General features: G+C 50.4%; 59 protein-coding genes and 2 pseudogenes (2 of these 61 only partly in view). 14 read left to right on the top strand and 47 right to left on the bottom strand.

The window, feature by feature from the left end; all coding sequences use genetic code 11:
• The 3 genes in view from EDB95_RS24520 to EDB95_RS24510 are tightly spaced (at most 6 nt apart) and all read right to left on the bottom strand, a layout consistent with a single transcriptional unit that may run on beyond the window.
• Positions 1-1,078, bottom strand: the 5' portion of a protein-coding gene (locus EDB95_RS24520; RefSeq protein ID WP_133998779.1) for a hypothetical protein. 110 nt of this gene lie to the left of the window's left edge; only the first 1,078 of its 1,188 coding nucleotides appear in the window; it begins with the start codon at positions 1,076-1,078; the stop codon falls past the left edge of the window.
• Between the two features lie 5 nt (positions 1,079-1,083).
• Positions 1,084-2,010, bottom strand: coding sequence for an STM4504/CBY_0614 family protein (locus tag EDB95_RS24515; RefSeq protein WP_133998776.1), 927 nt, complete (start codon positions 2,008-2,010; stop codon positions 1,084-1,086).
• Between the two features lie 6 nt (positions 2,011-2,016).
• The gene (locus EDB95_RS24510; RefSeq protein ID WP_133998773.1) at positions 2,017-2,775 is read right to left on the bottom strand and encodes a hypothetical protein; all 759 of its coding nucleotides are present in this window, start codon (positions 2,773-2,775) and stop codon (positions 2,017-2,019) included.
• A gap of 107 nt (positions 2,776-2,882) precedes the next feature.
• Here EDB95_RS24510 and EDB95_RS24505 point away from each other — a divergent pair, with 107 nt between their 5' ends.
• Entirely contained in the window at positions 2,883-3,563 is a 681-nt protein-coding gene (locus EDB95_RS24505) for an alpha/beta fold hydrolase (RefSeq protein WP_133998770.1), read from the top strand.
• A gap of 23 nt (positions 3,564-3,586) precedes the next feature.
• On the opposite strand, the gene EDB95_RS24500 is transcribed toward EDB95_RS24505, so the two are convergent.
• The 22 genes from EDB95_RS24500 to EDB95_RS24400 form a co-directional block, all read right to left on the bottom strand.
• Complete coding sequence (locus tag EDB95_RS24500; protein ID WP_133998767.1) at positions 3,587-4,675, bottom strand: ComEC/Rec2 family competence protein; 1,089 nt, start codon at positions 4,673-4,675, stop codon at positions 3,587-3,589.
• A 19-nt stretch (positions 4,676-4,694) separates the two neighbouring features.
• Entirely contained in the window at positions 4,695-5,168 is a 474-nt protein-coding gene (locus EDB95_RS24495) for a hypothetical protein (protein WP_133998764.1), read from the bottom strand.
• Positions 5,169-5,608: 440 nt separating this feature from the next.
• Positions 5,609-6,538 (bottom strand): hypothetical protein, encoded by a 930-nt coding sequence (locus EDB95_RS24490; RefSeq protein WP_133998761.1) that lies wholly within the window; start codon positions 6,536-6,538, stop codon positions 5,609-5,611.
• A gap of 42 nt (positions 6,539-6,580) precedes the next feature.
• Entirely contained in the window at positions 6,581-7,579 is a 999-nt protein-coding gene (locus EDB95_RS24485; RefSeq protein WP_133998758.1) for a PDDEXK nuclease domain-containing protein, read from the bottom strand.
• Between the two features lie 45 nt (positions 7,580-7,624).
• Positions 7,625-8,728, bottom strand: a complete 1,104-nt coding sequence (locus EDB95_RS24480) for a hypothetical protein (protein WP_133998756.1) — start codon at positions 8,726-8,728, stop codon at positions 7,625-7,627.
• 9 nt (positions 8,729-8,737) lie between these two features.
• Complete coding sequence (gene traN, locus EDB95_RS24475) at positions 8,738-9,577, bottom strand: conjugative transposon protein TraN (protein WP_133998753.1); 840 nt, start codon at positions 9,575-9,577, stop codon at positions 8,738-8,740.
• Positions 9,578-9,605: 28 nt separating this feature from the next.
• Positions 9,606-10,871: a conjugative transposon protein TraM gene (gene traM / locus EDB95_RS24470; RefSeq protein WP_133998750.1), complete on the bottom strand. Its 1,266-nt coding sequence runs from the start codon at positions 10,869-10,871 to the stop codon at positions 9,606-9,608.
• A gap of 10 nt (positions 10,872-10,881) precedes the next feature.
• Positions 10,882-11,226 (bottom strand): hypothetical protein, encoded by a 345-nt coding sequence (locus tag EDB95_RS24465; protein ID WP_133998747.1) that lies wholly within the window; start codon positions 11,224-11,226, stop codon positions 10,882-10,884.
• A gap of 2 nt (positions 11,227-11,228) precedes the next feature.
• A complete protein-coding gene (gene traK, locus EDB95_RS24460; protein ID WP_133998744.1) occupies positions 11,229-11,849 on the bottom strand; it encodes a conjugative transposon protein TraK in 621 nt (206 codons plus the stop codon).
• Positions 11,850-11,858: 9 nt separating this feature from the next.
• Positions 11,859-13,079 carry a conjugative transposon protein TraJ gene (traJ, locus tag EDB95_RS24455; protein ID WP_162852776.1) on the bottom strand — a complete coding sequence of 407 codons (1,221 nt, stop codon included), beginning with the start codon at positions 13,077-13,079 and terminating at the stop codon, positions 11,859-11,861.
• A gap of 4 nt (positions 13,080-13,083) precedes the next feature.
• Positions 13,084-13,716: a TerB family tellurite resistance protein gene (locus EDB95_RS24450; RefSeq protein ID WP_133998739.1), complete on the bottom strand. Its 633-nt coding sequence runs from the start codon at positions 13,714-13,716 to the stop codon at positions 13,084-13,086.
• 2 nt (positions 13,717-13,718) lie between these two features.
• A complete protein-coding gene (locus tag EDB95_RS24445) occupies positions 13,719-14,348 on the bottom strand; it encodes a hypothetical protein (RefSeq protein ID WP_133998736.1) in 630 nt (209 codons plus the stop codon).
• Entirely contained in the window at positions 14,345-14,809 is a 465-nt protein-coding gene (locus tag EDB95_RS24440) for a hypothetical protein (RefSeq protein WP_133998733.1), read from the bottom strand. Before EDB95_RS24440 ends, EDB95_RS24445 begins: the two co-directional genes overlap by 4 nt.
• Positions 14,806-15,669: a hypothetical protein gene (locus EDB95_RS24435; RefSeq protein WP_133998731.1), complete on the bottom strand. Its 864-nt coding sequence runs from the start codon at positions 15,667-15,669 to the stop codon at positions 14,806-14,808. Before EDB95_RS24435 ends, EDB95_RS24440 begins: the two co-directional genes overlap by 4 nt.
• Positions 15,670-15,704: 35 nt before the next feature.
• Complete coding sequence (locus EDB95_RS24430) at positions 15,705-16,580, bottom strand: hypothetical protein (RefSeq protein WP_133998728.1); 876 nt, start codon at positions 16,578-16,580, stop codon at positions 15,705-15,707.
• 29 nt (positions 16,581-16,609) lie between these two features.
• Positions 16,610-17,068: a hypothetical protein gene (locus tag EDB95_RS24425; RefSeq protein WP_133998725.1), complete on the bottom strand. Its 459-nt coding sequence runs from the start codon at positions 17,066-17,068 to the stop codon at positions 16,610-16,612.
• Between the two features lie 8 nt (positions 17,069-17,076).
• Positions 17,077-17,754 carry a conjugal transfer protein TraI gene (locus EDB95_RS24420; RefSeq protein ID WP_133998723.1) on the bottom strand — a complete coding sequence of 226 codons (678 nt, stop codon included), beginning with the start codon at positions 17,752-17,754 and terminating at the stop codon, positions 17,077-17,079.
• Between the two features lie 10 nt (positions 17,755-17,764).
• Positions 17,765-18,883, bottom strand: a complete 1,119-nt coding sequence (locus EDB95_RS28085) for a TraG family conjugative transposon ATPase (RefSeq protein ID WP_262710561.1) — start codon at positions 18,881-18,883, stop codon at positions 17,765-17,767.
• 55 nt (positions 18,884-18,938) lie between these two features.
• Positions 18,939-20,297, bottom strand: a complete 1,359-nt coding sequence (locus EDB95_RS28080; RefSeq protein WP_262710560.1) for a TraG family conjugative transposon ATPase — start codon at positions 20,295-20,297, stop codon at positions 18,939-18,941.
• The gene (locus EDB95_RS24410; RefSeq protein ID WP_133998721.1) at positions 20,284-20,619 is read right to left on the bottom strand and encodes a DUF4133 domain-containing protein; all 336 of its coding nucleotides are present in this window, start codon (positions 20,617-20,619) and stop codon (positions 20,284-20,286) included. Before EDB95_RS24410 ends, EDB95_RS28080 begins: the two co-directional genes overlap by 14 nt.
• A gap of 5 nt (positions 20,620-20,624) precedes the next feature.
• Positions 20,625-20,963, bottom strand: a complete 339-nt coding sequence (locus EDB95_RS24405) for a DUF4134 domain-containing protein (protein ID WP_133998718.1) — start codon at positions 20,961-20,963, stop codon at positions 20,625-20,627.
• A 97-nt stretch (positions 20,964-21,060) separates the two neighbouring features.
• A complete protein-coding gene (locus EDB95_RS24400) occupies positions 21,061-21,624 on the bottom strand; it encodes a hypothetical protein (protein WP_133998716.1) in 564 nt (187 codons plus the stop codon).
• 189 nt (positions 21,625-21,813) lie between these two features.
• Between EDB95_RS24400 and EDB95_RS27410 the strand changes: the two genes are divergently transcribed.
• Entirely contained in the window at positions 21,814-22,062 is a 249-nt protein-coding gene (locus EDB95_RS27410; protein ID WP_162852775.1) for a hypothetical protein, read from the top strand.
• A gap of 67 nt (positions 22,063-22,129) precedes the next feature.
• On the top strand, positions 22,130-22,396 hold the full coding sequence (locus EDB95_RS24390; RefSeq protein WP_133998711.1) for a hypothetical protein: 267 nt from the start codon (positions 22,130-22,132) through the stop codon (positions 22,394-22,396).
• Positions 22,397-22,408: 12 nt separating this feature from the next.
• Here EDB95_RS24390 and EDB95_RS24385 read toward each other — a convergent pair whose 3' ends face one another.
• The gene (locus tag EDB95_RS24385; protein ID WP_133998708.1) at positions 22,409-23,269 is read right to left on the bottom strand and encodes an RteC domain-containing protein; all 861 of its coding nucleotides are present in this window, start codon (positions 23,267-23,269) and stop codon (positions 22,409-22,411) included.
• Positions 23,270-23,452: 183 nt separating this feature from the next.
• Positions 23,453-23,752 carry a hypothetical protein gene (locus EDB95_RS24380; RefSeq protein ID WP_162852774.1) on the bottom strand — a complete coding sequence of 100 codons (300 nt, stop codon included), beginning with the start codon at positions 23,750-23,752 and terminating at the stop codon, positions 23,453-23,455.
• A 417-nt stretch (positions 23,753-24,169) separates the two neighbouring features.
• Here EDB95_RS24380 and EDB95_RS24375 point away from each other — a divergent pair, with 417 nt between their 5' ends.
• From EDB95_RS24375 to EDB95_RS24345, 7 genes are all read left to right on the top strand, one after another.
• On the top strand, positions 24,170-25,108 hold the full coding sequence (locus EDB95_RS24375) for a hypothetical protein (RefSeq protein WP_133998702.1): 939 nt from the start codon (positions 24,170-24,172) through the stop codon (positions 25,106-25,108).
• Positions 25,109-25,528: 420 nt separating this feature from the next.
• Complete coding sequence (locus EDB95_RS24370) at positions 25,529-26,203, top strand: RNA polymerase sigma factor (protein WP_133998700.1); 675 nt, start codon at positions 25,529-25,531, stop codon at positions 26,201-26,203.
• 234 nt (positions 26,204-26,437) lie between these two features.
• Complete coding sequence (locus EDB95_RS24365) at positions 26,438-27,634, top strand: FecR family protein (protein WP_133998697.1); 1,197 nt, start codon at positions 26,438-26,440, stop codon at positions 27,632-27,634.
• Positions 27,631-28,116, top strand: a complete 486-nt coding sequence (locus EDB95_RS24360) for a hypothetical protein (RefSeq protein ID WP_133998694.1) — start codon at positions 27,631-27,633, stop codon at positions 28,114-28,116. Before EDB95_RS24365 ends, EDB95_RS24360 begins: the two co-directional genes overlap by 4 nt.
• Before the next feature lie 472 nt (positions 28,117-28,588).
• The gene (locus EDB95_RS24355) at positions 28,589-32,035 is read left to right on the top strand and encodes a SusC/RagA family TonB-linked outer membrane protein (RefSeq protein WP_162852773.1); all 3,447 of its coding nucleotides are present in this window, start codon (positions 28,589-28,591) and stop codon (positions 32,033-32,035) included.
• 12 nt (positions 32,036-32,047) lie between these two features.
• A complete protein-coding gene (locus EDB95_RS24350) occupies positions 32,048-33,436 on the top strand; it encodes a RagB/SusD family nutrient uptake outer membrane protein (RefSeq protein ID WP_133998688.1) in 1,389 nt (462 codons plus the stop codon).
• Between the two features lie 12 nt (positions 33,437-33,448).
• Complete coding sequence (locus tag EDB95_RS24345; protein ID WP_133998686.1) at positions 33,449-34,843, top strand: redoxin family protein; 1,395 nt, start codon at positions 33,449-33,451, stop codon at positions 34,841-34,843.
• A gap of 199 nt (positions 34,844-35,042) precedes the next feature.
• Here EDB95_RS24345 and EDB95_RS24340 read toward each other — a convergent pair whose 3' ends face one another.
• From EDB95_RS24340 to EDB95_RS24320, 5 genes are all read right to left on the bottom strand, one after another.
• The gene (locus EDB95_RS24340; protein ID WP_133998683.1) at positions 35,043-35,393 is read right to left on the bottom strand and encodes a hypothetical protein; all 351 of its coding nucleotides are present in this window, start codon (positions 35,391-35,393) and stop codon (positions 35,043-35,045) included.
• A 107-nt stretch (positions 35,394-35,500) separates the two neighbouring features.
• Positions 35,501-36,553 carry a hypothetical protein gene (locus EDB95_RS24335; RefSeq protein WP_133998681.1) on the bottom strand — a complete coding sequence of 351 codons (1,053 nt, stop codon included), beginning with the start codon at positions 36,551-36,553 and terminating at the stop codon, positions 35,501-35,503.
• Positions 36,554-37,074: 521 nt separating this feature from the next.
• Positions 37,075-37,515 carry a MauE/DoxX family redox-associated membrane protein gene (locus EDB95_RS24330; protein WP_133998679.1) on the bottom strand — a complete coding sequence of 147 codons (441 nt, stop codon included), beginning with the start codon at positions 37,513-37,515 and terminating at the stop codon, positions 37,075-37,077.
• 10 nt (positions 37,516-37,525) lie between these two features.
• Entirely contained in the window at positions 37,526-40,219 is a 2,694-nt protein-coding gene (locus EDB95_RS24325; RefSeq protein WP_133998675.1) for a lanthionine synthetase LanC family protein, read from the bottom strand.
• Positions 40,220-40,636: 417 nt separating this feature from the next.
• A complete protein-coding gene (locus EDB95_RS24320) occupies positions 40,637-41,311 on the bottom strand; it encodes an RNA polymerase sigma factor (RefSeq protein ID WP_133998672.1) in 675 nt (224 codons plus the stop codon).
• A 166-nt stretch (positions 41,312-41,477) separates the two neighbouring features.
• Between EDB95_RS24320 and EDB95_RS27830 the strand changes: the two genes are divergently transcribed.
• Entirely contained in the window at positions 41,478-41,672 is a 195-nt protein-coding gene (locus EDB95_RS27830; protein ID WP_246073780.1) for a hypothetical protein, read from the top strand.
• A gap of 24 nt (positions 41,673-41,696) precedes the next feature.
• Here EDB95_RS27830 and EDB95_RS28055 read toward each other — a convergent pair.
• Positions 41,697-41,786: pseudogene (locus EDB95_RS28055) on the bottom strand (hypothetical protein); the annotation flags it as partial.
• 445 nt (positions 41,787-42,231) lie between these two features.
• Between EDB95_RS28055 and EDB95_RS24310 the strand changes: the two are divergent.
• From EDB95_RS24310 to EDB95_RS24300, 3 genes are read left to right on the top strand one after another with little or no spacing between them, the layout of a single operon-like run.
• Positions 42,232-42,612 carry a DUF7793 family protein gene (locus EDB95_RS24310; protein WP_133998667.1) on the top strand — a complete coding sequence of 127 codons (381 nt, stop codon included), beginning with the start codon at positions 42,232-42,234 and terminating at the stop codon, positions 42,610-42,612.
• Positions 42,613-42,618: 6 nt separating this feature from the next.
• The gene (locus EDB95_RS24305) at positions 42,619-43,500 is read left to right on the top strand and encodes a LuxR C-terminal-related transcriptional regulator (protein ID WP_133998664.1); all 882 of its coding nucleotides are present in this window, start codon (positions 42,619-42,621) and stop codon (positions 43,498-43,500) included.
• A 23-nt stretch (positions 43,501-43,523) separates the two neighbouring features.
• On the top strand, positions 43,524-44,027 hold the full coding sequence (locus EDB95_RS24300; RefSeq protein WP_162852772.1) for a sigma-70 family RNA polymerase sigma factor: 504 nt from the start codon (positions 43,524-43,526) through the stop codon (positions 44,025-44,027).
• Positions 44,028-44,079: 52 nt separating this feature from the next.
• Here the strand turns inward: EDB95_RS24300 and EDB95_RS24295 are convergent, their stop codons facing one another.
• From EDB95_RS24295 to EDB95_RS24235, 14 genes and pseudogenes are all read right to left on the bottom strand, one after another.
• On the bottom strand, positions 44,080-44,673 hold the full coding sequence (locus tag EDB95_RS24295; RefSeq protein WP_133998658.1) for a hypothetical protein: 594 nt from the start codon (positions 44,671-44,673) through the stop codon (positions 44,080-44,082).
• Positions 44,674-44,725: 52 nt separating this feature from the next.
• Positions 44,726-45,400 carry a hypothetical protein gene (locus EDB95_RS24290; protein WP_133998655.1) on the bottom strand — a complete coding sequence of 225 codons (675 nt, stop codon included), beginning with the start codon at positions 45,398-45,400 and terminating at the stop codon, positions 44,726-44,728.
• A gap of 326 nt (positions 45,401-45,726) precedes the next feature.
• The gene (locus EDB95_RS24285; protein ID WP_162852771.1) at positions 45,727-46,353 is read right to left on the bottom strand and encodes a response regulator; all 627 of its coding nucleotides are present in this window, start codon (positions 46,351-46,353) and stop codon (positions 45,727-45,729) included.
• A gap of 23 nt (positions 46,354-46,376) precedes the next feature.
• Complete coding sequence (locus tag EDB95_RS24280; RefSeq protein WP_162852770.1) at positions 46,377-47,543, bottom strand: PAS domain-containing sensor histidine kinase; 1,167 nt, start codon at positions 47,541-47,543, stop codon at positions 46,377-46,379.
• Positions 47,471-47,923, bottom strand: coding sequence for a DUF7793 family protein (locus tag EDB95_RS24275; protein WP_133998645.1), 453 nt, complete (start codon positions 47,921-47,923; stop codon positions 47,471-47,473). Before EDB95_RS24275 ends, EDB95_RS24280 begins: the two co-directional genes overlap by 73 nt.
• Positions 47,924-48,241: 318 nt before the next feature.
• Complete coding sequence (locus EDB95_RS24270) at positions 48,242-49,690, bottom strand: hypothetical protein (protein ID WP_133998642.1); 1,449 nt, start codon at positions 49,688-49,690, stop codon at positions 48,242-48,244.
• Between the two features lie 66 nt (positions 49,691-49,756).
• A complete protein-coding gene (locus EDB95_RS24265; protein ID WP_133998639.1) occupies positions 49,757-50,335 on the bottom strand; it encodes a Crp/Fnr family transcriptional regulator in 579 nt (192 codons plus the stop codon).
• 175 nt (positions 50,336-50,510) lie between these two features.
• Positions 50,511-51,356, bottom strand: coding sequence for a hypothetical protein (locus EDB95_RS24260; RefSeq protein WP_133998636.1), 846 nt, complete (start codon positions 51,354-51,356; stop codon positions 50,511-50,513).
• A gap of 19 nt (positions 51,357-51,375) precedes the next feature.
• Complete coding sequence (locus EDB95_RS24255) at positions 51,376-52,728, bottom strand: TraM recognition domain-containing protein (protein ID WP_246073778.1); 1,353 nt, start codon at positions 52,726-52,728, stop codon at positions 51,376-51,378.
• Positions 52,729-53,011: 283 nt separating this feature from the next.
• Positions 53,012-53,329 (bottom strand): annotated as a pseudogene (locus EDB95_RS27825) (YWFCY domain-containing protein); the annotation flags it as partial.
• Positions 53,330-53,429: 100 nt separating this feature from the next.
• Positions 53,430-54,629, bottom strand: a complete 1,200-nt coding sequence (locus tag EDB95_RS24250) for a relaxase/mobilization nuclease domain-containing protein (protein WP_133998633.1) — start codon at positions 54,627-54,629, stop codon at positions 53,430-53,432.
• Positions 54,614-55,018 carry a plasmid mobilization protein gene (locus EDB95_RS24245; RefSeq protein WP_162852769.1) on the bottom strand — a complete coding sequence of 135 codons (405 nt, stop codon included), beginning with the start codon at positions 55,016-55,018 and terminating at the stop codon, positions 54,614-54,616. Before EDB95_RS24245 ends, EDB95_RS24250 begins: the two co-directional genes overlap by 16 nt.
• Before the next feature lie 139 nt (positions 55,019-55,157).
• Positions 55,158-56,048 (bottom strand): phosphoadenosine phosphosulfate reductase domain-containing protein, encoded by an 891-nt coding sequence (locus tag EDB95_RS24240; RefSeq protein ID WP_162852768.1) that lies wholly within the window; start codon positions 56,046-56,048, stop codon positions 55,158-55,160.
• 77 nt (positions 56,049-56,125) lie between these two features.
• Positions 56,126-56,275, bottom strand: the final stretch of a protein-coding gene (locus tag EDB95_RS24235) for a hypothetical protein (RefSeq protein WP_133998624.1). Its footprint extends 681 nt past the window's final position; 150 of the gene's 831 nt are visible here — the last part of the coding sequence; its start codon lies off the right edge, out of view; its stop codon occupies positions 56,126-56,128.

Genomic DNA, 56,275 nt, shown 5'->3' with positions numbered 1-56,275 from the left:
AGACAATACAATCCAGTTTCAGTTCATTGTACACTCGTTTGACCTCTTCTATGTCATAGACCCGATCGTTGGCGAACAAGCCAAAGTAAAGTTCGTTGATAGATTCGCTGTCAAGAAATATAACCTGGTGTTCAAAACCAGTGCGCTTATGCTGTTTCTTTTTTTCTTTCAAGACCTGCTTGAATTTCTTATACACTTCGGCCTTTGATAAATGGAAATTGGTGATGATCTTGCCTTTGAAGAGCGGTAGGCCGTTTTCGGCTATTTCGTCGGTCTGTTCCAGGTAGTACAGGATCTCATAGTCTTGTTCCTGCTCGATCTTTTCCAGAACAGCTTTGTCATAATTGACGGCTTTAAAGGTGCCCAGGTTGTCATTATGGATATATTGTATGTCTGGAATGGCGGTCAATTGGTTAAACCCGGTAAAAAATTGTCTAATCTTACTGGAAAAGTTGTCCCGGTGGCGACCTTGTATGGGTTTATTAAAATGAATGGTGCAGATCATTCCGCAGGCATGTTTCAATCGTTCTCCAACGAGCGTCAGGTCCTGAAAAACGCGACATTTTATATCCATTTCATCCAGGCGGGGCGCATACAGTTTGCGGCATTCAAAAAGAAACGGCTTGCCTTCGAGTAAGCAAGTTCCCTCCAGCTCCTGTACCCCATGCATTACTTTCTTTTCATTGACAATCCCTGCCCGGTCCAGTTTTCGGAAAACATACAGCTCAAAGAAAAAATCACGTTGGCACCGGGGATCGCTGCGCAAATCTCTAAAAGTTGCACGGATACTTTCGTCAAGCCCATTCATATACTCGATCAGCTCGGCTATTTCCAGTAATGCCTCGATGCCTGCCTCATAGTCCCTTCCCCTCAGCAACGAGAAGAGCCAGGGGATTTTCTCCAACGGTCTTTCCAGGCGTTCGTTTACCACGAAATAGGATGCCCCGAAGTTGGTTTTCAATCTATCGTAAATAAAACCGATCTTTTCTTTCAGCAGCTTTTCTTCATAATGCCCGGTGGAAAACTCCCAGGTGGCAGATTTCCACTTATCGAGTATGTCTGTTTTCGGCAATGGCATGGCAATTATTTATTTTCCAGCAATCTCAATAAAAAGCGAATGGTAGCCCCGGCGTTATATAGGGCGTAGTTTGCCAAGTTCTCATCCACCTGTATATCCTGCGATCCAGCGCCGTGTGCACTGGTCTTGTTCCTGATCACAGACACTCCGCCTTCCAGCATAGCCCGCAGGCCGCCCAACCCGTTTTGGAGATATTCAGGGATGAATTTCTCCTGGTAGAGAATGCTCATCAACGGCGCAGCAGTGGCATTGGAGGCATAGGCATAGCCTTTCTGGTCGCAGATCACCTTCATGGTGGACTCAAATGCTTTCCCCGCATTGACGACACTATCCTTGTAATCCCCGTTCCGGAAATGCTTGAGTGCCTGCCTGTATTCAGCATCAATATTAGAATAATCCGGGTTGGTCAGTAAGATTAAAACCTCCCGTGTCACTTCCTGGTGCAGGAGATCATTATCCATACGGACCATCATTCCTTCTTCCAGGCGGTAGCCGGAACAATGCTGGGACAACCGTTGATTGAAGTCCTGCACCACCGATTCAACCTTGTAACCTTCAACCGGCAAGTATTTTGATTCCCGGATCTTAGCCGTACTGTTGATCACCAGAAAGACAACCTCCAGCACATCCAGCATTTTCTGTATATCTTCCAGTTTGTAAAAATACTGTTTCACATCATCGTCAAATACATACCTGGTAACATGCACCAATGCTGAGGCCGGATAGTGCAACGTTTCGCGGCCGTGGGATTCCCGGAGCAGTTTATTGATCATCCGCCAGGCGCTCTTATAGGGATCGCCCACGATGTTATTGAACCCAAAGAAATTGTTTGCTATATCCATTAACTGGCGGCGCAAGGCAATGGGGAAGCTATCGTATATCAGTTCCTTGCAGGGCGGTGCGTTTCGGGTAGAATAAAGGTCGAGGATCATATGGGCTTATTGTAAAAGATTTTCAGGAGGTAATATTTGTGCGTTGTTGGATGTCAGGATCGCTATGATAGTTGCATCCTGGTAGGTGGTGATACCATGCCGGATGTTTTGATCAAAATAATAGGTATACTGGTTCTCCAGCGTCCGCCGGGCTATTTCATCTTCATTCGGATAAAAAGGGGATTCGGCCTTTACGGCGGTGGCAATGACAAAATCAAATTCATTCAATTCAGGCTGCCAGTCGACCCGGAGCATCCCGGACTTTTCCATCATGGATGTTTCATAGCCTACTTTGTACTCGTGGTGTCTAAACCCGCCTGTCATGCGCGATGCCCAATATTGGGCCAGCTCAAGGCAATGTGGGTATTTGTCCGAACCGGGCTCAAGATGCAGTGGGTTGATGAGCAACCCCATCGCACCCCATCCCCAGTTATAGTGTTCATCGTATGCCAGGGTACTTTTTTTCCTTTCTGCCTTCATCATTTCGATTGCCTGGGTATTCACATCTGAGATACTGGTGATAGATTGCCGAAATGGAAGCGCATATCCCATCCCTAAATGATCCCTGCAAGCGTACGAAAAAACCATTGTGTGGGTGTGGTTCCGTTCATCTCCTGATTCCCGCCCATACCGGATCGGCAGGGGGACAGCAGTCCGTAATGCTTTGTTGACATGGTGATCCCACCAGTGGACCCGCGTGGCGGTGTCATCCCAAAGCAGGGAGCCTATGACCAACGCGCCACCTTTTAATAAAAACTGATCCATAAACTAATATTAAATACCGTTTTAATGAGGTCTGTTAATAAGGATACCCGATCGTTTCAAAAAACCATACTTTCAGCTTATCTTCCCTATGCTTTATTCACTTATCCATGAATGTGTATTTCATCCCCGGCATCGGCGCTGACAAACGCCTGTTTAAACATATCCTGCTACCCGAAGGTTTCCTGCCGCATTACCTCGAATGGATCTCGCCGGGGAAAAGAGAGCCTTTGCCCGCCTATGCCATGCGCCTGGCTGCTGGCATTGATCAACATCAGCCGTTTGTGCTCATCGGCCTTTCCCTGGGGGGCATCATGGCGGTGGAGATCGCCAAGCGCCTTAGCCCAGCCTGTACCATCATCATAGGATCGGCGCCCCTCTCTTCACAACTACCTATCTATTATCGGCTCGCGCGGAAGATCAACCTGCTGCGGGTAGTTCCTGCCGTGTTTTTCAAGTGCACCGCCAGCCTTAAACGCCTGTTCACCCGGGAGTCGCTGACCGACAAGCGAGACCTTTTGCAGATGATCTGGAAAGGTGACGCCTCTTTTATCGCCTGGGGCATGCAGGCGGTGCTGTATTGGCAAAACCAGGAGATGCCTGGTAATTTTTATCACCTTCACGGCACCCGTGATGAGGTGTTCCCGGTACGCCTGGTACGTCCTACCCACACAATCAAAGGGGGTAGCCACATGCTCTGCCTGAGCCACCCCCATGAAGTCAACGCCATCCTTCAAAGCATACTGGCGATACACCTGTTGCCGCCGGTAGCAATGATTCCAACTGCTTAATCACATCCCGGCGTTACAATTCATCAATCTTTCGGTACTTCTACCCAGGTCGTAAACGAAGCTGGTACAGCGCTGTACCAGTCCGGGCGCATGGGCAGGTTACTCGATCGCCACATTAAATCGCCTTCCTGGGTGGTATAGGATGCTGTGTGCCTTCTCAGCAACGCATTAATAACGATCGGTGACGGATGTTTGGGCGCCCCCTTTGCTGAACAGGATATAAAGGCCGATGGGGCATAAATATGATCCAGGATGCCTTTTGAAAGGTTCCTCCTGCTGCCATGATGTGGTACCTGATAGGCAGTCAACGTTTTTAGGTCGATCCCGTTTTCTATAGCATAGTAGATGGCCTTATAGAGCCCCATCGTGCCGGCGTCACCGGTAAAGAGGATCTTATCTGTACCCACCTGGAAAAGCGTTACCAGGCTCATATTGTTCTCGCAGGAGGTTACATAGTCCCCATCTTCACCCAAATGCTCTGTTGCAAAGCTCATGTCCTCAAATTCTGTGGTCGTTTCTACCTCTGTATACCCTTTGGATAAGCGTTCCTGGATCTCCATCGGGGGTGTTTTCTCAGAACTTTGGATCAAGCTCAGGTAAAACTCTTTGCCAGGACCCAGTACCGTCAGAATAGGTGAGTCACCAATAACATATGACATACCCTGGTGGGGAGCTACAATGGGAATGGCTTTTTTGAGGGCGATCTGCTCCAGGTCGTGGGCATACTGGTAAGCTTCCCGCATCCGTTCGGTAAAGCTGGATTTGGTAATCCTGCCGTCTTTGATGGAATCTTTCAGGTCAGGCCAGTGATTCCATGGGCGGTGCATCCAGATCTTACCTACTTCCATTTCTTCCATAACGGTACGCAGGCCATAGGCATGATCAATGTCCGTGTGGGTAAGGAAGACCCTGCTGACCTTGTTGGTATGATAGTACTTTCGGATATGCTCGACCATTGCCTTACCACTGGCTGCATTGCCCCCGTCTATAACGATAACCTGCTGATTTTTCCAGATACCGTTCTCATAGTCTCCCAGGCGTATGGCGATGGCATCGCCGCTTTTTGAATTTTCGCCTACGCGCAGAAAATCGATTTCATAAGCATTTGGCATGTTAGATATATTTAGATTATTAATGTTTTTCGTCTCTATCCCCGTCCTGTTTGGATTTTTCGATACCCCAGGTGGCCTTTGCCAGGTCCTCGATCTTTTTGAGGAATTTGTCCACGTTCAGGCCAGCGATAAATGCAAAGGCCAAAAACCCTAGGTCTGAGGCGTCGGGTTCCTTTTTGGCTTCCAGCACCAGCAGGCCGGCTTTCAGGAAAAGGTAGCTGACGCCCCCGCATACAGCGCCCATGATCGGGCGTAGGAAATACCAAACACCCCATACGTTGCTCCAGTCCTTCCTGACACAGAAATTAAAACAGACACCGTGCAGACAATACAGTGTAGCACCAATACTACCTACAATGATGCAGTCGATCATAAGGTCGAAGTCAGCATTGGGAAACGGATGCCCATAGAGCATATGATACCCGAAATAGCAGGCAAGCCCCAGTGTCAACAGCAGATACGATACGACATAGACAATGTTAGATCCTTTCATTATTACCAATGGTTAATGAATTAATAAAATAGATTATACGTGTCCGTTATAACAAAGGCAATAGAAGCCCCTTCGTCAAAGGACGTTTTTTGGCAGACAGGTCAGGGCGTGATGATGTGATGAAGATTAGGTTTATGGCTGGCGTTTCGCCGGATATTGGACACGAATCAGGATTCGAAGGCAGAGGTCTATAGCGGGCTTAAATGGTGGAGGAATCTCCACAAAAATTAAACCAAAATCCAAAAGCAGCCGGATATGACAAGTTTGCACCTTCCAGATAAATTTTCTTGGCATGTTATGCTGACAATTTTGCCTTCCCGATGTGCAGTTGGTTGTGCTGTTTCTGACATGTCTGCATGTTTTGATCAAATGTTATGACATGAAAAATGCCCGAAGCGTAGTGGCTGCGGGCATTTCAAAGTATTACTACAAATAAACACCTACTGTGAATCGGGTACATGCAGTGTACAACTGATGCAGACGCCGGACGCACAATAGGCGGTCATCCCGACGATGGGGAACCACCGGTAGTGATAGGTGCAACCCGTGCCAGACCCGCAGGAACAACTATAGCCGGAGCCGATGGAAGATTCGGCCTCTCCTTCTTCGGTGGCCGCTTTGACGGGGTGAATGTCCGTAACGGCGCAGGCCGGGGTGATCGACTCCTCTACCGGGACTAGCAGGGAATGGCCATACACGCTAACCGGCATCATCCGGTAACCCGGGGGCAGGACGCGGGCGGTATCGTTCATGCGTACCTGGGAGAGGTAGTGCTGCTGGTAAGGTGCCAGGAAATTACCCAGGGCGGTGCTGATGGTGGAGTCCGCGGCCATGGCATCTACGATGGGCGGGGTGGCTTGCATTTCGGCTTTGGACGTGATAAAGCGGATTCCAAGGCTCAGGTCCACGACGACTCCACCCGGGAGATAGGCATTGGGAGAGAGCACTTTTAGGGCGCCGTTTGCGGTGACGATCTGTGTACAGACCGAGCAGCCGCCAAAGCTCATACAGCCCATGCCGTAGCTGTTGAACCAGGGGTTGCAGCCACTGCCTTTGCTACAGAGACAAGTAATGTCGATGCCTTTGGATTCCACCGTTGCATTCTCGTTGGTGAGCCCGATATACCGGTAGGGACCGGGTAGAAAGACGTGGACAGTATGCGGGTGATCGGGACTATAGGAGAGATAGGCACCTGCCGGCAGCGCCAGGCCGTTTTCCAGCGTGTCGGCCCGGACCAGGGCAACGGTGGTGTCGGTTTGCTGGAGGCCGGTGGCCGGTGCATCGTCCTTTTTACAGGCATAGATGATGATACCGAAAAAAGGCAGGAGGACGAGGACTGCTTTCAGCAGTCGTTTGTAAGCGGGTCTCATTTGATTGGGTGTTTGATTTTGGTGAATGTGGTTAAGTGGTGTTTAATCATGGGAGAGTCGTTGCCGTTCGCGTTCAAGCTCCTGCCGCAGCTCTTCTTCGGTGGGCAGGTAGAGTCGGTAGCGGGAGGCGAACAACTGCCGGTTCTCGTCCAGCACGCTGTAGCGGACCAGGGTGTCGTCCTTATCGGCGCAAAGGATGATCCCTACGGTGGGGTTGTCGCCCGATTGTTTTTTCAGGTCGTCGAACATCCGCACGTACATATCCATCTGACCGATGTCGGCGTGGGTCAGCTCCTTGACCTTGAGGTCCAGCAGAACAAAGCATCGCAGGATATGGTTGTAAAAGACCAGGTCGATGTAAAAGCGGCGGGTATCCGTCTGGATCGGGTACTGGCGCCCGACAAAAGCGAAGCCTTTGCCTAGTTCGAGCAGGAATTGCTGCAAATTGGCAAGGATCGCGCTTTCCAGCTCGCTTTCGGAGTAGCCCGTGGGAGGCAGGGCGCCCAGGAAGTCCAATACGTAGGGGTCCTTGATCAACTCGCCGGGGGTGGTCACGGGTGATACCCGGTTAACCGGTAGTGCTTCCCCGGGTCGCCGGGTGGCGAGTAATCGTTGATAGGCCCCGGTCTGGATCTCCCGTTCCAGGTGGCGGGTCCCCCACCCCAAGTCGGCGGCCTCCTGGCAATAGTAGGTGCGCGCTGCGGGGTCTTGTACCCGGAGCAGGAGCCGGTAGTGCGTCCAACTCAATTCGGGACGCAGTGCGTCCCGCTGCGGGAAACACAGGTAAAACTGCCTGATCTTGCGCAACTCCCGTTCGTCCAGGCCCTTGCCCAATTCCCCGGAAAGCCGGACGGCCAGCTCCCGCAGCAAAAAGGCGCCATAGGCCGCCCGATCGGCACCTTGCTGCTCCTCCTCCACGATCCGGCGACCGATGGCCCAATAGGCTTCCACCAAAGCCCGGTTCACCAGGGTGTAGGCCTGGCGGCGGGCCTCGCTCCAGAGGGTTTTTATGTCGTGTATTAAAAGGGAAGAGATTTCCATGTCGTTGTCGATTGTTGAGTAAAGCGGGACGCAGTGCGTCCCGGATCATACGCCCCGGCCCTGGCTGACTCGCTGGGCCGGTTTTTCATAGAGAGCCTGTTCCATCATCCGGATGGTAGCGGCGGGCAGTTGGTGTTTCTTTGGGGGCTGGATGGCCTGGCCGGCCTTGTTGGTAAAGACGAGGTCCTGCTGAATGGGGTCAAACTGGACAGTGACCTTTTCGGTCTTTTTGTCGGGGCCGATCAAGGTGGCCTCTTTCGTATTCCCGCTGCGTAAGGCTGCCAGGAGCGATTCCCATTTAACGGGGATCTGCTGTTCATCAAAGAGATACTGTGCCATCTTGGCCACTAGGCTGACCGTTGTCTGCTGCCGGTGGCCGTGTTGATCGAGCCAGGCCCATCGTTCTTGCCCGGCCTGCATCCGGCTAACGGGCTGTTGGTGGACCAGGTTCTCGGCTTCCTTTGCGGTATAGGGGTTGGTCTCCAGCATGGATACCTCTTCACGGACCAGCGGAGTCCGATCCCGCATGCTTTGCTCTGCCGACCGCAGAGCCTCGGCATTGTATTGGGTGAACGCATAGGTATCGGTGCCGGGGATCTTTTTAAAGAACAGGGTATACTGGGTCTTGCGGTTATCCGGGTCATAGTATTCCAGGTGGAAGGCGGGCAACTCATGGGCGATCCATCTGCTCAAGGGGCCTTCCATACTGACATTAAAGCCTTGATTATGAAGTGTTTCCTGCAAGGCTTTTACGTTTTCTACTTGTGCTGTCTGTTTTCCCACGGCCTCGATCTGTCGGCTGTAGGCATTGGTCTTACTGGCCCTGCCGCGTATCCAGTTGACCAGAAATTTAACCGGTTTCCAGTAGCGGATTTTGTTCCAGGTGGTGGGATACAATTTGGCGGTCATTTCCCCGATCTGTCCGCGAACGAAACGCAGGGACCGGCTTTCATCGGCCGTCAGGTCTTTCTTTTTCACATATCCGTCAAGGATATTTTGGTATTGGGCTCTGCGTAGCTGCACAGCCTGGTTATCCGCTGCCCCGGTAGTGGGCTGCCGCACGCGGACGCGGGCCTCCTGTTCGGACTCGTCCAGGAGGGCATTCATGATGCGGTCCCTGGACAGGTTATCAGGCATATTGACTGGCATGGGGATGGTTTAAAGGGGGCGTGCGCGGTAAAGGTGCCGGTTACGAATCCGTAAGGACAGGGATCGGCCGCCGTTCTTTTCATATAGCTCTACCCGGAACTCCTTTTTGTCCGGGATCGTGATGCGGGGGATGGCCATGACCCAGGTGCGGCTGTCCTTTCCCGGGATGGTGAGCAGGCTGTCCGTGTACCGGGGGATCAGCTCCTGTTCCTGGAGCGAACTCCGTTTGGCTTGCACCCGGTCACGGATATAGAGCCGGAGAAAGTCCGGGGTATAATCGAGGCGGGACCGGTTGGTCACCTCCATCCGCAAGAAAAGCAGGTCGCTGGTGGCGGCCAATGCGTCGACGCGCAACCGCATCCGGAAAGCCCGGTCCCGGACCTTTATAAATGCAGGCATCGACCGGACGGATGTGGCCAGGCTATCCATAGCGTAGGTGTTGAGCGGCGCCTCCTCCAGGCTGACCTGTCCGGGTAGCTGGCGGGGTACGACCAGGTGGGTAAGGTCATAGGTGGCTGCAGCACTATCGGTATAGGTGACGTCGAAGGCAAAGAGGCGACCGTCCGCGGTGAACACATGCAGGTTGGTGGCAGAGAAGCCACGCCGGGCGGCTTTCAGCTTCAGGACATTATCGGTGCCGGGCTGTTTCTGTGCCAGCAGGTCACGGTCCCCTCGGTCCACCGGGCGCACGGGGGCGGCAAAGACCAGGACGGTGGTCGTATTATAGGATACAGAGAGGCGATAATGCGGGACGTGGGTGAAAGGGGGCAGGTTGAGGTCGTTGCCCTGGGCAAACGTTGTCAAGGGCGTGATCCCGATCAGGGCCAGCAGGCAGGCGATGGATTTCATATAAAATGATTGAAAGGTGAATGAAATGTCAGCGAAGGGTTTCGGGGTTTTTGAGCAGGGCACGGTGGCCGGCTTTGAGCGTTACCTGTACCAGCCGGATCTTGCGGCTCAGGAGCGTACGGGCGGTCTCGATACCGGCCGCAGCGGCCTGTGCGCCCAGGGAGGGGTCAAAGCTGGTGACCCCCATCGAGGAAACCCCCTGCCCTACTCCTTCCTTGACCACGTCCCGGTTGATCGCACCTGGTACGTACAGCCCTTCCAGGCCATCCACGGCGTCGTATACCCGTAGTGCAATGGGGAACAGGCGGCCATCATAGACGGCATTGGTCAGTTGGATATTGACGCGGTCGCCGGCAATGGTAGCGGGACCGAAGATGAAGCTGTTGGCGGGGATGCGTTCCCGGCCGATAAAAATGTCCTGGAGCAGCCGCAATTTTACAATGGACCCGCTGGAGATGGTTTGGGTGGCATGAACGACGGCGGCAATCGCATCGGGCGGCGCTGCCAGGGTGTCGGACTGATCGCTCAGCCCGTAAAAGCCATTGGTGTAGGCTACGGTTGTATAGAGACCGTTCTCGTCCTGGCCCGCGGCGGCCCCGGTATCCAGTCGGTTGATCGTCACCGGGAGGGCGGCGACCTTGTTACCAATGGGATTAACCGGGACCGGCGTGGTCGGGTGTTGTAGTTGCAGGAGCTTGTCCAGGGCCTGGTTGATCTGCTGCATCTGGGTATCGGGGGCGGTGTCTTTTTTTTGCAGGTTGGCCATCATCTGCTGCCAGCGGTCGGAGGACGTAGCTGTTTCGGGTACAGTACCCTGGTAGGGACCAGTAAGCACTGTACTTGTTTTGGACGGGTCGCCGGACGTCTGTAACACGGCGTACAACCTTTTCAGCCGTTCATTGACCTTGCGTTCGGTGGTATCTTCCAGCGTGGGCGCCCGGGGGGATAGATGAAGGGAACCGGTCAGGGGTGCCGGAGCTGACGGGGGCAAGGGATTATAAAGGGATGCCTGGCTTTTGGTATAGGGGTCTCTTTCCAGCTCGGCCTGGTGGCGCAGCGAATCCTGCTGTGCTTCCATAAAAAGCTCCAGCTTGTTCTTGGTCTGTTGGGGAAGGTTCGGGGCGGGCAGGCTGGTATTGAATCCTTTTACCGGTGCGGTCGTAGCGGCAGTGGTTGTTGGGTGGGGCTTGTTCAGTAAAAAGAACACCAGGGAGAAGATCAGTACGGGAATGCCAAAGATCAGCAGGATCATCTGTAGCTTTTTCTTTTTCGTGACGGGGGATGTGTTGGGCATAACATGGTCTTTATCGGTGAATGGTATCTGTTACATGGGCAGTATCGGGGTGAACGGGCGCCATACCTTTTCGGACGGTGGAGTCGGTGGGCGGCGGGGCCGTGGTTGGTGTTGGTGGGGGCGGGTCCCAGGCACTGACGAGCAGGTATGAGAAGTATCCTCCGACCAGCAGGCAGAAGGCCGTCATGGCCAGTTTTTTTTGCAGCAGGGTCATGCGCCGCTCCACGCGGTTACAACGGTCGGCAAAGCTTTTCAGGCAAGGGCCTATCCAACGATTAAGGTGAAGGACCAGGGGTTCCCAGCGGCTGTTCACCGGGGGACGCAAAAGCGGCAGGCGTTTTTTAAATAGGCGCATGGTCAACGTTTTTCAAGGGTGAGGTCCCGGTTGTCCAGCACTTTCCAGTGCTCGATCAGGAAACCATGGGGATTGTTGTCACTGATCGTGGTATGCCGGATCGTACCGGTGGTGATGAGCGAGCGGGTAAGGATGCTGGTGGGCCGTACGATCCGGAGCTTACCATAATACAGGAAGGTGAACGGCAGGTGGTCGACGTCCACCTTGATGCTGTCCGGGTCCTCCACCTGCTGGCTAATATTGCCCTCCAGGATCCGGGAGTAATAGCCGTTGTCGGAAAGGTTCTTATACTCATAGGCGGCGCTGCTGTCGGCCAGGTAGCAGGCGGCGGTGATATGCTTCTCGTTCACCTTTTCGTCGGGTTCGAGTGAATAGAAATATTGGTGGAACATTTTGACGTGGTCGCGGATTTCGACCGCGATATAATCGGCCCGGTCCACGGCCACGGCGTCCAGGAGCTTGCCGTTGGCCAGCAGGTAGACTTTCTGCCGGCCCGCCTGGAGCACCACCGTGGTGCGGTAGATCAGGTACGCGTTCAACGCCAGGGTGACCAGGAGGAAGGCCACGGAGAAAGACCGGATATGCCGGAAGGCGGTGTCGATGTTCTTGAATTGCTGGAACATGGGATATAGTTAAGCGTTAGAAGAAGAGTTGCCGCTGATCTTGTCGCGGTTATACTGGTCAGCCGCGCCACCGGCAGCAAAGCCACCTGCGGCCGAAGCGCCGCCACCGCCCGCGGCACCGCTTCCTCCGGCAAGACCGCCTGCACCCATGCCCCCGGCGCCGCCCGGCATCCCGGTCCCGGCCATGATGGCGGTGTTGACCACAGCCCCGGTCATGCTGGACATGCGGCCAGCGATCGGATTGGGGCCATGTGTATGGATGATATAATTGGCAATCGAGGGTACCGTGAAATAGCCCACCACGCCCATCACGAGGAAGATCAGGTACGCTATATCGGTAGGAGAAAAGATGGTCAGGCTGCCGCTGTCGATCCGGGACAGGTCCAATTGCAACATATTTGCCTGGATCGTGCTCATGATGGCGCCGAACAGGTTACAGATAGGCAGCCATAGGTAAATATTAATGTAACGCGCTAGCCAATGGGTCAGGGAGTTCTGGAATCCATCGTAGCACGAAAAAGCGAAGGCAAAGGGTCCTAACACGCCCAGCACGATGAGGTGAAAGGTGCGGATCGTGTCGATACATAGGGCGGCAGCATAGTACAGGATCTCCAGGAGGATGGAGAGCATCAGCCGGAAGCAATACCGGAGCGTGGAGATCCAGCCGCTGGCAATGAACTTGAAGCCCTGGCCGATGGCCGACCAGATTCCTCCGCCGCCGCTATCGGTATTATCGGGCTGCGTATACTTGTTGTCCTCGGACGTCATGGCTGGCATGGGGACGATCAGGGCCGGGTACGTGGCACCGCCACCCAACATAGCGGCTTGAGCCGTCAGTAGATTGTGAACATGGTCGTTGGCGTGCTGTGCAAGGGCTGCCGTGGCAGTGACGGTGGGCTTCATGATCGAGTTAATGACATCGAGGACTTTGGGGAAAATTCCAATACAAAGCAGGATGGCCAGGGGTTTTAGCAAAGGGTACATATCGACGCCCTCGCCCCGGGCGATGTGCTTCCACACCCGGGAGCCAATATAGAAGAGGGTGCCAAAGCCGGCCAGGGCCTGGGCAAGGGTAACCAGGTCCGCACACATGGTTTGCATCTGTGTACGGGTATCTTCAAGGACCTGGTGCAGCGTCTCTATCCCGCTGGAGGCGCTTTGGGCGTGCAGGAGGCCGGGCAATAGACAGCATAGCGCCAGGTAGAACCAAAAACGGAATTGCCTTGTCATGGTACTAGGGTTGAAAAAGTTGTTGAAGGGAAGCATTGTCTTGTATACCGTGGACACGTTGGGCGGCCAGGGTCCCGGTCCGGTTGTTGAAGCTGCGCAGGAAGCTGAGTTTCTGTTGCATATCGTCGTAGATATGATCAATAGCGGTCAGCCTCTCGGCGTCGCTCATGCGCAGGCTGTTGTCCGTGAGGACGGTGGTCAGCTCGTCAATGTTGTTCAGGGACTTGTCCACCAGGTTGCCGTACACGCTGACCAGGTGGTTCAGCTCATCGGCACTGAACTGCCCGGAACCCTGAAACGTGGAGCGGGCGGATTTACATTCGGCCATCAGCGTCGCCTGGGCGCTGATAATATCCGCCACCCGTACGTATTGGCGGATCGTGGGACTGACGGCCAGCAGGCTGTTGAGGTAGGCCGAATGGAGGTTGAAATTCCCTTTAGCCAGGTCTTTCACCGTGTTGTAGCCCCCGGTGAGAATCTGGTAGCCGGTGTACATTTCTTTCAGGATGCTCTTGAGCTGGCTGAGCTTTTCCAGGTCGAGGGCCAGTTGTTCGAGTTCCTGCGCCTGGGCTTGTGCGCGGTGGACGGGAAGCACCAGCGCCAGGGGTATGAGCAGTAGGATAAGAAGGTGTTTCATGGTCAGTATTGTTTTGCCAGGTTTTGAAGGCCCTGTAAGTCGAATTGCCGTTGCAGGGAGAGCTGTTGTACATGGTCGGAGAAGGAACGGACGAACTGGTAATGCTTTGTCATTTCGTCGTAGAGCTTGTCGATTTGCCCGATCCGCTGCGCATCATCCATCTGGAGGGCGCCATCCTGCATGATCTGTGTCAGCTCGTCAATGTCTTTGCCGGAGAGCTCTACCTGTTGACTGAATACCTTGACCAGGTAAGCCCATTCGGTGGCGTTCAGGCCGGGCAGGACTGCCTGTTTGCTGTACTGGCTGTAGAGCTGGCCGATCTGGACCTGCATGGCCACCATATCGGCCGCTTTGCCGTATGCTTTTACGCCGGGGCTGACGTCCATGAGGGAGCTAAAGAAAAGCTGGTGGAGATCGAGGTCTCCTTTCTTCAGGTCACCAATGGTCTGTAAGCCTTTCTGGACAATGGAATAGCCCTTTTCTACATCATGGAGATATAGCTGGAACTTGGCGATTTGCTCCAGCATGACCGTCTGCCAGGATTGGGCACGGAGGCTTCCGCCTGATAAAAGCAGGCCTGTCACCAGGAGCAGGACGGTTAGACGACGATAGAAAGAGGATGTTCGTTTCATAGCTTTCTGCTGTTTTTGAGTGGTGGTACCGGGCGGGCTTCCTGTTGGGTCAGCTCACGGGCAGCTTTAATTTTTTTCTCTCCAGAAACCCATTCATAGAACTGCTGCACGGTTCTCATATCGGAGGGATGGGTCAGGAAAAGGATCTTGCCGATCTCCCCCATCTTCACCAGGATGGTCCGTAGTTCCAGTGAGGCACGGTCCGGGTAATACTTGAAGTGCATATTGAAGAACAGAGGGTCCTTGCCAGGCCCGAAACGGCCCTTTGTCTTGAGGTAAAAAGATTCCGGTTGCTTGGACAAATGAGCATCCTTCACTACTTGATCGTATTTCACTTGTAGTTTTTCCTGGATATTTCTCTTTGCAGGCTGCACGACCAAAGACGAATCAAATCCATTGTTTCGCAGCAATGCCTTGTTATCCTCCAGGGACATGGCCTTATGGTCATGCCGTAGGTTCATTTTCGTGAGTGTTTTATGCCTCCCGCAGGACCGTCTATCGGTCCGTCCAATAGGTGGCGGGCTTCTTCGATCCGGCGGGCGGCCATCAGCGTATTTTGCATGGCGGTCCTGTAGGGAAGCTGGATGCCTTCATCCATTTTAAAAAGCGTGTTATGCTCATTGTTAAAGGACCGGAGCGCCAGCAATTGCAGTTCCAGGTTATCAGGGGCGAACACATACGCTAGTTGTGTATTCAAGGATAATGGCCTTTTGGGCCGTTCATTGATGGCTACAACAAAGGCATGTGGTTCACCAGGCGGCAAGGTCATACCAATCTTGAAGTGCTGGAGCAATTGCGTCATAAAAGGCTTTTTCAGCTCGTCATTTAGAAAGCCTTTTTTCTCCAACAGTTCAAACTGCATGGCAATGATCTCTTCCAATACCTCCCTCACGGGCTGGCGTGTAATAAAGGGATCACTAACCTTGTTGTACTTCGAGGCATCGGGCGCCACGGTTTGATAAGCTGTTACTGCATTGGGCAGGTCCTCGGGACGATGAAGGGAATAGCTATTAGCCCGGTTAAGTCCCCATGCATTCAACGCTTCCAGATTTGGGCTGAATGTTTCGGGCTTGATCCGGTAACAGAACTGAAAACGGACAGGTACCACATCGTCCTGTAGGAAGGCCCAGCGGATATGCCGGAAGGTTTGGGCCTTTTTTAGTCCACGGGCACGGATCATGGCGTCGGCAGCTTGTTCACGGAGGTCTTGCGCATAGTCCCCCGGATGGACGAAATCCTTGAGCGTGTGTTCATCATATCCACTCGCAGCCAGGCGCTGTACCTGATCTTGTACAAACTGATCGAATTTATTAAGGGTCATGATCGACGTGCTTTGAATGAGAGGCGGACGGCTTTTTATGAAAGCCGCAGGCCGCCTTTTGGTGGTTGACGGTTGACGAGCTGTTGCGCTTTTTCCATTGCGCGGTCCAAGTGCAGGTCCATGCTGACGTTGAATACTGAAGGAGGGTCAGTATTTCCCGGAAATGAATAGGCTCTCATGTGCGGGCCGGTCTGCCCATGCAGGCCTTCCAGGGACAGCGTCATCTCAGTAGGTATAAAGCGAAAGGCAAACCGGGCACGGAGCGGGTACCCGGTCGGGGATTTTTTTTGATCCAGGCGCAGGACAAAAAGGTGGTGCTTGTCTGGGTGGTGTTCAATCCCTGTCAGCAATTGTTCACGCAGCAGGTGTTCGAAGCGTTCCGTTTGTGGGGAAGGAAAGACAGGAAGATAGCCTGCTTTTTGAAGGGCTTCGCGCTGTTCGGCGGCCATTTGGTCAAGATCGTCCCGCACTGCCGGTTCCGGGTAGTCCCTTACTGAGCGGGTGAATTGCTGTATTTGCTGCATAAAGCGCTGCCTTCCCAACAACTCTTCATGGATGGCAGTGGGCCGCTTTAGGTTTTTGAATGGATCGGCAATGTCATATTGCGTACCAATGTCACCCAGGCGTGCGGAAAGTTCTTCCTGGTAAATGAAAGGGTATCGGGGACCGACCTTGAACTTGAATGAAAATCGTACAACGTCCTGGTCATCCCGGAAATACCCGTACACCGGGAAAGACAAGCGTTTAAATTCATCATCCTTATGCAGGGATGCCATCGTGGTGGACACGAGCTCGGACAGCCTGCGATGATAATCACCGGGGTTGCTGAAGGCGTGCAGCCCTTTTTCTGAATATCCTTTGAATTTCAGCATGGCTATTTCGGTAGCGATCAATTCGTCAAACGTGGGCATAATGGTGGTGATAAGGGTGATGACTAGGATTATCGGTGACGGGGTATGGCCTTGCCCGGAGCTGGCGATGGTCTTGCCTGCAAGGCCTGCGGCAGGTTTTTCTTTTCCACCAGGTGAAGGCGCTGATATACGGTTTGCGCGTCGGGCAACGCCCGGTACTGGTCCTTGGGGATCATATAGACTTGCGGCTCTCCCTGCATGCGGGCTTCCAGGCTGCACAGGTGTAGTTTCAGGCCATTGGGATCGTATTCGAAATTGAATTTGTAATGGACGGGGTCTTTGTCCGCGCCAAAGTAGCCTGTGGTAGGAACGGACAGGTCCATCAGCCCACTGGACATAAACGCATCGTTGACCACTTCCTGGAAGGCCTCCGTCAGCCGTTTCATGAAGGCGCCTTTCGGTTCGGGTGAAGAAAGGGAAACCTCGTCATAGTGTTTGGCGATGACCCAATCCTGGTGAACGTCCAGTATGCGTGCAAAAAGGCTCATAAGGATAGTTATTGAGTTATACCGTACAGTGAGGAGATCGTGTTGAGGTCGTCTGCGTCTTTGGCGCGTTGCAGGCTGAGCTGGATATTGCGGTTGCTGAATTGCCGCAGGTCGCTGGTTTGCCGGGATATGTCGTTGCTGGCGCCGGCGATGATCTTCATCCGGTCGGCATCGGACATTTGTAAACTGAAACTTTGCAGGATCAGCAGGATCTGGTCGAGGCTTTTGACGCTCTGCCCAACGACGCCAGAATAGAGATCGTGGATATGGGACAGCTCCGCGGTGCTGAAATGTGGGTCTTGCTGGATCAGCGCCCAATCCTGTTTATACTCGCGCATCAGCTCCTGCTGCTGTGCAATGATGCCGGTCACCTGTCGGAGGTAGGAAATGACGGTTTTGACTTTCCACAACTCATCGAAGTATTGGCCATACAGGTCTTTGAACTGCTGTTCCCAGTCCCCGATCTGCCCCAGTTGCAGCTTGGACAATTCATTCTCGACAGCCTTCTGTGCGTTCTGTAGGTCAATAGTGGCGTTCTGTAGCTGCTGCACCTTCAGGTCGATGGCCTTGATGATGGCCTTCAGGGCATCGCCAATGATGTCGATCTGCGCCTGGCTGCGTTGGGTGGGCGCCAGGGCGAGCCCTATGAGCAGGATAAAGACACTCCATTTTTTGTATCGGTTCATGGCTATTTTTTTAAGTAATGGGTTCTGTGGGCTCAGCCTGCTGGCGTACCAGCATGGCAATACCCCGTTTCATGCTCCCGTATTTTTTGGCAAAGGCCTGCACTTTCATCTTTTCCTTTTCCTCGGTGGTATAGGCCAGGTATTCTTCCGGGCTGACCTCCGTTCGGTAGACCTTGCTAATGATCCCGCCCAGGGAGATAAAAACCTCTTTGTACTTTCGCTTAGGGTCGTTGGCCTTATTGATCGAGAGCACCAGGGCTTTTTCTTTGTCGGACAACCCCAGGAGCTGCTGGATCTCGTGGAATTTGTTTTGAAATTTGGATTGGTCCAGGAGGATCTTACAATCCGCATTATTGATGATCGCTTGTTTGATGACGGGCGACGAAATAATATCCTCCACCTCTTGCGTCACGACAATGGCCTCCCCGTAAAACTTGCGCACCGTCTTGAACAAATATTTGATGTACTCGGCCATGCCTTGCCGCATGATCGCCTTCCATGCCTCCTCTATGAGGATGATCTTTCGGATACCCTTTAACTTCCGCATCTTGGAAATAAACAGGGACATGATGACAATTGTCGTCGTGGGAAAAATTGTCGGACTATCCTTGATCGCGTCAATTTCGAAAACGCAGAACCGTTGGTTCATAAGGTCCAGATTCTCCCGGGCATTGAGCAGGTAGCCAAATTCGCCGTCTTTGTAGTAAGGTTTTAGCACGTACAGGAAGCTGTCTATGTCGAAGTCTTTGTCCTTGATACCCTGCTCGCGGAGCTGGTGGGCGAATACATCGCGCGTGTATTCGTAGAAAGTATCGAAGCAGGGAAACACCTCGGGGCTGCCAGCCAGGTGATCGAAGTAGGCCTGGATGGCGTTGGATAAGGAAACATATTCAGCGCGGCTGTAATTTTCATCGTCCTTTTTCCACAGGGCCAGGATCAGGACCTTGATGCTTTCCCGTTTTTCGGTGTCCAGGGTCTCATCGCCCAGGTAGAAAGGATTGAACTTGATGGGGTTTTCCTCGGTGTACGTGAAGTAGTACCCGTCGAGTAATTCACAAAGACCGCGGTAGCTGTGTCCCACGTCGATGATCACGGCATGGGCACCTTGTTCGACATAACTGCGCAGCATCGCATTGGTAAAGAAACTTTTGCCTGAGCCAGGGTTGAGGTGCGTACCGGGCCACTTAATTAAAAATGGCCCGGTACGCACCGCTTGGGCCTAATATGAATTTATTTCTGTTGCTACAAATACCCCTCGTTACCGGCTCATCTGACAGGTCTGCGTGGACTGGCAAACCGCTGATCCTTTCCCCCAGGCGCATACCTACCGGAGACACAGAGCTGCGGTAGTTTGTCTCTACATTCAGAAAACAGGATGCTTGTTCCGCAAAGGTGTCGAAGGTCTCCTGTAGCGGAAGGTCGCCCGCATTGCCCGGCATCCCGGCCCAAAAAAGCTGCGCGATGCTGGCGGTCTCCTGGTGGGCGCGGGCGTCCATCTGGGCTAGGGCGGCGGATACGGCATTGCGAACGTCTGCCCGGCGATCGGGTTTGTCGGTCCAGGAGAGTATATTAAAATGAGCCTTAACCGGAAGGCGCTGCTGGCTGATTGCTTCATTGAGAAAGGCGTTGGTGGCGTCGCGGCTGATGCCGTTCTCGCGGGAATACGAGGAAAGGGATTGCAGCCGGAGCCGTTTGGCTTCCATTTTTTTTAGGGTGGCCCGGGCGTCGTCCACGACGATGTACTGGTTATACAGGTGATTGCAGGAAAGCATTTGTCCCAGCGGCGCAGCAAACCCAATGGAGAACTTGCTTTTGTCTGTGGAATACTTGTCGTAATTGATGCGCGGGCCACACAGGCCGGGCAGGTCCTCCACATCGGCCAGGGTAAAGAGCTGGCAATACTGGTCCCCTACCCGCAGGTCCGGGCCGATCTCCAAGTCCCTGATCACGGGCTGCTGCTGCGGATGGAGCAAGTAACAATATCGTTCCAGCAGGCCTGGACGATCCGGGTGGCTTACCAGCTCGTCGGTGGGAATGGACCGCAGCTCCAGGTAACCAGAATCTTTCAACACACGTACGAACTGTCCTGCCTTATCGAGAAAGTTCTCGCGAACCTTTGGATCGAGCGTCTGGAGGGGCGCCAGCGAGTTCCTGAACAGTCCGCTGTTCAGAAAACTGGCGGGGCGCCGCTTGTCCGGTCGTTTGGTGAGAAACAGATAGCACTGGTGGTCCAGGTACGGCCGTTCGTTAAAGAACCGTTCGCTGGCGCGGGCCAGAAAGGTGGGGTCCCCTTTGTCAAATTCGGCGTGGTAGCGGCTTTCTACAAACCAATCCTGTTTGTGGACTATGCTGTGATCGGGCAGCAGCCGGATCGCCTTGATCCAGGCCTGGTGCAGCGCTTCAAAGTCATCCCCGGAGAGGGTGAAGATTTCCGGCAGGGTCACTTCAAAGGCGAGGGTCATGTCTCCCTGCCGGGAAAGAATACAGTCCTGTTCTACTTTGTAGATGGGCATGATATGATCGAGGTACTTATTGGTGCGCATGGGTTGAATCTTTTAGATTGATAAAAAGGCGGCGGGAGCGGGTCCGGATCGCACGGGGCAGTTGTCTGCTGGCCATTTGTTTGGCCAGGCCGTGTTCCCCGTATTTTTTGGACATAGTTTGAATGACCAGGACCAGGCCCCCGCCGCCGGGTACCACGATCGCCAGGCAGATATAGATGTTGACACCGGTCATGTACAGGATCGCAAAGAGCAGCAGCAGGATGACCATGCCCACCGCGAGGTATACGATGTACTGGGCGCGAATGCCTTTAAACTCGATGCTGCGGTTGATGCCTTTGTTGATGTCGTAGACGGTAGCCATGATGGTTATTGAATACCGTAGAAACTTTTCAAAACCGTGGCGACCACGACCAAAAAAATGCACGAGCCAAACCACCCGGCGGCGAGCTTGTTCGTGTTCTGTTCACCGGAGTTCCAGGCGTTGTAGACTTTCACGGCGCCCACCAGGCCAACTACGGCGCCAATGGCATACAGCAGATTGATACCGGTGGCGAAATACCCTTTGACCATGCTGGTGGCCTGGTTGATTCCGGCGTTGCCGTCTGCATTTTGTGCATGGACGGCAATCGCGGGGAGGGTGATGAGAAGGGACAAGAGGGTTGCAGAGGCAAAGGCGGGCCTTTTCCTCGATGGGAGGGAGCACATAAGAAGGAATTAAATCAGGTTAAAAAAGTGGGTGGAGTTGGGGGTGGAACTTAATACGGGTATACGTTACCGTTAATTTATAGACACGATGAAAGGATCAGGCCGCGGGGACCTCCCACAGGGCCGCCAGGTCGTCGGCGGTCAGCGTAAGGTTGCAATCACGGCGGACGGTAATGGCGACAAAGTTGTTGATGGCCTCGAAATACTCGGTGTTCCTGAACAGAGGGTACTGCTGTACGATTATCCGAACGGCCGTAAAGACTTCCTCGGGACTGATCGGATGCAGAGCGATGGTTCCCGGGGACTCGTGCCGGGTGACGATCTCGTTTACCGTTTCCTGGATCTCTTCGACAACTTTCTCCGCTTCTTTGAGCAGGATGTCCTCGTCCTCGGGCAGATCGAACAGGTAAGGTTCATCCGGCTCGTCGCCGTCATCGGGCAGATCGGCCTGTGCGGTTGGGTGATCGGCCGGCTTATCTATAAGGGGAGGCAGATCTACATCGCCGGCGACGCGGAGGGTACCCGGCCCTGCCGGAAGTACATTGCTGGAAAAGAGGCTAAAGAATCGCTTCCGGTAGGCCAGGAATATGATCAGGAAATAAAGCAGGCAGGCTCCCAGGATTGCCAGGGCCAGGTGGGGGGAAGGGAGACCGTTGTACATATCTTGTGTTTTTTGCTGTGATGAATGGTTGAACGTTGTACAGCAAAGATGGCCTCCCAGGAAGGCGGCTTCTCACAGTTTCGAAAGGTGTCGAAAGATTTCTGGCAGGTTGATGCAATTTATAAAAGGGTTTTTTCACGGTGGTTTGTGAATGATTCATTTCCTATTTTCCACCTAATTAAAGGTCAAATGAGCATATCTATCCCCACCATTGCGAAACTTCGTAAGCATCTTTCTGACAACGGGCTAAAGCTGGAACATGATCTTCCGGACGAGATAGTACGTGAGAGCAGGCAGTTTCAAATTGATATTATAACTGAGGAAGATGAAACGGAGCAACAGCATGATATTGTCATAATGGAATCCAAGCTGCCTTATGTTTGCATTTCAGTGGAGGACGGCGGCAAGATTTTCATAATCCCTTTACTGCCCGTTTAAATACAAAGACAGGCAATACACTATCCAATCCGAAAATTTCACGAACTTTCCGGACTAAATCCTTCTTATGGTCACCATTGAGCGAGAGGATGCCCAGGCTTGTATTACTGGAAGCGCAGCCCGCTACTTTGTGATTTTACTGGAATTCGAAAACGGCTTGCTGGAAGCCTGGCGTGGATTTCATTTCTCAGGGGTGGCAGGCGACAACCGGGATATTACGCTTATACCCAGGGAGCAGGCTTTGGAACAATATAAAAAGGCGGGTGGGTTCGGCGCTGATTTTCTACCCGGTCAAGAGGGGCCGGCCAAATTGAGGATCATTCCCGTGATGTAGAATTAAGAAAGGCTACTTATCATGTCTTTCCTCGATCCGCTTAATGCGCAGCAATAGCTTGTCCCTAAGTCTATCAATGTAATTGGTGTAGCCTGTTTTGCGGGAAAGGATCTCCTGGAACGTTTTCAGGTAGTTGCCCAGGTTGACATGAAAGGCCACCTGAAGGGTTTCCATGATGTCTTTCAGGTCGGCTTTCCCATCGTTGAATACGCCCTGGGATTGCAGGGCATAGGCCAGCTCGATCAGGCCTGTTTTGGAGTCTGTCCAGCGCAGTCGCGGCGCCAGTTTTCCATCCACGGAGCTTTGTGTTTCGGAAAGGGTGTCCTGGAGGTATTGCTGTAAAAGATCGCCGGCCACGATTCTGGACAGCGTATACCCGAAGGTCATCGCCATGTCAGTGATGGGCGGAGGAGACAGGAAATGGGTGGGAGTAAGGGGAGCTTGTTCGGGGCGAACGAAAATGCGGTCATCCAGGTAAGTTGACCGGCTTCGGAGATAACGATAAATAAAATCCTGTTCGGTTGCCAGGGCTGCCTCCCGGTGCATGGCATCGGTCAGGTAAGCCGCAATCGTCTGCTTATTGCTGATAGGACGCCCCACCTCCAGGGTGTACACCTGCGAGGCAAAAATATAGCGGCTGCGAAAATAGCCGATCGTATCCCTGAAAAAGGACACTTCCTGCTGGCTATTCTCAAAACTGTATCCCTGGATGGATTCAAGGGCCCTGCCACTGTTCTCCCGGCAGGTGTCCTCTATATCCTTGCAAAAGGTAATGGGATCAGCTATGTGGACGCTGGATTCGTTGATTCGGGTTTCCGTCTGCGTCACCAACTGCTCCCATAGGGCAGGCCGATTGCTGTAGGTGTTGTGCATACAAACGATTTGTAGCACAAATTCCTTGAAGGGAACTACCCACAGCAATGCATGGACGGATCAGCCGGCAAAATGGAAAAATCGGGTAGGATTATGGGAGTAAAACTACTTATCTAAAGTACATATGTATGGTGGTACTTTTTGCAGGGAGTGTTAGGCCAAAAGATATAAAAGAGGTGCCAGCTATGGTTTTTGGCTGGTCTCTTTCAGGATGAATTTCAGCAGTTCCTCGGGTTTCACTTTGGATGCATGAGCCAGTCGTTTCAGATCGGAGACCGTGAACCGGCTGGGATCGAGGAGACGCTTGGCAAGCGTGTTGTAGTTCAACCGCATGATGATCGTCAATTGTGTAATGGGGATTATAGTGCCAAGCTGCTTCATGGTACGAAAACTCCCGTTTTCAAGGCTTGTACGAAAGGCACTCCAATACGCGTCCAGGGGGTGTCGTTTTATCCTGGTTATGGTTTTTTCGGAAAATTTCATATCGAACTAGGATTGGTTTGTGAAAAATGGGATTGATAAGATTTAATACTTTGTCATTTACAATTAAAACAATCGAGCAAAGCGAAATAACCTATACGAACATTCGAAAAATTGCAAACTGATCACTTGTGTAACATCATTGCTATTTCCAGTGGGTTTATGCGATGAATAACTAAAGACAGCCAATTTTAATGGGTCACTCTCTTGGCTTTATTCTTTCAGTATTTAAAAAGAAAGGTGGCGCACCCTTCTCGACAAAAATGTTTGTCGCAATAGGTTACAGGGAACGCCCTGTGTGTTTTAATAGTAGGCATGTGAACTGTTAAGTCTATTTGTGTACCTGATTGCGGACGGGTATAGGAAAGGCATGGCCTGTTTCGCAGCCGGAGATTACTACCACATTTTATCGAGCAACAAATGGAATACGAACTGCGGTTATGGGCCGAAACGATCAGTAATTACAAGGCGTTGACTGTTCAAACGCTGGAAAGTAGATTGCGGGCGGAGAACAAACGGATTCTTGCTGCCTGGGTACACGTCCTTGACACCCCCGAATGGCCTGAGCCGTTCAAAGTGTCCTGGCTGGAAATGTATGACCAGGAGATCAGCCGCCTCATGGATCGCGTCAGCCCCCAAAGACATAGCGACAGGAAAACCGTGCTGATCACCCGGCTGGCGGAACTGATCGCCCATATTACTACGCTCCAGGCCCGCCTGCGACCGATGAAACAGGAGAACTACCTCAACCTCAAAAAGCCATTTGGTTTACCCGCGCCAGCAAGCATGTACTTTCAGGCGAGGATCGAGAGCATCGACATTCTTCATTTCCTGCAACAGGATACTACCCGTTTGTTGGAATCTACCGCGAACAGGGAAGCGGAGATCCGGCTTTTGCAAGGGATCATCGGCTACCGGCAGTTAGTACGGGCCTTATCCGGTGTCAAGTCAAAGCCACGCCGGTCGGATTTTGAAGCGCAATACCTGGAATGGCTGGATGAGTTATGCGCCACACGCGGCCTGATCCGGTTCAAACTACCGGTCAAGTGTACCTATAAAGAAATAGGGATGGCCATCGCCGTACTCAAAGAAGGGAAATTCCTGGGCAAAGTGGTGGAGAAAAGGCTGGCTGATACTGCGGCCGCTCTTTTTGAATGCCGGCAATCCAGCAATGAAAAAACGCCGAAGGTCAATCAGGTACAGATCGGTTTGAATGAAACGTCGCCCCGTGAGCGGGAAAAGATCCAGCGATGGTTGGAAAACCTGTTGGCTGTTGTCACAGCAACCCCGAAAAGTTCCAATGGCCCCGGCGGGAGATTCACGTTTCCGGCGGAAACCCAGGTAAAGAAAGCTGTTTGACCTGGAGAGCATATTTATTGATCCAGTTTCTTATAGGTAAGCGTTAGTATTTGTAAGGTTTCACAAACCCATTGCGGGTTTGATTCGGCCCGCTGCTTTCGCAGTGGGCTTTTTCTTGCCGGGTTTTGCGATCACTTATATTTCATTACTACACCAGAACTATATAAATTCTAAAGTTTTTTTCAATGTAATAGAAAACCTACAACCTTTTTACACACTCTTTAACCATTTGTTAAATGGAAAATCTCCGCATTAAGACTTACGTGGAAATACGTAATATTGGCTCGGGAGCTTTTCCGGCCTTATTGAGCCACAAGGCTATTGTCAATGAACCTATCCTGCACCTGGTTGTTATCAAAACGAGGACAAATAAAAACTGCTTTTCTGGTGTTTTTGTGCCTTTGAAACGTTCTAGCTTGAATGCGGCTGCATGAAAATGCGCCGGGACAAAGCCACCAGTATAGCCAAAACCAAGCGTATAAACCGATCATGGCGACACTGGCAAAACATAGAAAGGCAAAACCATTCGAGGAAAACAACCGGTTGACGTATGATACCTTTAAGGAGCTGTTCTATTCGCTTTCTCCCAGGATGATTATTTACGCCAATGATTTTGTAGAGGACGACCTGTTATCTGAAGATATTGTCAGTGAGGCTTTCATGCAAATATGGCAACGCAGGGAGAATCTGACCTTCGAGAATGAAAACCAGTTTAAGGATTATCTCTATAAGACAGTAAAATCCCGCGCCATTGATCATCTCAGACTAGCTAATAAAGAGAAAAAGCTCCAGGAGCACCTGGAATACCTGGAGCATGACGGAGCGATCACCTACAACGAATCGTTGGTGGCGATCGAAAAGGCTATCAAGGCCCTGAGCAAAGAAAACCGGTCGGTGATCGAGCTGCTGCTGGAGGGCTATGATCCCAAAGCTATAGCCAGCCAGCTCAATATTACAGAGGCTATTGTCCGTAAACGCAAACAGCGCGGTATTGCCTCGCTCAGGAAGAACCTCAACCAGCAAGCTCTTGCAATTCCCATGCTGGTGCTCCTCGGCTGCAGCGAGGGCCTGTCTTTCACGAACCATATCCACTAGCCTGATTATCCTTATTTTTTATTTTTCAGGCACTGTTTGTCCTTCAAGTGCGAGGGAAGTCCCATCGTGTCCCTATATGAAGAAACACAGCATTTGGAAAGCGTTTCCCCATTCTCCTGCCATTGTGATCATTTTCTAAACTTTCAAAAAAAAACGGGTCGACCGGTCACAAAATCATTCTTTTTACTGTTCTAATAGAAATCTCCGTATAAATACGGAGATGCCACCATCGACATGACAAGGAAAAAGATCCATACGAAAGAAGAGGCGGCCGATAGCATGAAAGAACTGGTTCTTAACCAGTTAAATAATACGTCCGCTGATGACGAGCTGCTGGCTTTGTTGGAAGAGTGGATGCAATCTCATCCGGAAGACCGGGAGGCTTTTGATCGGTTGAAGGACCCGGCAAAGCTCCGGCAGCAGCTCATCCGCCTGCGTCGCTCAGAAAATTCAACCCATACATCCTTTCGCAATATGATGCGCCGCATCGAACCGGCTCCCCAGAGGATACCGACCATCGCCTGGTACCTTTCCGGCGCAGCGGCAGCGGCAGTTATTTTTTTCCTTGTCTTCCGGGACATTCGGGGAGTGGTACATACTCCTGTTCCCACTCCTGTTGCACAGGTCCGGGACATTCCACCGGGAAGCAACCGGGCAATCTTAACCCTTTCAAATGGCTCCTCTGTAACCCTCAGCAGTCAGGCCAGCCTCAACCTTTCGCAGGGCGCCGCCCGGCTAACCAGTCAACCGGGCGGCCTGCTGGCTTATGAAAGCAAAGGTTCCGCAAATGAACCGGTCCTGTACAACACCGTCTCGACCCCTCGCGCCTGCCAATATGTTTTGCAGCTATCCGATGGGACGAAGGTATGGCTGGATGCGGCCTCCTCTTTGCGCTATCCGGTTAATTTCACGGGATCCACCCGCGAGGTGGAGCTGACGGGACAGGCATATTTCGCCGTAGCTCACCGATCGCAGACATTTATCGTTCATGCGGGGGGCATGTCCATCCACGACCTGGGCACTGAATTTAACGTCAATGCGTATGCGGATGAAGGGGCACGTGTCCGTATGACCCTGGTGGCCGGCTCCGTCAGGGTGGTCTCCGAAGGAAAAGGCAAAGTGTTGATACCGGGTCAGCAGGCCGACGCATTGCCGGGCAGCTTGACGATAACAGCCCCGGAGGATACCCGTGAAGCTACCGCCTGGAGGGACGGCCTTTTCTATTTTAAAAGCCAGGACCTACATGAGCAGCTAAGAGCGGTGGCACGCTGGTATGACGTGGATGTCCGATATGAGGGCAATATTGATTTTACGCAAAGGATCATAGGCAACGCTCCCCGGAATGAGAACCTGAGTCACCTGATCCACATGATCAATCTCGTCGGCATCCATTGCAAGCTAGTGGACCGGACAATCGTAATAATGCCATGATGACAATAAACCAACCTTTTCCTATGCAAGCCCCGGTGATCCGGTGGGGCCTTATTCAAAAACCGATCAGGGACGATCTTATCGGTGTGGAATGGGCTTACATCGTCAAGCACCTGTCAGAGGACATTTTCGAGGTCAGGCTGATTGCTACGATCTCCGGAATTGAAGCAGAAGAATGGACGGCACAGCGTAAATTCTTTGATGTGGACGTACAGTTCAGGGAGAGTATGCTACTTTCCTATGAAGGCAAGCCGTTGGCCGGCCATCTTCAGGAAAAAAGGGAAAGCTGTAAGCGATTGGTCGTTCGTCAAAAGGTCCGCATCCCGGCCAATAAATGTCATTGGATAGAGGGCATTATCCGGTGGTCGATAGGAACAGACCAGGAGGATGAAATGGCAATGACTGAACGTGCTCACTTTTCGATCAGCCTGAATAGTGAGACTATCGTTGCCCGCAGCCCCAGGAAAACAAACGCTTTATAATACATCCGGTGACGTCAGGTTGTAGACCTTTGATCCCGGTTTTGTATAAATGGTTTTAGTCTTTTCTCATGTCGCTGTTGTCCCGGGGGATGTATCTACGTTCCCCGCTGACACAGCATCATTAGCCTCTATCCGAACCATTGAACCGTCGCGTTGCAATCATGAAAAAACCTTTGCCTGCCGGCGGCAGCTAACAAATGAATAGCCCAAACCAGGTTAACAGTTGTTGACTAGGCGCTTTTCATGATCGGCCCGATTGCATCCAATGAAAGAAATGCCATCCGGTACATAAAAAAGCCGCAGGGTGTTGTAACCACCGTTGCGGCTGAATATGTCCCGGGTGAAAATTGAAGTACTTCCGTGCGGGAGGTATGTAATCATTTTATCAACCCAAAACACAAACAAAGGTATGAATTTCCTGCAATTACGCAGTGTTACCAGAGGCTTACTGCAATCCAAAATCGGTCTGTGCATGAGAATTACCGCCATCATCCTGCTTGCCGGCTGTCTCCAGGTCAGCGCCCGGGGATATTCCCAGGAGAAAGTAACGCTTCATCTCCGGAATGTATCCCTGGAAAAAGCGTTCGACGCCGTTTTCAACGTGACGGGCTACCACTACCTGGGCAATTCTAAATCGCTTAGCCTTTACCAGCATGTCACCGTGGATGTAAAGGACGCCACGCTCGATGAGACCCTGCATAAAATACTGGAAGGTACTCCCCTAACCTACCACCTGGAGGACCGTTTTATCATCCTGACACAGCGACCGGCGGTTGTTCCGCAACACTTTATGGAAGATGGGCAACCTCCTTTAACTATACATGGTAAAATCACTGATAAGAATGGGAAACCGCTTGCGGGGGCGTCGGTTTCCCTGGTGGGTACCAATAGGGGGACCAGTACGGATGAGGCGGGCAATTTCAGCCTGGACAGCGTCCCCGTCAATGGGGTCCTCCTGATCAGCCATGTGGGCTACGATGCGATCGAAAAACGGGTGAAAAAAGGCGAGTCTATCGACATTCGGCTTGACCAGCATGTCGCAGTGCTCAATGACGTATCTGTCACTTATCAGACAGGTTACCAATCCATCTCCCGGGAAAGGGCCACCGGCAGTTTCACCCAACCGGAAAAGGAAATGTTTGACAACAGGATCAGCCCGGACGTCGTGAGTAAACTGGAGGGCATCACCAGTGGCTTGCTCTTCAACCGTGACGCAACCGGAAATTCGAGCTTGTTGATCCGCGGCCTCAGCACCATCAATGCCTCCACCGCTCCGCTCGTCGTGCTGGACAATTTCCCTTACGACGGCGATCTGAACAGCATCAATCCCAACGACGTAGAATCGGTCACCATCCTTAAGGACGCTGCGGCCGCGTCGATCTATGGGGTCCGCGCCGGCAATGGGGTGATCGTCATCACCACCAAAAAAGGACGCATCAACCAGCCGCTGCGTATAGATGTGACGGCCAATTACACTGTCAGCGGCCGTCCCAATCTTAATTACAATAGAAATTTTTTGGATTCTAAGGATTTTATTGGCTTTGAACAGACGATGTTCTCACAGGGGTATTATGCGAACTACTTCAAAAAGACCTACAATATTCCCGTTAGCCCCGTCGTGGAAATGCTGGAAGCAGAAGCAAGGGGGCAGCTCTCCGCGGCTGATGTCAATGCGCTGATCGCCAGTTTAAGCCAGATCGACATTAGGAATGAATTGAGCAAATATTTCTACCGTGGCCTGGGCAATCAGCAGTATGCTATCAGCCTCACCGGCGGCTCCGACAAAAGCAGCTACCTGATGTCCATCGGCTATGACAAAGACCTTTCCAACCTGGTCAACAATACCAACCAACGACTGACCATCAATTCGGTAGCAACGTTCAGGCCGATCAGGAACCTGGAGATCAATGGGGGCATCACGTATCTTACCGGCAAAACGTATGCTAACTCGATCGTCAACAACCTGAGCTCCGGTGGCATCAACAACAATGCGATATATCCTTACGCTCAACTGGCCGATGCGCAAGGTAACCCGCTCCCGGTCGTGCGGGATTTCCGGGACTCCTTTTCGGTCGCACAGCAGGCCAATGGTTTCCAAAACTGGCTGTATTATCCGCTAAAGGAAAAAAACTGGTCCGACAACACGACCACGACTAGCGATACCAGACTTAGAACGGATGTAAAATATTCTATTATCCCGGGGGTTAGTGTTGAGGGACTATATACCTATGAAACGGGAACCAACTATAACAGGATCATTTACTCCGACAGCACCTACTACACCAGGAACCTGATCAATAGGTATTCTGCCACCCAAAACAAGAAGTTCTCTAGCTATGTTATCCCTCCGGGTGGCATATTGAATCAAACCACATCGCAATATTTTTCCAACAACGGACGCATACAGCTTGACATTAATCAAAATTTCCGGAACGATGTATGGGCCTTGGTAGGCGGATTTGAAGTAAGACAGGTCAAGGGCACTATCAATACCCCTACGACCATGTATGGCTATGACCCCAATACTGACGCTTCCAGTTTTGTCAATTTCACGACTTACTATCCGACTTATCCCTTCGGCTCCAACACTATTCCCTACCAGTTCAACCTTGAACATACGCTGAACAGGTATAGGTCCTACTTTCTAAATACATCATATGCCATTCATGGCAAATACATCACTTCTGTAAGCGGCAGGATCGACCAAACCAACCTGTTCGGTGAAAAGACCAACGCTAAGACGATACCGCTTGGTTCTGTTGGAGAAAAATGGAATATCAGCAGGGAAAAATTCTATAGAATAAACTGGCTACCGCTATTGGACGTACGGGCCACTTACGGCTTCAATGGGAATATCATCAATAATGGAACTGCTTATACTACGGAATTAAGCGCCAACAATGGAACGCTTTACTTTCCTCCTTCATTTCTGCAAGTATCCTCACCCGGAAACCCTAGCCTCACCTGGGAACGAATAAAGATTGCCAACTTCGGAGCAGACTTCGCCTTATTACCAAAGCGTACCATCACCGGCTCAATTGAATATTTTATCAAACGTGGTGTCGATCTCATCGGCAGCGAAGCGGTACCGTCCAGCACGGGTTTTACCACCGCGACATTGAATTATGCCGACATGAAGGGCAAAGGATGGGATCTTTCCATTACCTCCGACAACCTCCGGGGTCGACTTCAGTGGACAACCCAGTTTATTTTAAGCTATGCAACGGATGTGGTTACGAATTACAAAGGGGATATAACCACCTTCATTGTACCCGGAAAGCCGGTTGAGAGTCTTTTTGCCTATAAATGGGCGGGCCTTGACCCCCAAACAGGAGATCCAATGGGCTATGATACTACCGGGAAGGTAAGTAAAGACTATGGCCAACTGACGGCTGAAACCGCCGGTCAGGATAAGTATAGCGGCCGCACGATCCCCACTACCTTCGGTGGTCTCCGAAACACCTTCCACTACGGGCCTTTCACCTTTTCGTTCAATATTTCATATAAATTCGGCTACAACTTCCTCCGTCCTTCGATCAACTACACCAACCTGATCACCGCGTGGAAGGGCAACGTCGATTATGTGAATCGGTGGCAGGCCCCCGGTGATGAAAAAAAGACCAACGTCCCCTCCATTCCGACGCTGCCGCTCGACCAAACCCGGGATCTATTCTACGCCGGCAGCGCCGCCCTGGTTACCAGCGGAAATCATATCCGCCTCCAGGACGTCTTGATCAAATATGACCTACCTATCCGCAAATGGAAAATTTCAACCTTTAAAAGCCTCTCTGTGGAGGCCTATGGAAACAACCTGGGGCTTTTGTGGAAAGCCAACAAATTCGGTATCGACCCGGATTACCAGGCTGCCAACTATGTAAATCCACGCACCGTATCCTTTTCATTAAAAGCAACACTTTAAAAAAACACTACCATGTCGAACAAACAAACCAATTTTCATTATATACTTGCGATTGCGTTCTTCCTACTAACAAGCTGTTCTAAGAACTGGCTGGATGAAAAACCTGATAGTAAACTAGCGGTGGCCACTACGTTAAACGACTTCCAGGCCCTCAATGATGGGCCGCTGCTCTACGTAACCAATGCCCTGGGCGAAATAGGTGGGGACAATTACTATATTTCCGACCTGTCCTTCCAATATCTTTATAATTTTGATATAGCGGAATATATCTGGGCACCTAACGGGTATGGTGTATCTTCCGAGTCGGACTGGGAGATCCTTTATAAGAATATCTTTTCCAGCAATACGGTCCTCGATGGGCTGAGCAATGTAGACGTTTCTTCCGGCTCCGCGACCCAATATGACCAGGTTAAAGGCACGGCGCTCTACTTCAGGGGGTACGACTACTACGAGCTTGCTCAAACCTTTTGCAAAAGCTATGACAGTGCCACGGCGCAGTCCGACCCCGGAATACCGCTCATGTTACACGCGGATGTGAACGAAAGACCCGGCCGGGGTACCGTAGCCCAGCTTTATGGACAGCTCTTTTCCGATCTGTTACAGGCGGCGGCTTTGCTTCCCAATGCGGACCAGTTATATAAGACCCGGCCCAATAAAGCTGCAGCCTTTGCCATGTTGGCAAGGGCCTATCTATCAATCGGGAGCTATCGCCTGGCCGAATTGTATGCAGATTCTGCGCTGGCAATAAAAAATGTGTTGCTGGACTATAATACCTTATCGGCAAACGGCTTCCAAAGTATGCCCGGCTTCAATGACAACCCGGAGGTGATCGCTTATTCAACCATTTTCGCAGGAGACGACCTATCCCCTTATGGCAGCCTGATAGATTCCACTTTATACAATTTATATGATTCTTCCGATCTGCGGCAAACGATGTTCTTTACGGATGCCATGAACTATATTGGCATCCCGGGTCAGGTCTTTTACGGTACCTACAATGGTAGCAACAATGGCAACTTCTTCACTGCACCGGCGGTGGACGAGCTATATCTGATCCGGGCAGAGTGTGAGGCCCGGAACGGTCAGGTAACCGCATCCCGGAATGACCTCAACTTCTTGCTGCAATACCGGTATGTTACCGGGAAATTTACGCCTGTCAACTTATCGAACACCGATTCGCTCCTGGCAAAAATCCTGCTGGAAAGGAGAAAAGAACTGGTCATGCGGGCGACCCGCTGGACTGATCTCCGGCGGCTGAACAAGGACAACCGGTTTGCCACCACGCTCACCAGGAACGCCAATGGTACGGTTTATACGTTATCGCCCAATAGCAACCTGTATGTATATCCAATACCGGATGATGAAATAACAGTAAGCAATATTGCTCAAAATCCACGATAAAAACTCTTGAAAATGGCACAACGATCTGTATTAAAGCTAACCTTAATTGCACTCTTTTCATTCTGTCTGTTAAAAAGTTATGCGCAGCAGGGTTCCTCCTTCAACATCATGAAGCGGGATCCCGATCTAAAGCTTCTGAACCAGGGCGGGGAGCTGGTTCTGCAAAAACTATCCGATTACAAAGGGAAAAATATCATTATCGACTTCTGGGCGACCTGGTGTTCTCCTTGCGTGTTCTCCATCCCTAAAATGGATTCGCTCCAGGAGGCGTTCAAAGGGGACCTGACAGTCCTTCTCGTCACAGACGAAAATGCAAAGGCGGTCGGTGCGTTCGCGGCAAAGTACAAACGGATCAAGGGGATCGGGATCCAATCCGTTGTAGAGGATACGGCATTGGGCCGCCTCTTTCCTCATAGCACAGTACCACAATATGTATGGATAGACAAAACGGGATTTGTCAGGTACGTGTCCTATCCGGAAGCGGTAACACGAAGCAATGTTGAAAAATTCATCCAGGGGGAAACACTGGACATTGCACAATACCGGTTCCCAAAAACAGCGGCAGATACGCTGCCCCCCTCACTCAAACGAGGCGCCAGGACCGGGGTGGCGACGTATCTGGGCGACCTCCTGGCAAAGGACAGCCTCCTCGTTTCCTATCATGTCCTGACCGACTTTATCTCGGGCCATGGCGGGGGCGGGCGTTTTGAAAAAGAATCTATCAACCTTTCCAATCTGAGCATTTGCGGGCTGTATGCCATGGCATTCGGAGAAGGCTCACTAAAGTACTTCGGCGGTTTCGGCAGGCTGAACCTCCTCACCAACGATTCCGCCAGGTTTACAGACAATTCCGGATCTGGGAATTGGAGTACCGCCTACCGGGACCAATGGAGGACTATTCCCGGGCATGAGTACAGTTATTTTTTAAAGCTGGCAAAGGGAGATACCAGCAATAAATACAGGGTCCTCCGGGAGGACCTGAATGCCAATTTTCCTTTCGTACACGCCTATATTGCGCAAGAGCAGAGGAACTGTTACGTATTGGAAAGAACTACGGAGCCGCCCACCTTTGAGACTACCGATACATCAGCGCCCGTTTTCGAACGGTATTCGTTCCTGCTAAACTGTCATAATGTCCCGATGTCCCGTCTCACTTTTGCGCTAAAGTTTTTTTTACAGGACAAGCCGGAGCCATTTGAGGACAAAGTGGACTATACCGGAAATGTCAATTTTAAATATGAGGGAAGCCTGACCGACCTGGTCAAGCTCAACGAGGCTTTAAACAAAGTGGGCCTCCGGTTGACAAAACAAACGATCCCCATCGACGTGCTGGTCATCGAGGATAAGAGCTATGCAAAAAAGGAAGTAAGCGTGCTTTATGAGCAAAGCAAAAGTGGTGCAAGGTGATTGATGCATTAAGCAGTCGCAGTAGAGCGGTATGCCTTAATGTAAATCTGCGAGCATATATTTCGGCATAACAAATATATCAACAACAAGCATGAAGTAATTACCAGCCCATTATTTTCGTACCGTATCGATTACCACCAATAGCGCGGCCTTAGCAATGGGGCCGCGTTATTACTTTATATTGATCTTATTGTATGTATCAAGCATATTGGTATATACCGGTTACAAAGGCAATGACGGTACCGACAATATTTCCGGAGCCATCTGTATTGAACTCGGCCACACAGATCAAAGCGCTATTAGTGATACAGTCACCAATAGCGGTCCCCTGTGCAGGTTCGGAGGTAAGCGGATCCAATGCATTATACATCGACAACTGGCTCCGCCTCGGATTGGATGCTAAGATGGACCCGGTGTGGGTGAATAGATTATTTTCCAAGGCAGGCAGCCAGGCAGTACCTGTTTGCAACACGCGCTCCCGGGACTTGAATGAACCTAAACCAACAATGGTCATGATTGCCGCCGCGCTTCCAAAAAAAATGCGGTTCATAAACAATAATTGAATTTTTGTTATTCTTCTTTGGCTCATTTTGGGGTACGTGTCCATACCGGCCTTCCGAGACAGTCAAATGTAAAATGGGCATTGTTTGGATTGTGTTATGCACGAAGCCTGAAGGACTCAAGATGGTCCGTGTACAAAACATACACTGCGTTGCCCACCACCTTAAAATCAAGTAAATACTTATGCTTTCGCTTGGGGATATAAAATGAGCAAAGGTACTTTCTATCTTTTATACTGTATACGTCAATGGTATAGTTATCCATAAAGTCCCTATTAGTCTGATTATCTCCTTTGATCATCGACTCTACAAAAATGCTATCCCGGGATACAGTGGAAAGGTTATTGACCTGGTACCGGGGTGACAAGCTGGTAAATACATCCTTTCCTTGACCCGTTTGAACAAAGCCGGACTTTGTCATATTTTCCGAAATGGTGTCGACCGTATGGATCGTCCAGTCGGATCGCAGGTTAGTATCGAGCAGGTGAATAGCGCCGGAAAAGAACTCGGTAAAAACGAACTGGTGCGTATTGGATGAGTAGTTCAACAAACCGTCTTCCATAGCGTGCCCTGGTTCATCCTTTCGCTGGACGGCATCATAGTTCATCCTGGTCTTGTAATTCGCATTCAGGGAAATGTAGATCAACGGGTGCGATCGACTGGTGTCAAAGCACCGGAAGGCAAAATGATCGTTGCCCCAAACGGTAGACCTGAGAAAGAGATAAGGAACAGCTATGCTGTCATATACCTGGCCTGAAGATAGATTCAGCTTGTATATTTTCCGGTTATTACCTATCAATAAATAAACGGTTGGTGAATCGATGATCATCTGGTACGATGTATGTCGCCTGTTAGTAAACTTGTAGCCTGCTTCGTGCACTCCGATCTGCTCCAGGCTGGTGTTGAATGTTTTGAAACTACCAGGTTCCATGAGGCTTACGGCAATGGTCCCGTTACTTTCTGCAAGGCGATAAGGGTTAACGATGTCCGCCGATCGCCCCACCGGTATCAGTTCGACGCCTGAAAACGTTCGGTCAAACCCATTTTTGGTATGATTTAGCGAAGTCGCCATAAAATACAACGCCACCGGGATCAGCCCTCCTAAAAAGCAGGTGACAATAATTCCTTTGACAATCTTTTTTTGTTGCATAATGATCATCATTAAAAAACGCGGCCCCGATCGCGGGGCCGCGTCTATAACTTAGGACGGGTATTGGAAAGAACCAGTATCAAAGGCCTTTGCAGTGCCCGTAGGGTTCCCGGAACCATCCGTATTGAACTGAGCAGCGCAGATCAGGGCGCTATTGGTGATACAGTCACCGACAGCAGTTCCCTGAACAGGCTCAGAACTCTGGGGGTCAGCCGCATCGTACGATGACAATAACGTCTTGCTGGAGCTGAGCTTAGAAATAGACCCGGTGTGTAGAGTCGTATTGTTTTCGGTTGCAGGAAGCCAGATAGTACCTACCCGGTTTGCAGCAACATGAGCCTTGAATGCACTGAAACCGACTACAGCCAGGATAGCGGCTGCGCTTCCAAATAATGCGCGTTTCATAATTGTTAATTGAGAGTTTGATGTTTTTACCTACAGTGGTGACGGGTTTTCGGTTCTCCCCGCCTGTCCTTCCTGCGCAGAAGGGACAGGATATATGCACATATAAGATCTTATAGTTATTTTGATCGGACAGGCTGCGGCACCAAAGGCACTAGCAACAACGCGACTATAGCCAATGTGGTCGAAAATATATTGAAGAACAAATGAGTAGTCCAACTCATTTTAGATAAAATGCCGCCGCAGCTACACGGGATATAGAAACTGAATCCCAGCATCATGGCAATATAGGAAGTAAACATAGCCATCAGGAATAGCGACCCGAACATACCGATGTATAAGTAAGTGGTTTTTAAGATGCCTGCCATGAGGGTCGCCGCGACCAAAAGTTCTGTGGCTGGCAGCGCCCATACGATGACAGATGCGAAGCCAGTAATGAAAGGCGACTGTGCCAACTGCGTTTCAAACACCTGGTAGGTAGCCAGTTTACTGAATGCGGCATAACCGAACAACGCGATAAAAAACAAAACGATCAGATTTAAAATCAAAGCACGCTTCATGACATAAAGGTTAAACCAATAAAGGGAGGGATGCATTAACAGGGGATGCGCAACGCATCAGGAAGTGCAGGACGCCGGCATTGCCCAGCATGAGTTCCGGCGTCGGAAACCGATAGTTGGTAAGCAGCCAGAAAATATCGCCTTTGTCATTGCTACTGTACATTTGCCAAAGAAGTCCTTCGATCCATTTCGCTCTGTCTAGCCAGGTCTTATTCCCGGTAGCACGGTGAGCGTCCAGGTAGATCTCTCCCAGTCCACTAAGGCCATAACATTGCGTCAGTTGGTGTGAAACGATCCGCTCCGGATGGATGCGCAATGCACTCTCCGCATATTCTGCATACTTGCGCGTGCCATACATTTCGAAGGCACGCAGGAATGCCATCGCTATACCAGGGCCGCCAACACTCCACCAGACCCCAATCTTGTTGTCCTTGTCACTATTCTGCCAAGCTATATGTCCCTCTTTTTTAACTGCTACCCGTTCCAGGTAAGCCAGTCCTTTCAACGCGGCGGCCTCTGCTCTTTCATCTTCACATGCACGTCCATACGATAAAAGAAAATACACAATCCCGGCAATTCCGATACCAAACCCACTGTACTTTATCCGTTCTTTGTTTTCCCCGGTAAAAAGCCAGGAGCCATCGTGCGCCTGGTTTTCAATAAGGCGCGTGGCCGCTTGTTGAAGATATTCGATAGCCCGTGTCATTCCAGGAAGCAGCCCTTCGATCTGCATCAGTGCGAGCCCCTCCCCTGCTAACCCATGCATAAGGTCCCAGGATGCGGACCGTTTTTCTGCTAACCGATCAACCAGTGAAAACATATCATTTTCCCAGGCAATATCTCCATTTTGGACACCCATCGCAAACAACAACGCCAAACCGGTTGATCCAAAGTGCAGTCCGGGGGGCAGCGTTCCCATGTTCCGTTCCGCATATTCAATAAGGTATTCCCACGCAACCCGCATATTACCCTTTGCCCGGGTAACATCGTAGCCCAGTTCTTCTGCCTTTAACAGGGTATAAAGCGGCCCGGCAATCCCATTGTGTAGTGAGGGCAACACGTCTTTATCCTGTAAGGGGTAAACATACTGATCAAAATCGTTTTTAATTGAAGTGAACCATTTCCCTTCGTGTGCCATCAACGCACTGCCAAAGCTCTTGATGACCTGGTTGAACTTACCAGGATCAACCGGGACATACCGTTCGTTACTTTCCTCGCTTGATGTTGCTTGAACAAGCCGATCCTTTACTTTTTTCAGGCTGGTTATGACTTCCTTGATGTTGGGACGCCTATGCTTGTTCAGATCGACACAGGAAAGAATGATTTTTTCAAGATCAGGCTGGTGCAACAAAAAAGAGAGCTTTTCTCCCAGCCGCTTGTCATAATCCCAATTCAATATTCCTGGTTCTATGCCTGTGACCGAATTGATCATCAAGGCACCGAAAGCAAAGTAGTCGTCAGCAATATGGGGAAATTGCATTTGTCTCTGATCCGGGGAGATATACCCAGCCGTTCCAATGGTAAAGGGCGTGGATGGGATCTTCCTTTTGTAATTATAGCTTAATTCAACGTCGATCATCCATATTTTATCTTTCTGATCGACGAGAAAATTTTTCCCGGTTATGTCCCGGTGATAATATCCGGCCCGATGGAGTCTGAGGATTTGTTCTGCTACGCGAAGCAGGTAATCGAGCAGCCGGGTCTTTTCTTCCAGTGAAAGGTCAAACCAGGGGCGATTCTTTATTACGTCAAATGTATATTTACCCAGCATTTCACCTGGGATATATTTCATCGCATAAAGTGCATCGTCATCTTGTATGGAGCAGCCAAGCGATACGGGTACATTGGCTATCCGGGACAATCTTTTTTGGAGCCGGTATTGCCATCGGATTTTGTCCCTTGCGTCTGAAAGATCGTTTTCGACGAACATTCCTTTCTTTCCCTGCTTGATAACGCACGGGGTCTTGAATAAAAACAGCCTTTTGTATACCCCTTTCGTCACTTCTCCTTTTACACCCTTCTTTATTTTCTTCACTTCTTTAAATTTCCGCAGGAAATGCGCTTTCGACGGCAGGATGGGATCGGGAAACATCCTATACTGGAAGGGATTGGGTTCCCAGGAAGGCATAAAGGGTTCCACAGCGTATTCATCGGCTACCAGCTCTCCTTTGTCGTTTTTCATATAGCGGGAACGCTTCCCCCAACTGTCTGTTTTTATGATGGGAAGGAACGCCCCATACCGGTAATAAACACCATCAGCTAATTTTATATCGGTGAGAACAGCAGGGCCTTTATAACCTGCAGCCAGGGGTAACAATTCCTCCAGGAATGAATGGATGCCAGAAATATCCTGTACAAAGACCGAGATCGCTTTCCCGATCTTTTGTGATCCAAACAACCCTTCATTGCATTTCAACAGTAACTCCTTTGTTCGTAGAATTTTGTATGTCATGCCAAATCGCCCGAGGATGGGTAGGATGGAACCTAACATTTTGAAATATTCCGGGTGGGCGCAGGTAAGATGCATTATCCAGCCCTGTTCCGTGGTCACTTCCCCCACCCGATAGTAGATATTTTCTTGAACATATGACACACCTATTCTATGCAAAATTTGCATAGTGTCGTCCATTGTATGTTCGCTTTCTCCGGAAGAATGAAGGAGCGTTATTTCCTTTTCTTTGCCAGCAATGACGTCTTTTTCCATACTATTCAATTGATTACTATGTCTTTCCTGTTTGCGGCGAGAACGGGCAGATCGAGGCCTTTGGAATATTAAAAACCTGATTACGGCTGATGTACCGGGTAGTTTGGAAATTTTCCGGGTACAATGTTGTTTATCCGATCATTTTTTAAAGGTAGATTTTCGTTGCATGTCCGGGTATCGAAATCAGGATTTTAAATTATGAATAAGGAATTATTCGGTATGGCACTGGTATCACGGTTGCGCGTATTGCAAAACAGCGATCCAACCGCTAATGTAAGTCAGCCCGCAAAGAAAGGGTCCTTTTATCCGGATAAAAAGTTATTCGATGTGGAGCCTTTCCCTTGAGAGGTACAGGCTCCGGAAAAGGTAAGTTTATACCCGCCTGCTATAGAGTAAGGTCATGTATAATGGGCGGTACTATCCTTTCAAGCCAGGCGTTTCAAAGGTTTTTCGTAGACCTTGCCAGGAACCTCTATGCCGGCTGTACGCATCTTTAATATGCTCACCGGTGCTTCTTTCCCATTTTACTTTCAATAAAGCAAAAGTCTGGTTAAAATAATTTCTGAGTTTTGCGACCGGCAGCCCCGTTATGCCGACGATTTCCGCTTCGGCTCTTCCTTCCAGCAAAAAAGTAGCGAGCACGCTAAAAGGCGATCGCAGTGTGCTGACCAAATATTGCAGGTGAGTTCTGGAAGCATCCCCTTCCGTATGATGTCCGGTGGTCAATGATCCACCTATGTCAGACAGGAAATCCTCAGGGGCCATCCAGATGTTCCGAGATGGTATTTCCGATTTAATCTTATTGGAGAGTTCCCAGATCTTGAAATTGATATGTGTGGAGAGGTAGTCAAGATTGGTAAGGCGCCTTCGCTGGCTCCAGACCGAAGCGCACGTATCAGTAACAATGTCCATAGCCTGATCCTGATGTAAGTGATTCCGTTGCAAAAAGGTTGTTACCGCTGCCTCCAGGTAGGTCAATAGCCACTTATAGGCGCGCTGATCACCTTCCTTGAGTGCTTTAAGGGGCGCTTCTTCAGTTGTAAAGGGGATGTGTTGGGATGACTGGATGGGTAAGGGGGGAAGTACGGGCAAAGTATAGACGGGATCTGACTTTACCGGGGCCTTTTGGATGGACGCGCGGGGGTGAATGATTGGGCTGTCTTTATGACGGGCAATGGAGAAATTTTGTGGTATACTTGCAGCAGTCGATTCCGCAATGACGACAGGCCGTGATCGGACAACCGAATTAACTTTTTTTTTGAGCGTTCTCTTTATACCGGGTCAATTCAAGGATCGCATCCATGCACAATTTACGCAGCGTTTCATTTTCCTCCCGGAGGATGTCATTTTCGATCCGGAGTATTTCAATTTCATCATGGAGTCCCTGGGAGCCATTATTGGATGGAGCTACTGGGGTTGTACTGCCCTGATCCCCGTACTTCTTTTTCCATAGGTAAAATTGACTTGCATGTATACTCATACTTTCACAGATCGCCGCTACCGGTTTTCCATTCCTGTGGTCTTTAATGGCCTGTATCTTTTGGGCTTCGGTGTGTCGTATAGTCATAGTAAAGCAGAAAGGGGAAGCTAAGTAAAGTGCGGGGGCATGGTTTGTGAACACAGGAGTATTTTCTGTCAATACGGGAGTTTATCCAGGTCGTTCATTTTGACATCGCACGCCTGACCAGCCGTTGAGGTGCTTTGAATAACCTTGCTATATCGTTTAATTAACGTAGATGCTTGATTGAACAAGTATTTGAAAAAAAATACCGACTATTATTTCGGTCTATCTCATATGTCAGCAACGCCCTTGTAAAGGCAACGCTTTATACACGACAATTCCATGACAAAAAAATTATACAGACTGGTCACAAAAATTCGTGTTTTCATGTTCTTATAGCAACTACGTTTAAATACGGAGCAGGCAAATCAGTTCGCCCCGGACGACCCTGGCAACCGGCTGTAGAGGTCATCTGATATGCACGAATGATCCGTTATGAACTTAAGCCACTATGAATAAGCCCTGGGATAACCCGTATGTGATTTTTTCGATGCAGAACGGCATCGTCAAAGCGGTTTATCGAAAAACGGCATCCCCTATTACGCTGGAAAAGGCGATGCTGATCAAGGAATGCAGGATGGCCTTTCAACAAGGGCAGATACTCCCCCTGCTGGTAACAACAGAGGGCTGGATTGAGATGGATCAACCGGCACGCAGTTATCTGGCGGGCCCGGACGGCGTGGAAGGTGTCAAGGCCGCTGCCCTACTGGAGCGAAACACTGCGGTGAAACTCGTCATCGGCTTTTTCCTGGCCTTTATGCCGAAGAGCATACCCGTAAAAACTTTCCGACGGGAAAAGGCTGCTTTGGAATGGCTTGACTTCTACAAATAGCAAAATATGCCTGTACGAAACCATACATATGGACTGCATATTATCGGGGAGATCGGAGACCTGCTGATCAATGTAGCAAGGGGCCGCTATGACCTGATCAGGCCACCTGTTCTCTCCGACCCAAAAGGAGAACCGGATTGGGCGGAATCAGTACAGTCGGGCCTTTATATGATGGCGGAGGAGCTGAAGGTGCGGACCATCAGCCGGAGTTACTTTGACCACCTGTTCAACAGCTACCTGGACGCTTGTTTCATCCTATCGAAAGAAGGGATCATTGAAGAAGCCAACCAGGCGGCGGGCAAGCTCCTATGTTGTACCAGGGAGCAGCTTGTAAAAATTCATTTTAACACATTGGTCGTGGAGAAGGGGCTTTTCCCGGCGGTGCTTTGCCCCCGAAAAGGGGCGCAAAGGACGGAATTGATTAGTCCGGTGATCAACTTTGTTTCTCCTCATGGTGTCGTGATGCCCCGGCAGGCGTTACTGAGCTGGATGCCTACCGGCTGGGGAGATATAAAAGAATGTCTCCTGATCGCCCGGATGCTTCCCACCCAGGAGAGCGCCACCGATGAGGGTAAAGACAATAAGAAAACCCGCCGAAACGTGGAAGTTGGAAAACCAGGGGTGCAGGGTGAAAAGCCAGATTTTTTTTCGCTTGGTGAAGTGCCCGCACTGTCCGGCAGGATCACCCTGCCTTCCCGTAAGGAACGTGAGGTACTGGAACTGGTCTCTCAAGGTTACACCAGTGAGGAAATCGCGGGTATCCGGAAAGTCGATCTGCGCACGATCGAAACGCAGCGCAATAGTCTAATAGATAAACTGGGCGCGAGGAATGTCGCCCACCTGGTCCAGATCGCCAATGACCTGGGCCTGATTGGAAAACGGGTTTGATGATAGGTGAAAAACATATCCATATGAATGATATATTTAATTTCGAGGCAGTCTATCCACGCCTGCATGTTGAGGCCAGTAGTTTAGCCAGAAAGTTCATCTATGATCGGGGGGCCGCAGAAGATATAGCAACTTCTGTCCTTCTACGTGTCTGGAAAATAAAATCCGATTTCTTGAACGAAAGGGCTGCCAAAGCATATATATCGACTGGTGTTTATTTTGCCTGTTATAATTATCTACGGAAAAAAAACACGGATGAAAAGCATCGGGAACATATCATCTATCAGATTCGTCTAACCGATACGCCATCTTGTATATTGGACCAGATGATAGAGAAGTATTCGTCTGTTAAACTCTCTCATGCGATTAACAAGCTCCCGCGGCAAACAAAAATTGTTACGAGGTTGACAATGGAAGGTCTTTCTACGGTGGAGGTAGCGGATATCCTGGGAATACACAAACAAACCGTGAGGAACACGAGGGTTCGGGCCTATGGAATATTGAGGCCTGAACTGGAAAGTGAGTGATCTCGGATTTCGGAGTGAGACAAAGGAGTTGAGCCTTTTTTATGCCTTAAACTTAATTACTTTTATGATCCTCCTCCGCTTCACCCTGGCGAGGTAATTTGTTTACATGGATTCCGTTCAGGGCAGCCAATTTTTGCAATTCATCTGGCTGCAAATTGTTGAGATCACCAGATAATTGATTCATGTTGATGTTTACACTTTGCTGATCGCCGGTCATTTCCAGGTCGATTGCTACCTGCTCCTTTGGCATGTACTTAAACAGGTCACTCAGACTTTTAACTTCTCCGGCATGATAGGCTTCACGAAAACGAGCATAACCGGGATGCTTATATACGGTTTCATTTTCGTTCTCATCCTCGCTCAAGTCAGGGACCAATTCGAAAATTTGTTCAAGACTGATTCCAATCAACTTGCTCAGATGGAAAAAGTCCTTCATGATGATGTCATGGGGTCTCTGGAGTAACTCTTTTAGCTCGTCTGTGGGAATGCCTAAGTCCACCGCCAACTGATCAACAGGGACAAAATTAGTCAGGCTTTGTAAATCTTTCAGTGTGCCTGCATGAAAGGCTTCCTTTATTTGCGCATAGCCTGGATGTTTGTGCGGGGTATCATTATTAATCATCTCCGTGTTGATTGAATTTGACATTTAAAGTTTGATTTTAGTACTATTTACATCAAAATGATATAATCTTCCCATTTCAAAAGAACTTATCATTCATGGCCAGACGAAGAAGGCTGTCATAGTCAATCCCAATAAGGTCGCTTAAATCCCGAAAAGTAGCTTTCTTCATGGTGTTGACAGGGTCCACAAATTCCTCTCGCAAACGAGCGTATTGTCTGCCAAGATCCTTCGCTATGAGATTAATAGGCACATATGTAAAAATATCTCTCATACATTTTAATTCCCCCTCATTGTATGCTTTTAAGACTCTGTCATACCTGGATGATTTATTAACCTCCTGGTTTTTATCCGGCGTTATTTCCTTCACATTTTTTTCGACCGTCTTATCATTGACTGTCTCCAGACTATTAGCGAAAGCGAGCATTTCCGGCGGCAGTTGATTCAAAATTAATATATACAATTCTATTGGGGTAAGTGAGTATGCTTCACCTATCTTTAGTATTTCGTTGACTGTGAAATGTTCAGGATGCTTGGCTTTTCTCGTAAAAGTTTGATAATTACACCCTATTTCCTTTGATATATTTGTTTTTGGCATGTAGTAAAACAGGTCAGATAGTTTTTTAATCTTATTGGCAAGAAATAAGGTACGAATGGACTTCATCTTAATTATTCTGCTTATCTGTACGGCGGTAAGATATTCATTGGGCACTCCCGCACTCTGCTCCCTATTTACCGATTGCTCATTTTTCATCCGTTCTAAATTTATTCGCTTATAAATTAAGCATGTCGATATTTTCGATAGAAAGCTACGTCTTATATTTATAAAAACAGCGTATATGCATATACTTTATGATCATTACTTAAATAGATATATTTAGATAAATGATTTTAAAATTTAAAATATTGAAACAATCATATTGAATACAGATGATTTTCAATACCTTTTTGTTGCTACAAGAAGTAGCATTTGATAATAAGCACAGTTAAATTGAACTTATTTGAGTGAGTCGTATAAGACCGCAAAGGCAGATAAAGGGATTTCATATCCTGGCGAATCCGTGAAAACCAGAATAGTGATCAGTGCAAGTCAAGCTGTAGCGCAGCCTGAGCCAGTTCAACAGCATTGTGGGCGCCCAGCTTAGTCATGAGGCTGAGCCGGTGCTTAAATACGGTCCTTGGACTGATGCCCATTTTAATTGCAATTTGCCGGCCCTTCAGGCCGGCCCGGATCAGCATGAGCACTTCCTGCTCGCGGGGTGACAGCCGGGGCGGCTCGTCATTCCCCAGGACCATAGGCGGCTGCATGAGCTTTAGTGCGATCTCATTGGAAAAAAAGAGTTTGCCTGCCAGCACGGTCTTGATCGCTATGACCAGCGTATCGGGCTCTACATTCTTTAATATGTAGCCTCTGGCCCCGGCTTGCAGCATTTTATCAACGTATGCGCGTTCGTCATAGCTGGAAAGGGTCAGGACACGGGTGTGCGGGTTTCTTCGCAGGATGATCTCCGTAGCTTTGGGGCCACCGATTCCCGGCAGGTGGAAATCCATCAGGATAATATCATAGTTCCGTTCCCGGCTGCGCTCTATGGCCTCCTCTGTTGTTTCAGCTACGTCGATCACATAGTGAATAGTGGCGGTTGACTTAGGGAGCATAGCAAACAGCCCTTCCCGAATCATCCGGTGATCGTCTGCAATGAGGATCATTATGGGAGGCTTTGCTTTTGCCATTATCGCATCGATTGAACTGATTGCTCAGGAAATTTGATCACTACCCGCACGCCTTTGCCCATCGCGCTAACCAGTCTGAAATAACCTTTGTGGGATTGAACACGGGTTTCCATGTTCCGCAAACCCATGCCCGGATGGGAGAGTTTTTGAGGGTCGAAACCGGTGCCATTATCCTGCATCCGGACCTGTATCTCTCCTCCTGTTGCTTTGAACACCAGGCGTACGAGGGTACCGTCCCCATGGTTTAAGGAGTTATGTAGGAACTCCTGGACAACCCGGAACAAGTCGATCTCCAGGGAGCGGGGCAATACCGGAAAATCGTGGGAGTGGTTGACGACAATCCTGGTGGTTCCCGTGATGTTCAAATGCCCGCATAATTCCTGAACGGCAGCCAACAGGCCAAAATCTTCAAGGGTTTTGGGCATTAAGTTGAAACAGACATTGCGCATTTCTGTTAGTGTATTGTTCAGGCATTCATTGGCGGTGCGGAGCTTTGCCTGCAAGGGCTTGGACCGGGTACCTTTCTGTACGGCGCTGACAAAGAATTTGGCAGCGGTGAGCTGCTGGCCCAGGCTGTCATGCAGGTCACGCGCCAGCCGTAACCTTTCCTGTTCCTGGCCGTCGATCATAGCGCGCAAGATCCTGTTATCGGCTGCCTGCCGGTCGGTAATATCTCGGGCGGTCAGCAGCACCTGCCGTCGTCTTTGCCCGTTATGCGCCTGCATATGCTGGAGGGTAATGTCTACCGGCAATGATGATCCCGCTGCGGTATGGAACACCCGGTTGAACTGGATAATTTTACCGGGCCGGCGTGCTTTCCTCACCTGTCCGGAGAGGGATGGCCTGGCATACCCGGTGATCAGATCAACCGGCTGGCCTTCCAACTGATCCTGTGAATAGCCCAATCGACGGCAGGCGGCGTGGTTGACTTTTTCGAGCAAACCATCGAGGGTAATGACCATCACCATATCGGTGACGGTATTGAATATCTGGGTAAAGAAATCCCGGCTGATGGTTACGGCCATCAGTTCCTCGCCCAGCATGTGCAGGCTGCCTACCTGTTCGTCGGTTTCATCCAGGCGGTCGGAGATCTTTAGTCTTTTACTAAAGTCACCGGCTGCGTAGGCGGCCAGGAGCTGGTAGATTTGTCGGATTCGTTTGTGCATGGCGGTAAAAATTGTTGTAGCCATTTCATTGCCTTTTCCTCGTTTTTTACCCACTTGATCGGGAATGGCGGCTTATGAAGTTTCATGATCAATTCAATGATCGCATAGGTGTTTGCTTTCCCGGTTACGACGGCTGTAGCGCTGATACCTGCAATGCCTTCTGCAGTACTGAGGTAACGAAGCGCGGCTCTTTTCATTTCGACGACGCCCTGGTTAAGCAGCATCAACGGCCTGGGAGTTCTGCCGGCAAATTCCAAGCGGTCCCGGACAATTTGCCTGGCCATGTCCAGCGTGATCTGCATTTGTTTTTTGTAGGTGGCAATGAGGATTCCGTTGTCCAGTAATTCGAGATCAACGTAAGGTGTTGTGTGCTTTCTCATGTATATGGCTTTTATTGGTTAGGTTAAGCAATAGAGACACTACCCTTTTCCCGCATAGTTTGGAAAATGGGACAAATGCCCGGTATTTGGACACCGGTACGGGGATGATAACGGTAATTAGGACTGTACGATCGTTACGCCATAGGCGCAATAGGTAGGGGGCTACTAATACTAACAGTAAGGAGTAAGTAAATTTAGCCGGAAGTATTAATACTAGGTAGTTTTACGTAAAAAACTATCGCTTACACTTATGAACAAATAAGTGTTTGCTTTTATTGTAATGTACGGCCTCCCGGTTCCCCAGGAGGCCGTATGCCACTAATCACACTGCCCGTGGGATTTCGGGGATTGGGTCTTTCCGGAGAGGTCCAGGTGAATATTGGCGGCCTGGGCACCGCCCTGTTGTTTCATTTGTTGCAGGGCTGCATACAGTCCCTGTGGTGAGTTCTTAATTTTGACCTGGTAAGAAGGTGAAGCGGTGACGCCGTTCATAATCGTCGCTGGCATATATACGATCAGGGGGGGCAGATTGAGCTGTGTGCCCCCTGCGGCATTGAAGCTGCCTACGGCAAAATCAGTACAGTTGTCATTATCAAGCGAATATTGATTTTTAGAAAGGTTCAGCGCGGTTTGCCTGAATCCTGCAAACTGATCGTGGGATACATTGATCGAATAGCTGGCATTTACTTCATGTCCTCCATTGTCTTTGACGTTGGAGGGGACGGGGGCAAAAGGATTGAAAACAGAGGGGGTTTGCGCAGGATAAAACCCGAAAGCCTGTGTCAGGCTGGCGGTTCCGTTCGTCTTGGTGACCACGAGGAAGGAATGTCCTGCGGAGGTGGGATCATTATTGATCGCCGCTTCCGGCAGGGCATTGACCGGAACATCGGAACAGATGGTGATAGTATAAGTCGCGCCAATGGAGGGCACGATATTGTCGTCGTCAAAGCAGTTGAACATTTTGGATAAATCCACGACAGGCAAGCTGGCGGTATAGTCCTGGTCAACCAATATGGAAGGGATCGAGCCAGGACCGGCAGGTTGGTTCTCATTACCGGGATCACCCGGGTTCAGCTCGATGTAAATCACACCGCTGCTGACGCCCCCGCCAACACCGCCGCCGCCAACGCTGGTACCGGGTGAGCCCTGGCCGTTGGCTGCGCCTGTACCGTTGGCACTGGCGCCTGGCCCTAAAGATCCCAATAGATCGTCCACAGAGACAAAGGCGGTAAAATCGGAAACGGGGGTCGCGATATAGCCAACCACCACCACCTCGGGGAGCACCTCTGCACCAGCGGAGGCGGGCATACTGGTTGCTCCGTTCATATTATCGATGGTGACATTGCCAATCTGCACCGGGTGCAGTGCGTCGATGTAGCCTTCGGTAATGCCGGATCGCAAAAGGACCTGGTGGCCCAAAGAATATACGTCGACGGCGCCGGTATAGGTGGGACTGCCGGCCGGGGTGGATCGGGTGAAATGGAAGAGCCGCCCCTGGAGAAGGTCCCCGCCTGGTCCTGTTCTGACTAGCAGGAAATGGGCAGAGCCGGGGGGATTGTGGAGGGGGACCCGCCAGGTTGTGATGCCGTCGGGGGTGTTCGACCGGAGAATAGCCGTCGTGTCCAGGTCTGCATAGTCGGTGGCTGAAAGGCTGTCTTTCAGGTAATGCAACAAAATGCTTACGGAGGACTCGGTTTGGGGAGAAATGCTTTTCCGGCAGGAGAAAGCGAGGGGCAGGAACGCCAGTAACAGGAGTATTCGTTTCATAACGTTAAGGTTTACCCGAAAAATAAACCACGTTATGGGTAAAAAACGGTGATCATCGTCACACCTCTACCGGAGTTGTTTTCGGCGGCGGGTAATGGTCTCCCGCGCAAGACCCAACATAGAAGCAATATAGCGTTGTGGGATAATTTTGTAGAGCGAGGGCCAATGCTCTTTAAAATGGCTATGGCGGTCCGCAGCATTCATGCTCAGTAAGCCATGTATCCGTTGGTAAGCTTCACAATAATAAAATTCCATCAATTTGACCCGAATCTTATAAAATTCCGGATAAAGCTCGCATGCGTGTTCCAGGTCGCTTTCGCTGATGGCATATAGGACTGAGCCGCGTAACGCCTGGATATAATATTCATTGGGAAGTTTGCCGTAGTAGCTTAGTACGGCGGTAGCTATATCGTTTTCCATTTTCATCCAGGCCGTGACCTCGTTTCCGTTCTTTATAAAATAACATCGAAGGAACCCATCCACTATATAATACACATGATGACAGGGCATTCCGGCTGTGAGGAGCAGCTCTCCTTTTTCAAGCTCAATCCGTACTACTTTTTCAGTCAGGAGGAGCTTTAGTCCGGGTGACATGGGGTGCACCTTTTCCAAAGATGCAAACAAGGATATAAGCAAGGTATCCATGATCGTGTAGATTAGCTACGTAAACAGACGACCACAAGTTTATGAAATTCGTGGCTAGGGGTAAAGAAAACTCCCGGATTCATAAGAAATTTTCCAAGATCAAAATTGTTGGCGCGAATGTCGGGAAAGAAAAAAGGCATCCTGTGGATGCCTTTTCTGACGGTGTTCAGGGTGTCTATACTCTGGGTTTGGGTTGGTTTTTCGTCCCTGGTTTGGGTTTCGGCCCTTCTAACACCTTTTTTGTCCTTTCAGCATCTCCGGCATTCATGCTCTGGTTGATGCCTTGTTGTTTGTCATTGAATTGCTTAATATTCTGATCGGGAAGCTGATCCAATTCAAACCTGATCTTATCGCCCATAGAATAGGTTCTGCTGATCTTGTTGTCGGGCGTATAGACAAGCAATTCTCCTTTGTCCGGCCGCATGTCTACCTGTACGGTATGTATATTGCCCTCTAGCCGGGCCTTTGCTGAAACGGTATCGCCTTTGAAAAGGCTCTTCAACATATCTTTTAGGTCTGCTTCCGTAGGATCAACAAAGGAAACCTTGTTCAATAGCTTGAATAAGGGGTAGTCATCTTCTTTTACATTGATCCGCTTGTAATTTCCGGAAGCAACCTTTTCGTCAAAATTGAGCCGGGTAAAGTTCCGCTTTTCTTCGCCACGATCTTTTTCAATGGCAAACACCCATTTTCCTGACAGGAGATTGCGTGTCTGATCAACATGAAAACCCTTTTGGTCGTAGATGTGAATGAACTGTGTACGGGCTTCTTCCATCGTATCGGATTTTAATGTTGCTTGGTACCCTTTGGGAAAGTACCGTTCTGTGTTCTGCTCCCCCTGATCGGCTCTGCCTTCTATGCGCATAACTTCATGGGTGGCGGCGTCGTAATGCCGGTTGCCACCTGCTATGATGGTGGGCAAGCCTTTTTCCATGCCTGCGCTTAACAGATCCCTTACCTGGGGCGGGAAGCCAACATTGGTAAATGCACGGGTAACATAATCCAGATTGTCTTGCGTCATAATGAAAGTTTAAAATGGTTTAGAAACTAATTGCCTGGGTGTCGTGGTTGGGGTCCTGTTTCGCAGGAGCTGGCAGTTGAGCATTGATCCTGCTTAACTCTGACTCGATCAGCGATTCTATGTCTTGCTTGATCTGCATATAATTCTGTTGAATGACCTCTGGTGTCACATTACGGATTACGGGCAGCTCTTCATAGGCGGCCTCTTCCCGGTTGATAGCAGCTATGTCTGCCTGTATCTCGCAATGGAAGGCCTTCAGCTTGATCTTTTGTAAAGGATCATCCGCTACGGCCCCGACGAACTCCCCACTACTGAGACTGGCGATCCGGGATGGCGGGATCGCGGCTTCCAGTTGGGTGGACTTGCTGACCGATGTGTCGCTGCTGTTGATGGATATGGATTCCCGTTCCTGCATGATGCGGCCGATACGATCGGAAATCTGCCTGGCGCTATCGCCCAGGACCTGGCCGGAGGCGATGTTGCCGCAGACATTGATAATGACATCCGCCTGCTCTTTGCCGTAGTCCTTCCTGAGTTGCGAGAAGTCCTGTATAGCCAGGGTCGTAGCCACTTTGTTACTGCGCGCTGTTGCAATGAGGCTGTCGATATTGTTGACGAAGATGGTCGGGAACTCGTCAAAGATCAGGGTCGACTTCAAGCGGCCTTTCCGGTTCACCATCTTCAACATCCTTTCGGTACAAAGAGACAGGACCGCGCCGTAGATCTGTGCTTTAGCCGGATTGTTGCCAACACAGACCAGTTTCGGCGCTTGGGGGTCATTGATGTCTAAGGTGAAATCATTCCCGGAAAGGATGTAATACAGCGAAGGTGAAGCCAGGCGTGCCATCCCAATCTTGGCGCTGGCGATCTGTCCTTCGAGTTGTTCGTTTGCTCCATTGAGCCACGCTGATAAAAACGGGTTGAGCAAAATGGTCGTGCTCCCGCTTTCTTCGAGGCTGAGCACAGGGAAGAGCTTTTTGTATTCGACGGAGCAAAGTTCTATGGCATGGGGTAAGGTGCAAAAGATGCCATTTTTGTATTTTTTGAGGTACCAGAAGATGGCCGTGAGAAAAACGATGGGTGACTCGACAAAAAAATCCCCGGTTTTGCGGATCCACTCCCGGTTGAGCGCCATCAGGATCGTCCGGCTGGAATCGGCCGCATCGGTTATATCCATCATGGTTTCGGGGGACAGGATATTGCACCGGTGTGACCGGCCGAGGTCGTCGAAGTTCAGGAAATAGAATTTCGGGGGTACAGGATACTTGTCCCGGTTTTTCAGGGCGACGTTGTAGGCGATGCGTGTTAGATCGGGGAACTTGAAGTCGTAAATATAGGCCGTGAAGCCAAGTTGGATTTGTTGCGCGATCAACGGACGTACTAAGAATAATGTCTTGCCGCGATGGGGACCCGGGGGTCCCGGCTATCAGGAGCCCCCGGTACATATTGATAAAGTTGATCCAGGATTTGCGTATTTGCCCTTTTAGGCGGTATTGGGCAGGGATATTCACGGAACCATCATTGGAGAGAAAGCGTTCTTCCTGCGGAAAGGTTTCGTTCTCCTCGTTAAAGACGTCCTTACCCATTTTCAGGAATAGTAGCCGGGTCAGCCGAGCGCCCCCGGACATGAGGGAAAAATAGCCGATACCCGTCACGGTGATATACAGCTCTGCCAGGGTGGCTTCCTCCATTTTTATCAAAAGCAGGAGGGAGGATAGAAAAAAGAGCAGCAGCCCGATCACGATAAAGTACAACTGGGGTGCCAGGGTGAGCTTTTCGCTTTTCTTGCCTTTCTCACCCACCAGGGACAGGGTCAACAGGACCAGGGCGGCGATCTTAGGGGGATTGATCCCTCCCAGGAAAAACACGCCTTCCGATAAATTGAAAATGATGCGATCCACGACGCCCACGGTAAGGCCCCAAGCCTTCACGGCCGGGTAACAGGTGGCATATAGGTGAATCAAAAGGATCATGATGCTCCCCAGTCGGATCAGGTCAAGGCCTTTCCGAAGGGCTTGCACGTTTTCGCCGCTTTGCATAGCTTTTTGTATTAATGAATGGAGGTATTGGTTCTCAAAGGGGCGGGCGTTTTCGTTTCTTTTTCTTCCTGACCGGGAGCGGACCACCATAGCTGGTTGCATCGGTGGGTGATGCAAACATGGACTTTACGAGACTAACGGCAAACCCAGCGGTGGCCTTCGATACCGGACGTTGCCTATACCAGCGGGCTGTCTGCTGTCTAAGCTCCTGGTTGGTGGGGCTTTCACGGAGGATCAATTGGGCAAGGGCCTGGTGCTGTTCTATTGACAGATTCAGATCCGCTGCTGCATAGACCGTTTTCCGGCGGTGATCGACGATATAGATCTGTGGCTCTCCCTCTCGCTCTGGTTGTCTGAAGGATAGTTCGAGGCCGGAATTGTCCAGCCGGGAAAGCAATTCTTCCGGTGTACGACCATGGACTATGGCCTTCTCCAGGGCATTCTGGGTGATAAAGGCCAGTAGCTGTTTTTTGACCTGGTTATGTTCATACTTCTTTTCCAGGTTGTGCAGTGTCGGTCTACCATAAACCTTGCTGGCCTTGATGGTGACACCGATTTTGTTGCCGGCTTCATCAACCCGGCTAAAGATCAATCCCTTGTTTCTGGCCTGGAGACTCCCCTCGGCACCGGGATCAGCGGTGACTCCAAATTGGTGCAGGATAGCATTCAGCTCGTCCAGGTTCGTAAAGCGATACTGGGAGGTAACATGCGCGGCTATCCAGGAAAGTTTCTTTGTCGGCTGGTATTCGTTCAGGGTATTGTTTCGTCCTGCAGCACGGATCAAGCCATACTCCTCCTCGATAGCCTTCCGGGCGGGATCGGATGCTTCCCTGCCCAAATTGTGCAGGTTAATTGCTGTACCGTTGGGACGGATGGAAGTGGTCACGATATGGATATGCCGGTTTCCGGTGTCGTCGTGCTGGTATACCAGGAAAGGCTGTCCGCCGAAGCCGATCCTGTCCATATAATCCATGGCGATTCGTTGCAATGTGAATGTGTCCAGTTTTTCCTCAGGCGGGAAGGCCAGCACCAGGTGTACGGCGTTGGTATTGACCTTTTCGTTCCGTTGGATCAGGTGCTCGAACCGGCGCAGTTTTTCGGTAAACCCCAACTTGTCGACGTCACAGGAGAAACCGCTGGCCAGGATCAGCTTGGCATCTCCCTGCTGGATCTTATGCTCGTTATAGCTCAACGCCTTGCCGATCGACTTGCCAGTTCTTATGCGGACAACCATTTTTTCGCCAGTTTTTCTATGATCACCAACAAGGTGTTCACTTTTGCGTCAATGGCCTGGTACTCTTCAAAAGCGATCTTCGCATACAGCGCCTTTTTCGTGGTTTCGGGGTAGGTGTTGAACTTGTGCGTAATCTGGTTGATGTTCACACCAATGGCCTTTAACTCAGTACGCAGCAATGCCAGCTCTTCCATGAGATTGTCCAATGTTTGGTCATGGGTAAACACTTTGACCCGCCTGTCATGAAGGATGTCCCGGAGAAGAGCGCTCATGTCCTTTTGGGGATTGGTGTCCAGGATGGCACGGAGTTCGGCATATTTCCGATCGTTCACGCGAGTATAGAGCCGATGTTTGAGTTCCTTGTCCTCGGGCGTCTTTTTCCGTCCCATGTCACTCCATATTATATAGGGTGCCTCCTTCTTAAAATAAATGCTGACAACTATACATCTTGCTGGGGGCCATAAGGACGCCCCCTCGACTCGAATACGGTCAAGCGTCAGCATAAATCCCATCACCAGTCTAGGCAAACTATTTCTTTCTACGCTGTCGGTCCTCCTCAATCCGCGCTCTTCTTCTCTGCCGCTTTCTGACCTTTCGCTCATTTTTCAGCGGGTCACTGTCTGCATGATTCCTGGCTTCACAACCCACACATAAATACAATTTGGCCGGTGCGGATTTTATCGATCGTTGATATGGTACCGGATAGGATGCCCATTCCCAGGGATGGCCGTTTGCAATGGCGATCTTGTGCAACCGCCTGATCTCGTCGGCGGCTTCAGGAAAATGCAGGTTGATCTCATACCATTCTTCTTTCCCGGCAAAGGCGCCGCATAAACATTCACCGGAAATACAAATAGCATCTTTGACGCTATTCCTCGGCAGTCCATGGGAAATGATATATTGCTCTATATCTTCGGCAGACCAGAAAAATATGGGGCTGCACCAAATTCTACTGCCTTCTTTGGTAATTTGCTCCCGGTAGCCCATCCTGATCTTGCTTTCACTTCCACGAATACCAGTCAGAAGTAGCACATTTTCCCGGGCGTAGGTAGAGGATTTACAGACATGGGTCACGAAATTTCGAAGAGGACGCTCTTTCAACATCCTGTACATATATTTATGGCTTGCCGGTCCCGGGAATCCATATTTCCGAACCAGGTCCTCATACCTATTGCCTGGTTCGGGTGTGCGCTCCGTCAATTTCCAGGAATATTGCCGGCAAACGTCCCGAACAAACTCCCTGGTTTGCCCGATGCCGATACTGGTGTTTCCATGATAGACAGAAAAATCCAAACCTTTCGCCGTAAGATAATTTGCGCAATAGTGAGTACTACAGAGGGAGTCATGGCCACCGGAGAACAGGAGCAGGATCTGCACGGGTTTGTATATGCTCAGTGCTTGGTCAATGATCGTGTTCATGGTGGTGCTTTGAGGATGATGACTAGTAAATGCCATTATGCCTTAATTCTTATATATTGGCTATAGCGCCCCTCTCATTACTTGGGCCGATGTTTCCGCTGCGAGGCTGGTCCAGCCCTGGAATCTTCCCCAAACTTAAACAGTTCCTTTACGCGATCGAATACCTGGGGCTTTATAGCAAGGCTCTCCATCAACATCGAGGCCATCTGCTGCTGGTTGGGAAGTGG

The organism is Dinghuibacter silviterrae (assembly GCF_004366355.1).
Classification (GTDB): domain Bacteria; phylum Bacteroidota; class Bacteroidia; order Chitinophagales; family Chitinophagaceae; genus Dinghuibacter; species Dinghuibacter silviterrae.
The sequence above is the reverse complement of the archived record's forward strand: the minus strand, read 5'-3'. Positions and strand labels throughout refer to the sequence as shown.

What these genes read in the sequence shown, in the direction of transcription:
- EDB95_RS24515 (WP_133998776.1), bottom strand. Translation starts at nt 2,010, where the DNA reads ATGATCCTCGACCTTTATTCTACCCGAAACGCACCGCCCTGCAAGGAA.
- EDB95_RS24510 (WP_133998773.1), bottom strand. Translation starts at nt 2,775, where the DNA reads ATGGATCAGTTTTTATTAAAAGGTGGCGCGTTGGTCATAGGCTCCCTG.
- EDB95_RS24505 (WP_133998770.1), top strand. Translation starts at nt 2,883, where the DNA reads ATGAATGTGTATTTCATCCCCGGCATCGGCGCTGACAAACGCCTGTTT.
- EDB95_RS24500 (WP_133998767.1), bottom strand. Translation starts at nt 4,675, where the DNA reads ATGCCAAATGCTTATGAAATCGATTTTCTGCGCGTAGGCGAAAATTCA.
- EDB95_RS24495 (WP_133998764.1), bottom strand. Translation starts at nt 5,168, where the DNA reads ATGAAAGGATCTAACATTGTCTATGTCGTATCGTATCTGCTGTTGACA.
- EDB95_RS24490 (WP_133998761.1), bottom strand. Translation starts at nt 6,538, where the DNA reads ATGAGACCCGCTTACAAACGACTGCTGAAAGCAGTCCTCGTCCTCCTG.
- EDB95_RS24485 (WP_133998758.1), bottom strand. Translation starts at nt 7,579, where the DNA reads ATGGAAATCTCTTCCCTTTTAATACACGACATAAAAACCCTCTGGAGC.
- EDB95_RS24480 (WP_133998756.1), bottom strand. Translation starts at nt 8,728, where the DNA reads ATGCCAGTCAATATGCCTGATAACCTGTCCAGGGACCGCATCATGAAT.
- traN (WP_133998753.1), bottom strand. Translation starts at nt 9,577, where the DNA reads ATGAAATCCATCGCCTGCCTGCTGGCCCTGATCGGGATCACGCCCTTG.
- traM (WP_133998750.1), bottom strand. Translation starts at nt 10,871, where the DNA reads ATGCCCAACACATCCCCCGTCACGAAAAAGAAAAAGCTACAGATGATC.
- EDB95_RS24465 (WP_133998747.1), bottom strand. Translation starts at nt 11,226, where the DNA reads ATGCGCCTATTTAAAAAACGCCTGCCGCTTTTGCGTCCCCCGGTGAAC.
- traK (WP_133998744.1), bottom strand. Translation starts at nt 11,849, where the DNA reads ATGTTCCAGCAATTCAAGAACATCGACACCGCCTTCCGGCATATCCGG.
- traJ (WP_162852776.1), bottom strand. Translation starts at nt 13,079, where the DNA reads ATGACAAGGCAATTCCGTTTTTGGTTCTACCTGGCGCTATGCTGTCTA.
- EDB95_RS24450 (WP_133998739.1), bottom strand. Translation starts at nt 13,716, where the DNA reads ATGAAACACCTTCTTATCCTACTGCTCATACCCCTGGCGCTGGTGCTT.
- EDB95_RS24445 (WP_133998736.1), bottom strand. Translation starts at nt 14,348, where the DNA reads ATGAAACGAACATCCTCTTTCTATCGTCGTCTAACCGTCCTGCTCCTG.
- EDB95_RS24440 (WP_133998733.1), bottom strand. Translation starts at nt 14,809, where the DNA reads ATGAACCTACGGCATGACCATAAGGCCATGTCCCTGGAGGATAACAAG.
- EDB95_RS24435 (WP_133998731.1), bottom strand. Translation starts at nt 15,669, where the DNA reads ATGACCCTTAATAAATTCGATCAGTTTGTACAAGATCAGGTACAGCGC.
- EDB95_RS24430 (WP_133998728.1), bottom strand. Translation starts at nt 16,580, where the DNA reads ATGCCCACGTTTGACGAATTGATCGCTACCGAAATAGCCATGCTGAAA.
- EDB95_RS24425 (WP_133998725.1), bottom strand. Translation starts at nt 17,068, where the DNA reads ATGAGCCTTTTTGCACGCATACTGGACGTTCACCAGGATTGGGTCATC.
- EDB95_RS24420 (WP_133998723.1), bottom strand. Translation starts at nt 17,754, where the DNA reads ATGAACCGATACAAAAAATGGAGTGTCTTTATCCTGCTCATAGGGCTC.
- EDB95_RS28085 (WP_262710561.1), bottom strand. Translation starts at nt 18,883, where the DNA reads ATGCTGCGCAGTTATGTCGAACAAGGTGCCCATGCCGTGATCATCGAC.
- EDB95_RS28080 (WP_262710560.1), bottom strand. Translation starts at nt 20,297, where the DNA reads ATGCGCACCAATAAGTACCTCGATCATATCATGCCCATCTACAAAGTA.
- EDB95_RS24410 (WP_133998721.1), bottom strand. Translation starts at nt 20,619, where the DNA reads ATGGCTACCGTCTACGACATCAACAAAGGCATCAACCGCAGCATCGAG.
- EDB95_RS24405 (WP_133998718.1), bottom strand. Translation starts at nt 20,963, where the DNA reads ATGTGCTCCCTCCCATCGAGGAAAAGGCCCGCCTTTGCCTCTGCAACC.
- EDB95_RS24400 (WP_133998716.1), bottom strand. Translation starts at nt 21,624, where the DNA reads ATGTACAACGGTCTCCCTTCCCCCCACCTGGCCCTGGCAATCCTGGGA.
- EDB95_RS27410 (WP_162852775.1), top strand. Translation starts at nt 21,814, where the DNA reads ATGAGCATATCTATCCCCACCATTGCGAAACTTCGTAAGCATCTTTCT.
- EDB95_RS24390 (WP_133998711.1), top strand. Translation starts at nt 22,130, where the DNA reads ATGGTCACCATTGAGCGAGAGGATGCCCAGGCTTGTATTACTGGAAGC.
- EDB95_RS24385 (WP_133998708.1), bottom strand. Translation starts at nt 23,269, where the DNA reads ATGCACAACACCTACAGCAATCGGCCTGCCCTATGGGAGCAGTTGGTG.
- EDB95_RS24380 (WP_162852774.1), bottom strand. Translation starts at nt 23,752, where the DNA reads ATGAAATTTTCCGAAAAAACCATAACCAGGATAAAACGACACCCCCTG.
- EDB95_RS24375 (WP_133998702.1), top strand. Translation starts at nt 24,170, where the DNA reads ATGGAATACGAACTGCGGTTATGGGCCGAAACGATCAGTAATTACAAG.
- EDB95_RS24370 (WP_133998700.1), top strand. Translation starts at nt 25,529, where the DNA reads ATGCGGCTGCATGAAAATGCGCCGGGACAAAGCCACCAGTATAGCCAA.
- EDB95_RS24365 (WP_133998697.1), top strand. Translation starts at nt 26,438, where the DNA reads ATGACAAGGAAAAAGATCCATACGAAAGAAGAGGCGGCCGATAGCATG.
- EDB95_RS24360 (WP_133998694.1), top strand. Translation starts at nt 27,631, where the DNA reads ATGATGACAATAAACCAACCTTTTCCTATGCAAGCCCCGGTGATCCGG.
- EDB95_RS24355 (WP_162852773.1), top strand. Translation starts at nt 28,589, where the DNA reads ATGAGAATTACCGCCATCATCCTGCTTGCCGGCTGTCTCCAGGTCAGC.
- EDB95_RS24350 (WP_133998688.1), top strand. Translation starts at nt 32,048, where the DNA reads ATGTCGAACAAACAAACCAATTTTCATTATATACTTGCGATTGCGTTC.
- EDB95_RS24345 (WP_133998686.1), top strand. Translation starts at nt 33,449, where the DNA reads ATGGCACAACGATCTGTATTAAAGCTAACCTTAATTGCACTCTTTTCA.
- EDB95_RS24340 (WP_133998683.1), bottom strand. Translation starts at nt 35,393, where the DNA reads ATGAACCGCATTTTTTTTGGAAGCGCGGCGGCAATCATGACCATTGTT.
- EDB95_RS24335 (WP_133998681.1), bottom strand. Translation starts at nt 36,553, where the DNA reads ATGCAACAAAAAAAGATTGTCAAAGGAATTATTGTCACCTGCTTTTTA.
- EDB95_RS24330 (WP_133998679.1), bottom strand. Translation starts at nt 37,515, where the DNA reads ATGAAGCGTGCTTTGATTTTAAATCTGATCGTTTTGTTTTTTATCGCG.
- EDB95_RS24325 (WP_133998675.1), bottom strand. Translation starts at nt 40,219, where the DNA reads ATGGAAAAAGACGTCATTGCTGGCAAAGAAAAGGAAATAACGCTCCTT.
- EDB95_RS24310 (WP_133998667.1), top strand. Translation starts at nt 42,232, where the DNA reads ATGAATAAGCCCTGGGATAACCCGTATGTGATTTTTTCGATGCAGAAC.
- EDB95_RS24305 (WP_133998664.1), top strand. Translation starts at nt 42,619, where the DNA reads ATGCCTGTACGAAACCATACATATGGACTGCATATTATCGGGGAGATC.
- EDB95_RS24300 (WP_162852772.1), top strand. Translation starts at nt 43,524, where the DNA reads ATGAATGATATATTTAATTTCGAGGCAGTCTATCCACGCCTGCATGTT.
- EDB95_RS24295 (WP_133998658.1), bottom strand. Translation starts at nt 44,673, where the DNA reads ATGTCAAATTCAATCAACACGGAGATGATTAATAATGATACCCCGCAC.
- EDB95_RS24290 (WP_133998655.1), bottom strand. Translation starts at nt 45,400, where the DNA reads ATGAAAAATGAGCAATCGGTAAATAGGGAGCAGAGTGCGGGAGTGCCC.
- EDB95_RS24285 (WP_162852771.1), bottom strand. Translation starts at nt 46,353, where the DNA reads ATGATCCTCATTGCAGACGATCACCGGATGATTCGGGAAGGGCTGTTT.
- EDB95_RS24280 (WP_162852770.1), bottom strand. Translation starts at nt 47,543, where the DNA reads ATGCACAAACGAATCCGACAAATCTACCAGCTCCTGGCCGCCTACGCA.
- EDB95_RS24275 (WP_133998645.1), bottom strand. Translation starts at nt 47,923, where the DNA reads ATGAGAAAGCACACAACACCTTACGTTGATCTCGAATTACTGGACAAC.
- EDB95_RS24270 (WP_133998642.1), bottom strand. Translation starts at nt 49,690, where the DNA reads ATGAAACGAATACTCCTGTTACTGGCGTTCCTGCCCCTCGCTTTCTCC.
- EDB95_RS24265 (WP_133998639.1), bottom strand. Translation starts at nt 50,335, where the DNA reads ATGGATACCTTGCTTATATCCTTGTTTGCATCTTTGGAAAAGGTGCAC.
- EDB95_RS24260 (WP_133998636.1), bottom strand. Translation starts at nt 51,356, where the DNA reads ATGACGCAAGACAATCTGGATTATGTTACCCGTGCATTTACCAATGTT.
- EDB95_RS24250 (WP_133998633.1), bottom strand. Translation starts at nt 54,629, where the DNA reads ATGGTTGTCCGCATAAGAACTGGCAAGTCGATCGGCAAGGCGTTGAGC.
- EDB95_RS24245 (WP_162852769.1), bottom strand. Translation starts at nt 55,018, where the DNA reads ATGGGACGGAAAAAGACGCCCGAGGACAAGGAACTCAAACATCGGCTC.
- EDB95_RS24240 (WP_162852768.1), bottom strand. Translation starts at nt 56,048, where the DNA reads ATGAACACGATCATTGACCAAGCACTGAGCATATACAAACCCGTGCAG.